64 protein-coding genes and 1 tRNA gene (2 of these 65 running past the window's edge) are annotated in these 52,005 nt (G+C 63.9%); 34 read left to right on the top strand and 31 right to left on the bottom strand.

Going from position 1 to position 52,005, the window contains the following annotated elements; all coding sequences use genetic code 11:
• On the bottom strand, positions 1 to 703 hold the 5' portion of the coding sequence (ada, locus tag NKI69_RS16500; RefSeq protein WP_023813866.1) for a bifunctional DNA-binding transcriptional regulator/O6-methylguanine-DNA methyltransferase Ada. It extends 410 nt beyond the left edge of the window; 703 of the gene's 1,113 nt are visible here — the first part of the coding sequence; the start codon lies at positions 701 to 703; its stop codon lies off the left edge, out of view.
• Positions 704 to 770: 67 nt separating this feature from the next.
• A complete protein-coding gene (locus NKI69_RS16495; RefSeq protein WP_352722027.1) occupies positions 771 to 1,463 on the bottom strand; it encodes a winged helix-turn-helix transcriptional regulator in 693 nt (230 codons plus the stop codon).
• A 173-nt stretch (positions 1,464 to 1,636) separates the two neighbouring features.
• Between NKI69_RS16495 and NKI69_RS16490 the strand changes: the two genes are divergently transcribed.
• Both NKI69_RS16490 and NKI69_RS16485 read left to right on the top strand, forming a co-directional pair.
• Positions 1,637 to 1,963 carry a DUF1330 domain-containing protein gene (locus tag NKI69_RS16490; RefSeq protein ID WP_023813864.1) on the top strand — a complete coding sequence of 109 codons (327 nt, stop codon included), beginning with the start codon at positions 1,637 to 1,639 and terminating at the stop codon, positions 1,961 to 1,963.
• A gap of 166 nt (positions 1,964 to 2,129) precedes the next feature.
• Positions 2,130 to 2,630, top strand: coding sequence for a hypothetical protein (locus tag NKI69_RS16485; RefSeq protein WP_023813863.1), 501 nt, complete (start codon positions 2,130 to 2,132; stop codon positions 2,628 to 2,630).
• 143 nt (positions 2,631 to 2,773) lie between these two features.
• Here the strand turns inward: NKI69_RS16485 and NKI69_RS16480 are convergent, their stop codons facing one another.
• Positions 2,774 to 3,841: a phosphatase PAP2 family protein gene (locus tag NKI69_RS16480; RefSeq protein ID WP_023813862.1), complete on the bottom strand. Its 1,068-nt coding sequence runs from the start codon at positions 3,839 to 3,841 to the stop codon at positions 2,774 to 2,776.
• A 399-nt stretch (positions 3,842 to 4,240) separates the two neighbouring features.
• Between NKI69_RS16480 and NKI69_RS16475 the strand changes: the two genes are divergently transcribed.
• Positions 4,241 to 6,358 carry an EAL domain-containing protein gene (locus NKI69_RS16475; protein ID WP_023813861.1) on the top strand — a complete coding sequence of 706 codons (2,118 nt, stop codon included), beginning with the start codon at positions 4,241 to 4,243 and terminating at the stop codon, positions 6,356 to 6,358.
• A 54-nt stretch (positions 6,359 to 6,412) separates the two neighbouring features.
• Here NKI69_RS16475 and NKI69_RS16470 read toward each other — a convergent pair whose 3' ends face one another.
• On the bottom strand, positions 6,413 to 6,607 hold the full coding sequence (locus NKI69_RS16470) for a hypothetical protein (protein ID WP_023813860.1): 195 nt from the start codon (positions 6,605 to 6,607) through the stop codon (positions 6,413 to 6,415).
• Positions 6,608 to 6,804: 197 nt separating this feature from the next.
• Here NKI69_RS16470 and NKI69_RS16465 point away from each other — a divergent pair, with 197 nt between their 5' ends.
• A complete protein-coding gene (locus tag NKI69_RS16465) occupies positions 6,805 to 7,518 on the top strand; it encodes a 3-keto-5-aminohexanoate cleavage protein (protein WP_352441261.1) in 714 nt (237 codons plus the stop codon).
• Here the strand turns inward: NKI69_RS16465 and NKI69_RS16460 are convergent.
• Genes NKI69_RS16460 through NKI69_RS16450 form a run of 3 tightly spaced genes read right to left on the bottom strand, consistent with a single transcriptional unit; the run spans position 7,515 to position 11,493 of the window.
• Complete coding sequence (locus tag NKI69_RS16460; RefSeq protein ID WP_245273302.1) at positions 7,515 to 8,699, bottom strand: serine hydrolase domain-containing protein; 1,185 nt, start codon at positions 8,697 to 8,699, stop codon at positions 7,515 to 7,517. The two genes, NKI69_RS16465 and NKI69_RS16460, sit on opposite strands and share 4 nt — an antisense overlap.
• Before the next feature lie 3 nt (positions 8,700 to 8,702).
• Entirely contained in the window at positions 8,703 to 10,304 is a 1,602-nt protein-coding gene (locus tag NKI69_RS16455; protein WP_023813857.1) for an ABC transporter substrate-binding protein, read from the bottom strand.
• A 55-nt stretch (positions 10,305 to 10,359) separates the two neighbouring features.
• Positions 10,360 to 11,493, bottom strand: coding sequence for an NAD(P)/FAD-dependent oxidoreductase (locus tag NKI69_RS16450; protein ID WP_023813856.1), 1,134 nt, complete (start codon positions 11,491 to 11,493; stop codon positions 10,360 to 10,362).
• Between the two features lie 138 nt (positions 11,494 to 11,631).
• On the opposite strand from NKI69_RS16450, the gene NKI69_RS16445 reads away from it, so the two are divergent.
• Complete coding sequence (locus NKI69_RS16445) at positions 11,632 to 12,249, top strand: helix-turn-helix domain-containing protein (protein WP_023813855.1); 618 nt, start codon at positions 11,632 to 11,634, stop codon at positions 12,247 to 12,249.
• Positions 12,250 to 12,605: 356 nt separating this feature from the next.
• Here NKI69_RS16445 and NKI69_RS16440 read toward each other — a convergent pair whose 3' ends face one another.
• Positions 12,606 to 13,601 (bottom strand): ornithine cyclodeaminase family protein, encoded by a 996-nt coding sequence (locus NKI69_RS16440; protein ID WP_023813854.1) that lies wholly within the window; start codon positions 13,599 to 13,601, stop codon positions 12,606 to 12,608.
• A gap of 127 nt (positions 13,602 to 13,728) precedes the next feature.
• On the opposite strand from NKI69_RS16440, the gene NKI69_RS16435 reads away from it, so the two are divergent.
• Complete coding sequence (locus NKI69_RS16435; protein WP_023813853.1) at positions 13,729 to 14,190, top strand: Lrp/AsnC ligand binding domain-containing protein; 462 nt, start codon at positions 13,729 to 13,731, stop codon at positions 14,188 to 14,190.
• Here the strand turns inward: NKI69_RS16435 and gcvA are convergent.
• Positions 14,187 to 15,086: a transcriptional regulator GcvA gene (gcvA, locus tag NKI69_RS16430; RefSeq protein ID WP_023813852.1), complete on the bottom strand. Its 900-nt coding sequence runs from the start codon at positions 15,084 to 15,086 to the stop codon at positions 14,187 to 14,189. The two genes, NKI69_RS16435 and gcvA, sit on opposite strands and share 4 nt — an antisense overlap.
• A 127-nt stretch (positions 15,087 to 15,213) precedes the next feature.
• Here gcvA and NKI69_RS16425 point away from each other — a divergent pair, with 127 nt between their 5' ends.
• The gene (locus NKI69_RS16425; protein ID WP_023813851.1) at positions 15,214 to 15,918 is read left to right on the top strand and encodes an SDR family oxidoreductase; all 705 of its coding nucleotides are present in this window, start codon (positions 15,214 to 15,216) and stop codon (positions 15,916 to 15,918) included.
• Positions 15,919 to 15,968: 50 nt separating this feature from the next.
• Positions 15,969 to 17,027: a Gfo/Idh/MocA family protein gene (locus NKI69_RS16420; RefSeq protein ID WP_023813850.1), complete on the top strand. Its 1,059-nt coding sequence runs from the start codon at positions 15,969 to 15,971 to the stop codon at positions 17,025 to 17,027.
• Between the two features lie 81 nt (positions 17,028 to 17,108).
• Here the strand turns inward: NKI69_RS16420 and NKI69_RS16415 are convergent, their stop codons facing one another.
• Complete coding sequence (locus tag NKI69_RS16415) at positions 17,109 to 17,750, bottom strand: DUF922 domain-containing Zn-dependent protease (protein ID WP_502895812.1); 642 nt, start codon at positions 17,748 to 17,750, stop codon at positions 17,109 to 17,111.
• Between the two features lie 75 nt (positions 17,751 to 17,825).
• On the opposite strand from NKI69_RS16415, the gene NKI69_RS16410 reads away from it, so the two are divergent.
• On the top strand, positions 17,826 to 18,320 hold the full coding sequence (locus NKI69_RS16410; protein WP_031213769.1) for a hypothetical protein: 495 nt from the start codon (positions 17,826 to 17,828) through the stop codon (positions 18,318 to 18,320).
• Between the two features lie 50 nt (positions 18,321 to 18,370).
• Here the strand turns inward: NKI69_RS16410 and pdxR are convergent, their stop codons facing one another.
• Complete coding sequence (gene pdxR / locus NKI69_RS16405; RefSeq protein ID WP_023813847.1) at positions 18,371 to 19,795, bottom strand: MocR-like pyridoxine biosynthesis transcription factor PdxR; 1,425 nt, start codon at positions 19,793 to 19,795, stop codon at positions 18,371 to 18,373.
• A gap of 35 nt (positions 19,796 to 19,830) precedes the next feature.
• On the opposite strand from pdxR, the gene NKI69_RS16400 reads away from it, so the two are divergent.
• The 3 genes from NKI69_RS16400 (at position 19,831) to NKI69_RS16390 (ending at position 22,440) form a co-directional block, all read left to right on the top strand.
• The gene (locus NKI69_RS16400) at positions 19,831 to 20,583 is read left to right on the top strand and encodes a pyridoxamine 5'-phosphate oxidase family protein (RefSeq protein ID WP_031213766.1); all 753 of its coding nucleotides are present in this window, start codon (positions 19,831 to 19,833) and stop codon (positions 20,581 to 20,583) included.
• A gap of 64 nt (positions 20,584 to 20,647) precedes the next feature.
• Positions 20,648 to 21,100, top strand: coding sequence for a GNAT family N-acetyltransferase (locus tag NKI69_RS16395; protein WP_023813845.1), 453 nt, complete (start codon positions 20,648 to 20,650; stop codon positions 21,098 to 21,100).
• A gap of 140 nt (positions 21,101 to 21,240) precedes the next feature.
• On the top strand, positions 21,241 to 22,440 hold the full coding sequence (locus NKI69_RS16390) for an aminotransferase-like domain-containing protein (protein WP_031213765.1): 1,200 nt from the start codon (positions 21,241 to 21,243) through the stop codon (positions 22,438 to 22,440).
• Here NKI69_RS16390 and NKI69_RS16385 read toward each other — a convergent pair.
• On the bottom strand, positions 22,417 to 22,719 hold the full coding sequence (locus NKI69_RS16385; protein ID WP_245273301.1) for a hypothetical protein: 303 nt from the start codon (positions 22,717 to 22,719) through the stop codon (positions 22,417 to 22,419). The genes NKI69_RS16390 and NKI69_RS16385 overlap by 24 nt on opposite strands.
• Positions 22,720 to 23,049: 330 nt before the next feature.
• Here NKI69_RS16385 and NKI69_RS16380 point away from each other — a divergent pair, with 330 nt between their 5' ends.
• From NKI69_RS16380 to NKI69_RS16350, 7 genes are all read left to right on the top strand, one after another.
• Positions 23,050 to 23,478 carry a VOC family protein gene (locus tag NKI69_RS16380; protein WP_023813842.1) on the top strand — a complete coding sequence of 143 codons (429 nt, stop codon included), beginning with the start codon at positions 23,050 to 23,052 and terminating at the stop codon, positions 23,476 to 23,478.
• Between the two features lie 190 nt (positions 23,479 to 23,668).
• Positions 23,669 to 24,184, top strand: a complete 516-nt coding sequence (locus tag NKI69_RS16375) for a hypothetical protein (RefSeq protein ID WP_023813841.1) — start codon at positions 23,669 to 23,671, stop codon at positions 24,182 to 24,184.
• Positions 24,185 to 24,279: 95 nt separating this feature from the next.
• Entirely contained in the window at positions 24,280 to 24,897 is a 618-nt protein-coding gene (locus NKI69_RS16370) for a cysteine peptidase family C39 domain-containing protein (RefSeq protein ID WP_031213761.1), read from the top strand.
• A 25-nt stretch (positions 24,898 to 24,922) separates the two neighbouring features.
• Positions 24,923 to 26,011, top strand: coding sequence for a D-alanine--D-alanine ligase family protein (locus tag NKI69_RS16365; RefSeq protein ID WP_023813839.1), 1,089 nt, complete (start codon positions 24,923 to 24,925; stop codon positions 26,009 to 26,011).
• Between the two features lie 153 nt (positions 26,012 to 26,164).
• Positions 26,165 to 28,150, top strand: coding sequence for an AI-2E family transporter (locus NKI69_RS16360; RefSeq protein WP_352554526.1), 1,986 nt, complete (start codon positions 26,165 to 26,167; stop codon positions 28,148 to 28,150).
• A 147-nt stretch (positions 28,151 to 28,297) separates the two neighbouring features.
• The gene (locus NKI69_RS16355; protein WP_352722018.1) at positions 28,298 to 28,969 is read left to right on the top strand and encodes a glutathione S-transferase family protein; all 672 of its coding nucleotides are present in this window, start codon (positions 28,298 to 28,300) and stop codon (positions 28,967 to 28,969) included.
• 108 nt (positions 28,970 to 29,077) lie between these two features.
• Entirely contained in the window at positions 29,078 to 29,566 is a 489-nt protein-coding gene (locus NKI69_RS16350) for a GNAT family N-acetyltransferase (RefSeq protein ID WP_352722016.1), read from the top strand.
• Between the two features lie 56 nt (positions 29,567 to 29,622).
• Here NKI69_RS16350 and NKI69_RS16345 read toward each other — a convergent pair whose 3' ends face one another.
• The 3 genes from NKI69_RS16345 to NKI69_RS16335 all read right to left on the bottom strand — a co-directional run bounded on the left by NKI69_RS16345 (position 29,623) and on the right by NKI69_RS16335 (position 32,253).
• On the bottom strand, positions 29,623 to 30,624 hold the full coding sequence (locus NKI69_RS16345) for an aldo/keto reductase (RefSeq protein WP_352722014.1): 1,002 nt from the start codon (positions 30,622 to 30,624) through the stop codon (positions 29,623 to 29,625).
• 70 nt (positions 30,625 to 30,694) lie between these two features.
• On the bottom strand, positions 30,695 to 30,940 hold the full coding sequence (locus tag NKI69_RS16340; RefSeq protein WP_023813833.1) for a DUF982 domain-containing protein: 246 nt from the start codon (positions 30,938 to 30,940) through the stop codon (positions 30,695 to 30,697).
• Positions 30,941 to 31,362: 422 nt separating this feature from the next.
• On the bottom strand, positions 31,363 to 32,253 hold the full coding sequence (locus NKI69_RS16335; protein ID WP_023813832.1) for a LysR family transcriptional regulator: 891 nt from the start codon (positions 32,251 to 32,253) through the stop codon (positions 31,363 to 31,365).
• 103 nt (positions 32,254 to 32,356) lie between these two features.
• Between NKI69_RS16335 and NKI69_RS16330 the strand changes: the two genes are divergently transcribed.
• The gene (locus NKI69_RS16330) at positions 32,357 to 33,226 is read left to right on the top strand and encodes an SDR family oxidoreductase (protein ID WP_352554522.1); all 870 of its coding nucleotides are present in this window, start codon (positions 32,357 to 32,359) and stop codon (positions 33,224 to 33,226) included.
• Positions 33,227 to 33,329: 103 nt separating this feature from the next.
• Here NKI69_RS16330 and NKI69_RS16325 read toward each other — a convergent pair whose 3' ends face one another.
• Complete coding sequence (locus NKI69_RS16325) at positions 33,330 to 33,647, bottom strand: hypothetical protein (protein WP_352722011.1); 318 nt, start codon at positions 33,645 to 33,647, stop codon at positions 33,330 to 33,332.
• 281 nt (positions 33,648 to 33,928) lie between these two features.
• Between NKI69_RS16325 and NKI69_RS16320 the strand changes: the two genes are divergently transcribed.
• Entirely contained in the window at positions 33,929 to 34,171 is a 243-nt protein-coding gene (locus NKI69_RS16320; protein ID WP_023813828.1) for a hypothetical protein, read from the top strand.
• Between the two features lie 92 nt (positions 34,172 to 34,263).
• Here NKI69_RS16320 and NKI69_RS16315 read toward each other — a convergent pair whose 3' ends face one another.
• The 5 genes from NKI69_RS16315 to NKI69_RS16295 all read right to left on the bottom strand — a co-directional run bounded on the left by NKI69_RS16315 (position 34,264) and on the right by NKI69_RS16295 (position 36,473).
• Complete coding sequence (locus tag NKI69_RS16315) at positions 34,264 to 34,470, bottom strand: hypothetical protein (RefSeq protein WP_013530768.1); 207 nt, start codon at positions 34,468 to 34,470, stop codon at positions 34,264 to 34,266.
• Between the two features lie 198 nt (positions 34,471 to 34,668).
• Positions 34,669 to 34,854, bottom strand: coding sequence for a hypothetical protein (locus NKI69_RS16310; protein ID WP_127297322.1), 186 nt, complete (start codon positions 34,852 to 34,854; stop codon positions 34,669 to 34,671).
• A 316-nt stretch (positions 34,855 to 35,170) separates the two neighbouring features.
• Positions 35,171 to 35,244: transfer RNA gene (locus NKI69_RS16305), tRNA-Gln, on the bottom strand.
• 83 nt (positions 35,245 to 35,327) lie between these two features.
• The gene (locus tag NKI69_RS16300) at positions 35,328 to 35,621 is read right to left on the bottom strand and encodes a hypothetical protein (RefSeq protein ID WP_127297320.1); all 294 of its coding nucleotides are present in this window, start codon (positions 35,619 to 35,621) and stop codon (positions 35,328 to 35,330) included.
• A gap of 375 nt (positions 35,622 to 35,996) precedes the next feature.
• On the bottom strand, positions 35,997 to 36,473 hold the full coding sequence (locus NKI69_RS16295; protein ID WP_023813825.1) for a pyridoxamine 5'-phosphate oxidase family protein: 477 nt from the start codon (positions 36,471 to 36,473) through the stop codon (positions 35,997 to 35,999).
• Between the two features lie 199 nt (positions 36,474 to 36,672).
• On the opposite strand from NKI69_RS16295, the gene NKI69_RS16290 reads away from it, so the two are divergent.
• Positions 36,673 to 37,740 carry a PAS domain S-box protein gene (locus NKI69_RS16290; RefSeq protein ID WP_023813824.1) on the top strand — a complete coding sequence of 356 codons (1,068 nt, stop codon included), beginning with the start codon at positions 36,673 to 36,675 and terminating at the stop codon, positions 37,738 to 37,740.
• A 140-nt stretch (positions 37,741 to 37,880) separates the two neighbouring features.
• A complete protein-coding gene (locus tag NKI69_RS16285) occupies positions 37,881 to 38,429 on the top strand; it encodes an MgtC/SapB family protein (RefSeq protein WP_023813823.1) in 549 nt (182 codons plus the stop codon).
• On the opposite strand, the gene NKI69_RS16280 is transcribed toward NKI69_RS16285, so the two are convergent.
• The gene (locus NKI69_RS16280) at positions 38,409 to 39,347 is read right to left on the bottom strand and encodes an alpha/beta fold hydrolase (protein WP_023813822.1); all 939 of its coding nucleotides are present in this window, start codon (positions 39,345 to 39,347) and stop codon (positions 38,409 to 38,411) included. The two genes, NKI69_RS16285 and NKI69_RS16280, sit on opposite strands and share 21 nt — an antisense overlap.
• A gap of 146 nt (positions 39,348 to 39,493) precedes the next feature.
• Between NKI69_RS16280 and NKI69_RS16275 the strand changes: the two genes are divergently transcribed.
• Positions 39,494 to 39,802, top strand: coding sequence for a hypothetical protein (locus tag NKI69_RS16275; RefSeq protein WP_023813821.1), 309 nt, complete (start codon positions 39,494 to 39,496; stop codon positions 39,800 to 39,802).
• A gap of 91 nt (positions 39,803 to 39,893) precedes the next feature.
• Entirely contained in the window at positions 39,894 to 40,028 is a 135-nt protein-coding gene (locus NKI69_RS16270) for a hypothetical protein (protein WP_023813820.1), read from the top strand.
• Between the two features lie 90 nt (positions 40,029 to 40,118).
• Here NKI69_RS16270 and NKI69_RS16265 read toward each other — a convergent pair whose 3' ends face one another.
• The 5 genes from NKI69_RS16265 to NKI69_RS16245 form a co-directional block, all read right to left on the bottom strand.
• A complete protein-coding gene (locus NKI69_RS16265; protein WP_023813819.1) occupies positions 40,119 to 40,364 on the bottom strand; it encodes a DUF982 domain-containing protein in 246 nt (81 codons plus the stop codon).
• A gap of 14 nt (positions 40,365 to 40,378) precedes the next feature.
• Positions 40,379 to 40,615 (bottom strand): DUF982 domain-containing protein, encoded by a 237-nt coding sequence (locus tag NKI69_RS16260; RefSeq protein WP_023813818.1) that lies wholly within the window; start codon positions 40,613 to 40,615, stop codon positions 40,379 to 40,381.
• 95 nt (positions 40,616 to 40,710) lie between these two features.
• Positions 40,711 to 41,154, bottom strand: coding sequence for a GFA family protein (locus NKI69_RS16255; protein WP_023813817.1), 444 nt, complete (start codon positions 41,152 to 41,154; stop codon positions 40,711 to 40,713).
• A gap of 263 nt (positions 41,155 to 41,417) precedes the next feature.
• Entirely contained in the window at positions 41,418 to 41,597 is a 180-nt protein-coding gene (locus NKI69_RS16250) for a DUF3606 domain-containing protein (RefSeq protein ID WP_023813816.1), read from the bottom strand.
• Between the two features lie 489 nt (positions 41,598 to 42,086).
• Positions 42,087 to 42,248 carry a hypothetical protein gene (locus NKI69_RS16245; protein WP_023813815.1) on the bottom strand — a complete coding sequence of 54 codons (162 nt, stop codon included), beginning with the start codon at positions 42,246 to 42,248 and terminating at the stop codon, positions 42,087 to 42,089.
• Between the two features lie 92 nt (positions 42,249 to 42,340).
• Between NKI69_RS16245 and NKI69_RS16240 the strand changes: the two genes are divergently transcribed.
• Positions 42,341 to 42,769 carry a DoxX family protein gene (locus tag NKI69_RS16240; protein WP_352722007.1) on the top strand — a complete coding sequence of 143 codons (429 nt, stop codon included), beginning with the start codon at positions 42,341 to 42,343 and terminating at the stop codon, positions 42,767 to 42,769.
• 14 nt (positions 42,770 to 42,783) lie between these two features.
• Here the strand turns inward: NKI69_RS16240 and NKI69_RS16235 are convergent, their stop codons facing one another.
• Positions 42,784 to 43,089, bottom strand: a complete 306-nt coding sequence (locus NKI69_RS16235) for a hypothetical protein (protein WP_023813813.1) — start codon at positions 43,087 to 43,089, stop codon at positions 42,784 to 42,786.
• A 73-nt stretch (positions 43,090 to 43,162) separates the two neighbouring features.
• Positions 43,163 to 43,432 carry a hypothetical protein gene (locus NKI69_RS16230; RefSeq protein ID WP_023813812.1) on the bottom strand — a complete coding sequence of 90 codons (270 nt, stop codon included), beginning with the start codon at positions 43,430 to 43,432 and terminating at the stop codon, positions 43,163 to 43,165.
• Between the two features lie 347 nt (positions 43,433 to 43,779).
• Here NKI69_RS16230 and NKI69_RS16225 point away from each other — a divergent pair, with 347 nt between their 5' ends.
• The 5 genes from NKI69_RS16225 to NKI69_RS16205 all read left to right on the top strand — a co-directional run bounded on the left by NKI69_RS16225 (position 43,780) and on the right by NKI69_RS16205 (position 46,733).
• Positions 43,780 to 43,977 (top strand): hypothetical protein, encoded by a 198-nt coding sequence (locus NKI69_RS16225; RefSeq protein ID WP_023813811.1) that lies wholly within the window; start codon positions 43,780 to 43,782, stop codon positions 43,975 to 43,977.
• A 172-nt stretch (positions 43,978 to 44,149) separates the two neighbouring features.
• On the top strand, positions 44,150 to 44,566 hold the full coding sequence (locus NKI69_RS16220; RefSeq protein ID WP_023813810.1) for a hypothetical protein: 417 nt from the start codon (positions 44,150 to 44,152) through the stop codon (positions 44,564 to 44,566).
• Positions 44,559 to 44,981, top strand: coding sequence for a hypothetical protein (locus NKI69_RS16215; RefSeq protein WP_352722004.1), 423 nt, complete (start codon positions 44,559 to 44,561; stop codon positions 44,979 to 44,981). The genes NKI69_RS16220 and NKI69_RS16215 overlap by 8 nt, the downstream gene beginning before the upstream one ends.
• Positions 44,902 to 45,603 carry a terminase large subunit domain-containing protein gene (locus tag NKI69_RS16210; protein ID WP_245273300.1) on the top strand — a complete coding sequence of 234 codons (702 nt, stop codon included), beginning with the start codon at positions 44,902 to 44,904 and terminating at the stop codon, positions 45,601 to 45,603. Before NKI69_RS16215 ends, NKI69_RS16210 begins: the two co-directional genes overlap by 80 nt.
• A 374-nt stretch (positions 45,604 to 45,977) precedes the next feature.
• Positions 45,978 to 46,733: a phage terminase large subunit family protein gene (locus tag NKI69_RS16205; protein ID WP_023813806.1), complete on the top strand. Its 756-nt coding sequence runs from the start codon at positions 45,978 to 45,980 to the stop codon at positions 46,731 to 46,733.
• An 840-nt stretch (positions 46,734 to 47,573) separates the two neighbouring features.
• Here the strand turns inward: NKI69_RS16205 and NKI69_RS16200 are convergent.
• Positions 47,574 to 47,945 (bottom strand): nuclear transport factor 2 family protein, encoded by a 372-nt coding sequence (locus NKI69_RS16200; protein ID WP_023813805.1) that lies wholly within the window; start codon positions 47,943 to 47,945, stop codon positions 47,574 to 47,576.
• 125 nt (positions 47,946 to 48,070) lie between these two features.
• On the opposite strand from NKI69_RS16200, the gene NKI69_RS16195 reads away from it, so the two are divergent.
• The gene (locus NKI69_RS16195) at positions 48,071 to 48,646 is read left to right on the top strand and encodes a hypothetical protein (RefSeq protein ID WP_023813804.1); all 576 of its coding nucleotides are present in this window, start codon (positions 48,071 to 48,073) and stop codon (positions 48,644 to 48,646) included.
• 460 nt (positions 48,647 to 49,106) lie between these two features.
• On the opposite strand, the gene NKI69_RS16190 is transcribed toward NKI69_RS16195, so the two are convergent.
• Positions 49,107 to 49,718, bottom strand: a complete 612-nt coding sequence (locus NKI69_RS16190) for a class I SAM-dependent methyltransferase (RefSeq protein WP_023813802.1) — start codon at positions 49,716 to 49,718, stop codon at positions 49,107 to 49,109.
• Positions 49,719 to 50,029: 311 nt separating this feature from the next.
• Between NKI69_RS16190 and NKI69_RS16185 the strand changes: the two genes are divergently transcribed.
• Positions 50,030 to 51,781, top strand: coding sequence for a portal protein (locus NKI69_RS16185; protein WP_023813801.1), 1,752 nt, complete (start codon positions 50,030 to 50,032; stop codon positions 51,779 to 51,781).
• Positions 51,778 to 52,005: the 5' portion of a Bbp19 family protein gene (locus NKI69_RS16180; RefSeq protein WP_352554719.1), read on the top strand. 93 nt of this gene lie beyond the right edge of the window; the window shows 228 of its 321 coding nt (coding positions 1–228); the start codon lies at positions 51,778 to 51,780; its stop codon lies beyond the right edge, outside the window. Before NKI69_RS16185 ends, NKI69_RS16180 begins: the two co-directional genes overlap by 4 nt.

Below are 52,005 nucleotides of genomic sequence, written 5' to 3'. Positions count from 1 at the left end.
CGCGCACCAGCGCGTCGGGATCGTCGCCGAGCAGGATCGAGGCGACGCCCTTTTGACTGGACGCGACCAGGATGGCGCCGAGCGAAGTCTCGCCGACGGCGAAGCGGATCTCTTCATCAGCGCCGCCGGCGCGATAGCGCGTTGGCGTCATGCCGAGCATGCCGGTGGATTTCTCGTAAAAACGTCCGCTTGAATTGAAACCGGCATCGTAGATCGCCGTCGTCACGCTGGCGCCGTCTTCCAGGCCCTGGCGGACCCGGGCGGCGCGGTGCGCGGCGGCATAGTCCTTCGGTGTCAGCCCGGTGGCCGCCTTGAAGGTACGATGGAAATAACCGGCGCTACGGCCGGCGGCATCAGCCAGCTCAGCGAGCGACGGTTCTTCCTCGCTCTGCTCGATCCTGCGGCAGGCATCGGCGACCATCGCGGCATTACCGGCCTCGAGCGATGGGCCATCCGGGTTGCAGCGCCGGCACGGGCGAAAGCCGGTTGTCCTGGCCTGATCGAGCGTGCCGTGCAGTTGCACATTTTTCGGATTGGCGCGCCGCGACGGGCAGGAAGGCCGGCAATAGACGCCGGTCGTCGCCACCGAATACCAGAATGCGCCGTCGGCCGACTTGTCGCGCGCAACGATACGCGCCCAGCGCGGATCGTCGGCGATTTGCGGCGGCGCGGATTTCAGATTTTTCGCCAGGGTGATGAACATGGCCGGCATTGAAGCCGCTGGAAGAAGGCCCCGCCACCCGTTTCCTGACAACCTCCCGCCGGTTCTCCTACGCCGCGCGCTTGGGCTCGATCGCAAACGGGCTGAGCCCGAGCCAGGTCTGCATCTTCCTGCCGATGGCCTGGTCGCCGGTCAGGGCAACCTTCGCACCGGCCTTCTCGACGGTCAGCAATCCCATCCAGATCGCCGTCATCGTGTGCAGGTCGGTCGAGACGTAGAGGTCGACGTCGAAACCCGGATCGTACCAGCACAGATCGACCTCGCCGTGCTTCTCGACGATCAGCCACCATGACCGTTTGGACGCCGGCAGGTCCTGATACAGAAATTGTATCACCGTGCGTCCCTCGGGCAGCGGCGAGGGGTTCAAATTGCGCCGCATGTCCCACATCAGCAATGACGGATCGAGGTTCTTGAGCGACAGCCGGGACTCGACCCATTTCTGCCCCCAGAAGCCCATCGCCTCGACGACCGGGCGCAAATCGCGGCCGGCCTCCGTCAGCCGATAATCGAAGATCCCCTTCTCGCGCCGGACCTCCCCGCGCTCGACGATCCCGGCGATCTCAAGCTCCTTCAGCCGTTGCGACAGAAGGGTTGGCGACATTTTGGGGACACCGCGGCGCAGGTCGTTGAAGCGGGTCGAACCCGCCACCAATTCGCGCATCAGCACCATCGTCCAGCGGGTGCACAGCACCTCCGCGGCCATCGATAGCGGGCAGAACTGTTTGTATCCGTGCTGGGTCATGATTGTGCCTCTCCTCCAACTTGGGTCGAACATTAGGCCTTCATGATTGAGGCGGCCAGTACGGAAACTGTACTACCCCAGTACAGATCGCGGACTGGTTGGCGAGCGCCTTGCCATGCGAGCCCTTGGCCGGTTGCACGGGATACCCTGTGCGCCGCAATCAGGAGACTATCATGACCGCTTACGTTATCGCAGACATCAAGATAAACGACCCGCAATGGGTGCCGGCCTATGCCGCATCGGTGCACGACCTCGTACACAAGCATGGCGGCAGATATCTGTCGCGCAGCGGCAATGTGAAGACGCTCGAAGGCAAGCCGCTCGACACCACGCTGATCGCGCTGATGGCGTTCCCGTCGGAAGCGGCGGCGCGCGCCTTCACCAATGATCCGGCCTATGCGCCCTTCGTTTCGGCCCGTCAGGGCGGCAGCGACAGCCGTTTCCAGATGATCGACAACACCGATCTGGCCGGAACGATCCCGTATCTGCCAAAGGGATGACCATTCCTGGCATCGTTTTCGGGATCTCCAAGCAACAACAGTCACAGCGCTTGCCTGCCGGGCCTCCGTATTTTCGGCGGCCGGCCAGCTGTGCTTTTTCAAGAAGAATAGAATGAAGATGATATCGAACTTTCTCAACAGGCCAAATTTTCGCTGCAGACTTGTCATGGCCGGGGCCATGCTGGCCGTCTGCACCAGCTTCGCACAGGCGCATCAGGAAGCGGCCGCGCTTGCGTCCGTCCCCAATCCGCTGGCTGACAAGGTGCGGGCTGCCAACAGCCGGTTTCTCGACGTCAAGGCCGCTACATCAGAGGGCTATGCGCCCATTCCCTGCGCCAGCGGCATCACCGGCGGCGCCATGGGCATCCACTATGTCAACGGCGGATATCTGAAGGACGACAAGATCGATATCGCCCGGCCTGAGGCCGTGATGTACGAGCCGATGGCCGACGGCACGCTGCAACTGGTGGCGGTCGAATACATCACCTCGAAGGGGCCGGCGTCGCTGGACGGACAGCTGTTCAATTTCAACAGCGCGCCCAACCGCTATGGCCTGGGCGAATTCTACGAACTGCATGTCTGGGCCTGGAAGGGCAACCCGACCGGCATTTTCGCCGACATGAACCCGAAAGTGTCATGCGAACACACGATGGCGCCGAGCCAGTAAGCAATGAAGCCAGGCGGCGTCAATGCCGCCTGGTCGCCCTCCGTGACAGTTGGCAGCTCCGGCCCAGCGGCCGCTTTCGGCGAGGAAAAGCCGGGGAGGTGCGTGCCGCTGGCGCTCCTCGCGGCGTCAGGCAGGTACGGTCTTTATGCCGCTTGATCCGGGATCGCCAATCCCACCTCGGCGGTATCCCGGCTCGCTTGCGGCAAGACGAAGCGTCCCGTCACGTACCAGAGCAGGGACACCACGAGAATCGAGAGATAGCCATCCACGGCATAGTGCCAGCCGGTGTAAACCGAACCGAACAGGATGAAGGCCGCGAAGGACCAGCCGGCGATTGCCCACCGGCGGCCGAATTGGGCCAGGAAGAATGCGTTGAGCGTGGCGATCGCAACATGCATGCTGGGCATGGCCGAGATGCCGCCGCCGAGTTCCGGGCGGCCACTCTGGTAGGCTGTAAACAGATAATCGGCGTACAGATGGACCGACGCGCCGTAGCCCCTCTGCGCCAGGGCGGCCTGCAGCGCGACAAACCGGTCGCCGCCGTAGATTTGGTCGTGGAATATCGGGCCGGCGGACGACAGCAGGGTCGCAAGAACGGTGCCGCACAGCATCGTGGTCAGCGCGAATGCCCATAGGTAGCGCAAACGCCCGACCGGATTGTTCCAGAAGGCGACGAAGAGCACGGCGCCGAACCATTGCAGAAGCCAGCCATATCCATAGCCGGCGAAAATGGCGACCGACACCGGTTCGGAAACGATGCTGTGCGCCCATGTCCAGGGATCCGCGCCATGCAGCCGAAGATCGAGGTCCGCCAGGGCGCGGTCGGCGTAGAACGGCACCATGTCCGGGATGGCGGCCTTCAAGGTGGTGAATGCGGTGACGCCGAGAAAGAACAAGAAGATGACGGGTGCGGCTGCAAGCCAGCGGTGCCTGAGTACGCCGAGGATGAACCTCGTCGGCGTATGCCGGGCAAATGCCAGCCCCGCCACACCAAGGCCCGCCGCCAGAAGCGCGGGCAGGAAAAAGGCGAACGGCTTGGCATAGGATTGCGCCAGATGCAGGTAGCGGTCCGGCTGCAGGCAAACAGCGGTCATGGCATAGATCAGACACAAGGCAACCAGCAGCCAGCCGCTCCTGGTTGTCGCGATGTCGAGGTCAAGGATGGCAGCTGGGCGGCGATTGTTGCCGCGCTGACCTGTGTGCTCACTCATCGAAGGACGTCCCGCCAGTTGTCCAAAAAAATAATTGGATTATTTCGCAGGCGATATATTACCATCAGGTTACACTTGTGGGCAAATAGATCTCTAAATATTAGAGCGATAGAATGCTTGTTGGCAAAGAGTCTGTTTACGAAAGCGTTGCGCCGTCCTCTTTGTCTCTGCAACGCGATCATCGGCGCCGCCGATGATCCCGGGATCATCGGATTGGCCGATGACCTGGAGCCATGACTAGGAAGATCCGGCCGATGCGAAACTCCGGTTCTTGCCGGCCAATCGAAGAGCAGAGGCGGCAGGCGGGGAGCCAACAAAGCAGCCCGCCATCGCCGCGGTAACTGTTTCTTCTCTGGTTTTGCCGCAGATTGCCCCGCGGTGGAGCAGGCGAAGCAGACGATGGCGCGTCAGGGCAAGAAAAGTCGCAATGGAACGTTCTGGGCCAAGGCCCTGGAGCGCGCCCATCTTGGCGTCTGGGACTGGGATCTTGTGACCGGCGACTGCTTCTATTCCGCGACCTGGGCGCGGATGCTGGGCTACGATGAGAGCGAACTTGCCGACACCAGCGACCTGTGGCTGCAACTGACCCATCCTGACGACCGCGAGCGGGCGCTGGCCAGCGGCGACCGCCACATTGCCGGCCTGACCGACACCATCGAGACCGAATTGCGGCTGAAGCACAAGCAGGGACACTGGGTGTGGGTGCTCGATCGCGGCGGCGTCGTCGAGCGCGACGCGATGGGAAAGCCGCTCAGGCTGATGGGTGTGCAGACCGACATCTCCAAGCAGAAAGCCGCAGAAGCCGAACTCGAGCAGGTCAATGTGCGCTTCCGCCTGGCGCTCGCCGCCAGCGGTACCGGCATCTGGCACCACGACCTCGCCACCGGCAAAAGCTATTGGGACGAACGCACCAGGGAGATTTTCGGACTTGTCTCCGACACCGCCGAAGTCGAGCGCGACCACTGGTTCGGCTATCTGCATCCGGACGACAAGGAGGCCGCGTCGCGCGCACATCTGGTGCCGCTCGAAACGGACAAGGTCACCGCGGTGCAATACCGCATCGTCCGACGCGACGGAGAGGTCCGGCACATAGAATCCCTGCTGCGTTTCATCGCCGACCCGCAAATCCCGGACCGCCGGCTGGCGGGGCAGATCCTGGGCACGGTGCGCGACATCACCGAAGACAAGCAGCGTGAGCAGGAACTTGCCTATGCGGCCCGCCACGATGCGCTCACCGGTCTCTGGAACCGTGCCGCGTTCGACCGGCTGCTGGCCGATCATATCGCGGCCGCGCAGCGGCTGCCGCTCTCCGTGTTCTATGTCGATCTCGACTACTTCAAGGCGCTCAATGATTTTGCCGGCCATGCGGCCGGCGACCTGGCACTGAAAAGCGTTGCCCAAGGCATTCTGGGCTGCCTTCCCTCGACGGCGCATGCCGCGCGCCTGGGCGGTGACGAGTTCGCGCTGCTGATGCCCAATTGCGATACGGCGCAGGCCGGGCGGCTGGCCGACGCGGTACTTGCAGCCGTTCGCGATGCCGAACTAGGATCGACGGCCAAGTCGCGCAAGCTGGCGGCCTCGATCGGCATCGCTTTCGTCGATGACGCCAACACGACGGTGGCCGACGCGCTGGCCTGCGCCGACGACGCCTGCTACGCGGCCAAGGCCGCCGGGCGAAACCGATTTGCCGTCTTCTCCACCGATACGGCATCGGGTTCGGGTGGCCTAAACGCGGCGCGCGTCGTCGCCGATACGGTCGATGCCATGGAAGACGGGAGGCTGAAGCTGTTTGGCCAGGAAATCCATCGGCTGGGCCGTCCCTGGCTGGAAAGCCGCCATGTCGAAGTGTTGGCCAGGCTCGCCGCCCGCAACGGCCGGCTGGTGCCACCCGGCGAGTTCATTCCGGTGGCCGAGCGGTTCGGCATCGCGTCGCGGCTCGACCGCTGGATCATCCGCACCGCGCTGTCGCGGCATGGTGCCGCCTTGCGTTCGGGGGCGTTGACGCTTGGCTTCAATCTGTCGGCGCAGACGCTGAGCGACCCGCAGCTTTGGGACTTCGTGGACAACGTCATAGAAGAAACCGGGGCGCCGCATTCGGGCATCGGCTTCGAGATCACCGAAACCGCCGCCGTCACCAATTTCGACGCCGCCGAACAGTTTGTGCGCAAGGCGCGCGAGCGGCGCTGCCGGGTCAGCCTCGATGATTTCGGCGCTGGTATGAGCTCGTTCGAATATCTCCGGCGGTTCCCCGTCGACGCGATCAAGATCGACGGTTCCTTCATCGAGCACATCACGCAAAGCCGTTTCGACCGCGAGATCGTGCTGGCCATCACCAGCATCGCCCGCAGCCTCGGCTGTGACGTGGTCGGCGAGAAGATCGAACGGCAGGACACGCTGGCCATGTTGAGCGACATGGGCGTCGCCTTCGGCCAGGGATTTTTGCTGCACCGGCCGGAGCCGCTGGAGCGGATTGTCGTGCGTGCGACCAAGGGAGCGGCGGCCCGCAAGGCATCGTGATCCGGGTGCGGCGAGTTTCAGGCCAGGCCGGACTGACCTGAAACTCGCCACAGTCTATCCGGTTCGCCGCGCCGTTGATTGCGGAAACTCCAGCACTCCAGCCTCGGGTCGCCTGTGCTGCGCCTCCGTCACCGCTTCGATCAACAGATCGAGCGCTTCACAGGCCGTGCGACTCGTCTCGTCGTTGCCTTGCAGATAATGATAGGCGCGTTCGAGGTGGATGCGGGCGGCTGAAAAATCGCTGGTCAATGGTCCCTCCATGATCCCGCCCTAGAAGACCTTGCCGGAGACGAGGGAACGCCGGGTAAATATCCACAAGCGGCTTTTATTCAAATGCCGCAGAAACAGGGCGCGGCAGATGCGCTGTCAGGAGTGACGCCACCCAACTCTTTGCGGTGCCTTGCCGCGCGACTAGACTGTCGGCTCCCTTGTCCGAGGTGAGACCGATGATCGTCCAGGCCTGCATCAACGGCGCGCGTCCGCGCGATTTCCATCCCGCGCTACCGCTGACTGCCGAGGCGATGGCCGGCGATGCCGCCGCCTGCGTCGCCGCGGGTGCCTCCGAACTGCACATCCACCCGCGCGGCCTTGACGGGCGCGAAAGCCTCGCGGCCGTCGATGCCACCGTGCTGGCGGTGCGTCAGGCCTGTCCGGGCACGCTTATAGGCGTGTCGACGGGCGCCTGGATCGAGAACGATGTCGAGCGGACCCGTGCGGCGATCTCCGGCTGGCGGGAACTGCCCGACTATGCATCGGTCAATCTGTCGGAGGTGGATGCGCCTCGCGTGATGGAGCTGTTGCGCCAGCGTGGCGTCGGCATCGAGGCCGGGCTTGCCACCGTCGCCGACGCTGAGCGCTTCGTGGCGCTTCCCGACCACGACCGGGTGCTGCGCATCTTGATCGAGATCGACATCCCGGATCTGTCCGTGGCACTCGACGAGGCACACGGCATCGCCACGGTGCTCGATCGCGCAGGGGTGCGGCGGTCGATCCTGCTGCATGGCGTCGACACAACTGTCTGGCCCCTCGTCGAGCTTGCGTATCGCAAGCGCTGGTCGACACGGGTCGGCCTGGAAGACGGCAAGACGCTCGCCGATGGAACTGTGGCGAAGGATAACGCGGCGATCATCGCTGCCGCCGTGGCGATCTTTCGCGGCTAGTTTTCCAGAATGATCTGGATCGCCTTATCCACCACCGGATGCAAGCCGCTAGCCTGGAAGGACAGTCGGTTGCCGGAGCCGACATTGCTGGTCATGGCGATGGTCAGCTCTGAGATCGGGTCATGCAGCATGACGGCGACGTAGCCGGGGATACTGCCCTGGTGGCCGTAAAAGGCGCGGTTGGCGTAGGCGCTCTGGAACATGCCGGCGCCGGTCTCGCGCATGCGGGTGCCCGGAAAACTCGCTGGCACGCGGTGTTCGAACATCTCGGCGAAGAACGGCGGCGACAGCACTCTGCCGGAAAAGAGACCGCGCATGAAGCTCACCATGTCGGACGGCGTCGACACCATGTCGCCGCAGCCATAAGCGGCGCCGAACGGGAAGGAATCGGAAGAATCCTGCAATTCGTCGGAGTAGCGCAGCACGCCGTCCATGCGCCACATCTCGCCGCCGGAGGCGATGTCGGTGGGCGCATTCGCCGGCGGCGGGGGGCGGTGGTAGTAGCCACGCACCATCGACTTTTCCGGAAAGGCTTCGGTGGCCGGCGACCAGGTATTCTCCAAGCCGAGCGGCTGCAGCACCGCGCTTCTGACATAGCCGCCCAGCGACTGGCCTGTCACCGCCTCGATCACCATGCCGGCCAGCACATAGCCGGTGTTGTTGTAGACGGCGGGTCCGCCCGGCGCCTTCTGCTTGTCGGAAGCGAAGGCTATGTCGACCAGTTGCCGCGGCGTCCATTGCCGGCTCGGATCCATCGGAATGTAATATTCGAACTCCGGCAGGCCGCTGCGGTGGTTGATCAACTGGCGCACCGAAATGTCTTTTGCTTCCGGCAGGTAAGGAAACCAGCCGGAGATCGGCGCTCCGAGATCGAGCTTGCCGTCCTGGGCGAGCTTGGCCAGGGCCGCGGCAACGAAGGTCTTGGTGCAGCTGCCGATCTTGAACAGGCGTTCAGGCGAGACGGCAATGCCATGCTCCCGGTCGGCTAGGCCGGCGGTCAGGGTGGTTGGTGCGGCGCCAGTGGAGTATGCGAGTGATGCGCCTACCGCGCCATCGGTGAGATAGGTCTTGAGGAGGGCGTTCAGGTCTTCACGCATGGATTCTGCTTTCGCCGCTAAATTGCTGGTTTCATAGATGATGTCGGTGCGTCCTCGGGCCGAGCCCGAGGGCAGGGTCGCCAAGCTTCACTCCGCCATATCGACATCGGCAAAGTTCTGCCGGCCGAAGGGGTCGAGCACGTAGTTGAGCACGCTCTTGCGGATCGGGATCGCCACCACCGAATGGGCGATCGGCGCCACCGGCACCTCAACCTTCAGGATCGCTTGCGCCCTGGCATAGATGTCGGCGCGCTGTTTCGGATCGGCGGCGACGCGGCCGTCCTGCAGCAGCTTCTCGAAATCCTTGTCGCACCAGCGCGAGCGGTTGGAGCCGCCCTTCACGCCGTCGCAAGACAGCAGATAGCTCAGCATGTTGTCGGGGTCGCCATTGTCGCTGCTGCCGCCGAGCAGGTAGGCGTCCTGTTCGCCCGCCGCGGTGCGCTTGAGATATTCGCCCCATTCGAAGCTGACGATCTCGGCCTTGACGCCGACTTTCGCCCAGTCGGCCTGGATCATCTCGGCCATGCGCTTGGCGTTGGGATTGTAGGGCCGCGATACCGGCATCGCCCACAGGCTGATTTTCAGGTCGCTCTCGTGGCCGGCTTCCTTCAGCAGCGCCTTCGCGCCATCCGGGTCATAGTCGATGCCGGCATCGGTGACGGCGCCGATCTGCGCCGGCGGCACGACGCTGCCGGCGACCGTGCCGGCGCCGGCATAGACGGCGTCGACGATCGCCTTGCGGTCGACGGCCTTGGCCAGCGCCATGCGCACGCGCACATCGCCGAGCGGCTGATGTTCGACATTGAAGCCGAGAATGCCGATGTTCTGACCCTTGAGGTCGAGCACGGTGATGTCGGGATCGGTGCGCAAATCGGCGACGGCGCTTGGCGGGGGCGGGGCGGCGACCTGGCACTCGTTGGCCTTGAGACGCTCGACGCGCGTGGTCGGTTCGGGCGTGACGGCGAAGACCAGAGTGTCGATCTTCGGCGGGCCGCGCCAATAATCCTTGTTGGCGGCGTAGCGGATCTGGCTGTCGGGGACATAGGCCTGCAGCACGAACGGGCCGGTGCCGACGGGCTCGCTATCGATCAATTCCGGCGTGCCGGCGGCGACCATCTTTTCGGTCTGCTCCAACGACAGGATAGAGAGATAGTCGAGCGCAATGCCGGGCAGGAAGGTGACATTGGCAGCCGTCAGCGTGAAGCGCACGGTGTGGTCGTCGACCTTGTCGATCTTGTCGATCAGCGTGCCCATGCCCAGTGCGTTGAAATACTCGTAAGCGCCGCCGCCGAGCTTGTGGTAGGGATTGCTGGCGTCGCGCTGGCGGTTGAAGGTGTACAGCACGTCGTCGGCATTGAACTCGCGCGACGGTGTAAAGTGGTCGTTCGACTGGAATTTCACGCCGTGGCGTAGGTGGAATGTGTAGATCTTGCCTTCGGCTGAGACCTCCCAGCTTTCGGCCAGCGCCGGCCCGACCTCGGTCGTGCCAGGCTTGAACTCGACCAGCCGGTTGAAGATCGTCTTGGCGGCGGCATCCATGGTGGAGTCCGCCGTGCCGATCGCCGGGTTGAAGGTCTCGGGATTGGCTTCCGAGCAATAGACCAGGGTTTTGGCGTAGGCCTGTCCGCCGAGAAGGACGGATGAGGCCAGCAGGGACGAGGTAAGCACTGCGCGCAGAACGGATTTCATCGCAAACGCTCCTGATGACACTTTACGGGTTGAGGGAAGGGCAGGCCGGTGATGTTCATGGCGTCGCCGCCGGGGTGATGAAACGGTTGGGCGCAAGCGCGGCGGACGTGATTCCGCGTGCCGTGAGATCGTCCGGCAGCGGCTGGCCGCGTAGCAGCACTGAGCCCAGCCGCGCCAGCGTCAGCGACACCTGGAAACCGTAGCCGCCCTGGCCGCCAAGCCAGAAGAAGCCGGGCAGGCGAGGGTCGAAGCCGATGACCGGCGTGCGGTCAGGCGAAAAGGTGCGCAGGCCCGCCCAGGGCGTCGACGGACGGCCGATGCGCAGCGACGTCGCCTGTTCGATGCGGTCGACGGCGATCGCGACGTCGATGTCTTCCGGATAGGCGTCGCAGGGTTCGGAATCGGTCTCGTCGGCCAGCGAGCCGATCAGCCTGCCGGCATCGGGCTTGAAGTAGAATTGTTCATGCAAATCGACCACCAGCGGCCAGGCGCTGATGTCCGTGCCGGCGGGCGGATCGAACAGGAAGGCGGTGCGGCGCTTGGGCCGGAAGCCGAGACCGGAGAGACCGGCCAGCCCGGCGACGACATCGACCCAGGCGCCAGCGGCGTCGACGACGATGTCGGCCTGGTAGGCGCCGGCACTGGTGGTGACGCTGAAGCCGTTTGCGACGCGGGAAATCTCCAGCACTTCCTCGCCGGTGCGGATCACGCCGCCGCCGGCCTTGAGCGCGGAGGCTGAAGCCGCAAGCATCTTTCCCGTGTCGACATCGAGCGCGCCGGGTTCATGCACGCCGCCGCAGGTGGTTGCCGTGGCGATGACCGGCACCAGCGCGGTGACTTCTGTTGCTGACAGGCGCCGCACGCTTGGCACCAGCGCCTGCATCTCGGCCGCCATGCGGTCGACGGCTGCACTGTCTTCGACACCGCCGACGTGCAGCGCGCCGCGCCGGTGGGCGGCGAAGCCGCCATTGATGATCGCCTGTCGGCTGGCCAGCGACAGCGCCCGCACCAGCGCATTGCCATAGGTTTCGGAAAACAGCGCCGCGGAGCGGCCGCTGGCGTGGTAGCCGAGATGCGGCTCGCGCTCGAGCACGGTGATCTCGGCCCAGGATTGCACGGCCGCCGCCAGCGAAAGGCCGGCAATGCCGCCGCCGATGACGACGATTTTTTGGAGAGACTTGGACTGCATGCCCTAGGGGTAGAAATAATTTCGTATCCAGTCAATATTTAGCGTATAAGAAAATTGTTGGTGTTGTTGATGGCGGCAGAGAGTTGGACTACCTAGGGTGGACTGGCGGCTCGATGGGGCCGCGCAACGGAGCTGACGATGTCGGAGCAACCGAACCTCGGTGATTGTCTGCGCGGCTTGAGGAAAACGCATGGCTGGACCTTGCAGGAGGTCAGCACGCTGACCGGCGTCGCGGTGTCGACGCTGTCCAAGGTCGAGAACGACCAGATGTCGCTGAGCTACGACAAGCTGCTGCAGATCTGCGAGGGGCTGGGCATCCATGTCACCGAGCTGCTGAGCGGCGACCGCAAGCAGCCGGCCGCGCGCACCCGTCGTTCGGTGACTTCGCAGTCCAACACGCTGCGCCAGCTGACCCGCAACTACGACTACCGCTATCTGGCCACCGATCTGGTGCGCAAGCGCATGGTGCCGATCCACGCCTATGCACGCGCCCGCACGCCGCAGGAATTCGGCCCGCTGACCAGGCATGCCGGCGAGGAATTTTTGATCGTGCTCAAGGGCGAGATCGAACTGCACACCGACCAGTACGCGCCGGTGCGGCTGAAACAGGGCGACAGCGTCTACATCGATTCCACCATGGGTCATGCCTACCTCTCGGTCGGCGAGGGCGACGCCGAGATGCTGTGCGTCTGCTCCGGCGACGAGCCTGATATGGAAGGCACGCTGCTGAGCGTGCTGGAGACGGTGGAGGGGTAGGGACTAACATTCTCGATGGCTGCGCCGCCCCTCATCTGGCTGCCGCCATCTTCTCCCCGCAAGGGCAGGGCTATCGCATATGGAATTCCTGAGATGTCTGCCCGGCACGGACCCCCACCCCTAACCCCTCCCCACAAGGGGGAGGGAGACTTCCGTTGGCGCTGACCCAAGAGAATCGCCTGTCTTTTCGGCGCCAACAAGAATTAAAGGCACGCGGCAGCATTCCCTCCCCCTTGTGGGGAGGGTTAGGGTGGGGGTTCTTCCTCGCAAGAATCCATATGCGATAGCCCTGCTGTAAACGGGGAGAAGGACGATCCTATTGACGGGCGGCGCTGGCTTCGACAATTGAGCCCCCACTACATCGCAACCACACGCCCCATTCCCCGCCGAACCGCCTCGCGATAGGCGAGATCGGCCGCCACCATGTCCTCCATAGCAACGCCCATGGCCTTGTAGACGGTGACCTGATCGGCGCTAACCCGTCCCGGCCGCCGCCCGAGCAGCATGTCGCCGAGCTCGGTTCCGGTTTGCGGATCGAGGTCAGCGAGTTCGCAGGAGCCGACCGGCGTCGGGGCAAAGGCCTCCCTGGTCTCGACGAACAGGCTGGCCCTGCCGATAAGCTCGACCGGCAGTTCGCCGCCGGGCGGGGCGACGCCGACCGATGAGATGTGAGTGCCGGGCCGCACCCAGTCGGCCGAGATCACCGGCGCATAGGAATGCGTTGCCAGGCAGACGACGTCGGACGAACGCACCGCGGCCTCGATATCGGCGACGGCGACGACGCCGGGATGCTGCGCGGCAAGCGCCTGCGCATCGGCGAATTCCTTCGAGACGACGCGGATCTCGGTGAAGTCGCGCACCAGCGGCAGAAGATTGAGATGCTGGCCGGCCTGCACACCGGCGCCGACCACCGTCGCGACCTTGGCGTCGCGGCGGGCGAGTTCACGCACCGAGAGCACGGCGGAGCCGGAGGTGCGCACGGCGGTGATGTAGGTGCCGTCCATGACGCAGACCGGCATGCCGGTCTGCGGATCGAACAGATGGATGGTGGCGAGGTGGCTGGGGATGCCTCTGGCGACGTTGCCCTCGAAGACGTTGACGATCTTCACCGTCAGATGCATGCCTGCCATCCATGCCGACATCGCCAGCGAATAGCCGACCTGCGGAATGTCGAGCTGCGGCCGTGCCGGATTGACCACCTTGCCGCCGGACAAGGCCTTGAAGCCGCCGGCGAGCACGTCGAGAAGCTGGCGCAGGTCGATGCAGGTTTTCACCTCGGCCTCGCTCAGGATGAGTACGGGCGTGTCACCCTTGGCCTGGGCGCTGCGGGAGGTCGATATCGCTGATGTCATGGAATCCGCTTTCGTTATGGGTTGCACGACAACGGTATTGCGATCTATCAGCGTGATGAAATATGCTGTTTTCGTTATTTTGGCGTGACTATCACGCGTGCCCGGCTCACAAAGCGTGAATCCTGAAATGGACGATCTCGACCGTATCGACCGCTCGCTGCTGCGTTTGTTGCAGGAGGACGGCCGCCGCACGACGCTCGATCTGGCGCGGCGGGTCGGCCTGTCGCCGACCGGGGCGACGCAGCGCGTCAAGCGGCTGTTCGCCGAAGGCTTCATCCGCGCCGTGCGCGCGGTGCTCGATCCTGCTCGGATCGGGCAGGCGCAGCTCGTCTTCATCGAGGTGCGGCTCGACCACACGGCGCCGCATGTCTTCGACCGCTTCGCCGAGGCGGTTCTGCGGGCGCCCGAGATCATCGAATGCCACATGGTGGTCGGCGGCTTCGACTATCTGGTCAAGGCGCGCATCGCCGACATGGCGATGTTCCAGGATTTTTTGCAGCGGGTCATCCTGCCGCTGCCCGGGGTGCGGGAAACGCACACCTACGCCTCGATCGCCAATGTGAAGCCCGACGCCCTGCTGCCGATCTAGACCGGCGGCCGTTCCCCCGCATCCAGCAGCCATTGCCGCACCGCTTGCGTCGGCTCCGGGTGCCGCTGCTTTCTCGGCATCACGACATAAAAATCCTGCGTGCCGCGCATTTCGCCGCTGACGGGCTGAACCAGGCGGCCCGTGGCGAGATCAGCGGCGACGAGGAAGCGGCTGGCCAGCGCAATGCCCTGGCCGGCGACGGCGGCGTCGATGGCGAGGCCCGTCTGGTTGAAGCGCATCCGTTTCAATTCGGTCGTCATCTTCAAGCCGACCGCTTTCTCCATGAATTCCGGCCACAGATTGTGGGCATCGTGCAGCAGCACATGGTGCTGGATTTCGGAGGCTGCGATTTCAGCAGCATCTTCCTGCAGCAAGGCCGGGCTGCAGACGGCGATGATCTGCTGGGGAAACAGCAGGTCGACGACCAGACCGGCGCCGAAGGGTGGGCGGCCCTGGCGCACCGCGATGTCGACGCCATCGGCCTGGAAGCTCGACAGGCTCTCGCTGGCCAGAACGCGCAGGTCGACAAGCGGGTTGTGCGCGACGAAGTCGTGCAGCCTCGGGATCAGCCATTTGGTGGCGAAGCTTGGCGTCACGCTGACCGTCAGCCGCGCCGGTTCGGGACGCAACAGCAGCGTCGCCTCGGAGATCAGGTCGAAGGCGCGGCGGATGTTGGGCACATAGGCGCGGCCCTCATCGGTCAGCGCCAGGCCGCGCGGCAGCCGCTCGAACAGCTTTGTGCCGAGATCGGCTTCCAACCCGCGAATGTGCTGGGCGACCGCCCCTTGAGTGACGTTCAGCTCCTCGGCCGCGATGCGGAAGTTGAGATGACGCGCCGAGGCTTCGAAGGCGCGCAGCGCATTCAATGGCGGCAGGCTGAGGAAGGCTTCGGGCATGCAGGAGTTTTTCTACAGGTTGATTTCAAGCATTCTGGTTCGAACCGGTGTGGAAAACCAGCTATATCGACGTTCAACTCCCGAAAACACCGTTTGCGGTGCCCGCCAACCCTGAGAGGAAAATCCGATGAGTGTAGAAAAAGTAGCTGTGGTGGTGGCCGGCGGCAGCGGCATGGGTGCGGCGGCGGCCAAGCGGCTGGCGGCGGACGGCTTCAAGGTCGCCATCCTTTCGTCTTCCGGAAAAGGCGAGGCGCTGGCTGGGGAATTGGGCGGGCTCGGCGTCACCGGCTCCAACCAATCCAATGAAGATTTACAGCGCCTCGTCGACCTGACGCTGGAGCGCTTTGGCCGCATCGACGTGCTGGTCAACAGCGGCGGCCACGGGCCGCGCGCGCCGATCCTCGAAATCACCGACGAGCAATGGCACACCGGCATGGATGTCTATCTGCTGAACGTCATCCGTCCGGTGCGCATCGTGGCGCCGCAGATGGTCAAGCAGAAGGGCGGCGCCATCATCAACATCTCGACCGCCTGGGTGGTCGAGCCGAGCCCGATGTTCCCGACGTCCGCCGTGTTCCGCGCCGGGCTTGCCGCCTACACCAAGATCTTCGCCAACACCTATGCCGCTGACAATGTACGCATGAACAATGTGCTGCCCGGCTGGATCGACAGCCTGCCGGCCACCGAGGAGCGCCGCGACAGCGTGCCGATGCAGCGCTACGGCACCTCGGAAGAGATCGCCGCGACCATCGCCTTCCTGGCTTCGGAAGGCGCCGGCTATATCACCGGCCAGAACATCCGGGTCGACGGCGGCATTATCCGCGCTATTTGAGGGCGTCGATCGGGAGGGGGACTCCGGCATCTCACCCCAAGGAGCAAAGAATGCGGCTTTTGATACTCGGCACCGGCTGGATGGCGCAGGAACATGCGCGGCGCTTCATCGCCATCGACGGCGTCGACATTGTCGGCGCGGTCGATGTCGATCCGGCCCGGGTCGGCGAGTTCGCCGACAGCTTTGACATTCCCAACCGCTTTACCGCGCTGGATGAGGCGCTGGCATGGGGCGAGTTCGACGCGGTGGCCAATGTCACGCCCGACCGCATCCATCACCCGACCACCATGACGCTGATCGCCGCCGGCAAGCCGGTGTTGTGCGAGAAGCCGCTGGCCGAAAACTTCGGCAAGGCGACCGAGATGGCCGACGCCGCCGAGGCCGCCGGCATCGTCAACATGGTGAACCTGACCTATCGCAACGTCGCCGCGCTGCAGAAGGCTCGCCAGATGGTGCAGGCGGGCGAGATCGGCATGGTCAGGCATGTCGAGGCGTCCTATCTGCAAAGTTGGCTGGTGTCGAAATTCTGGGGCGACTGGCGCACCGATCCGAAATGGCTGTGGCGCCTGTCGCGCGGCCACGGCTCGAATGGCGTGCTTGGCGATGTCGGCATCCACATCCTCGATTTCGCCAGCTATGGCGCCGCGGTCGACATCGACCATGTCTTCTGCCGGCTGCGCGCCTTCGACAAGGCGCCCGGCAACCGCATCGGCGACTACGGGCTCGACGCCAATGACAGCTTCGCCATGACGCTGGACTTTTCCAACGGCGCCTTCGGCGTGGTGCATGCCAGCCGCTGGGCAACAGGCCATCTCAACGAGCTGCGTCTGCGCATCTATGGCGAGAAGGGGGGCATCGAAGTGGTGCACAATCTCGATGGTTCGACGCTCAAGGCCTGCATCGGCGAAAACGTCGAGAACGCTATATGGGAAGAGCTCGACGCCGGCACGGTGCCGACCAACTACCAGCGTTTCACTGACGCAGTGCGATCCGGCGTGCAAGCCGAACCGTCCTTCCGCCATGCCGCCGAATTGCAGCAGGTGCTGGATCTGGCAGTGGTATCGGACGAGAAGCGCGCGGAGCTGCGGGCGAGTGCGGAAACGCGGTGAGCTGGGGCGAAGCGGCGGAGAGCGCGGGCGCCAGCGGTCGAGATAGCACTGCCGCCAACTTCGGATTGGAGGCTGCGCCAGTCAGGGGCCGGTCACGAGCGAAAAAACCAGTTTCTGCAAATTGCCGCCATCGCCGAATTCGACGCGGTCGAAATCTCGGCTTGCCTGCACACGCGCCTTCGAAATCGCGTCGAGCCGCTTGACCACCTCGGCCCTTGTCTTGCTGCATTTGGGATCGTCGGCGACGGTCAGGCCGTCCGTAGCGGCTTGGATATCGTGGACCATCTGGACCATGCTGGCGCCATGCACCTTCTCATGGGCGGCGACGCCGGCGATGAAGGTTTCCCAGTTCTTCTGGACGGCGGGCGGCAGGGAGCCGGAGGGTTTTGGCAAGGTGTAGGTGACGATCAGCTTCGGCCGCCCGGCCGTCAGCACGCAGTCCTTGCCCCTGGGCCGGTAGTCCCTTAACCCCCAGGTCAGCTTGAAATTGGTGTAGGCGATGGCACGGGCAATGCCGAGCTTTGGCCCTTTCTCGCCGATCGAGCGGTAGAGTTCGGCGCCGGACCGGCCCGAGATCGCGTAGGGCTCGATCTTCTCGACCGGCTTCCACTCGGCATGAGCGGTGAGCGGCGAGGCCAGCAGGGCGGCAAAGGACAGACACAGGCGAACGCAGGCTTTCAATCCAACTCTCCGCGAAACAGGACTGGTTGCCGCAACGGGCATGCCATCGGATCGCTTTTCCTATATGCTGCCGACGGGCGCTGCAAATGCCCTGGAGGCAGTCAATTGGGGGGAGTCATGAGAGCTGGACATCTCGTCGTCGTCGGTGCGGTTGCGGTCCTGCAGGCCGCGCAGCCGGCGTTTGCCGCGTCGTGCGGTGGCTGGAGCGCCAAGATGGAGGAAGACGAGGGCGGCAGCGTGCTGACCGCCTCGGTCTGCGGCGGGCCGAAAGGCGATGCGCATCTGATGCTGACCTGTTTCGACACGCCGGTGCTGAGCTACGATCTCGGTGCCACCGGCCAGCAACTGGAGCCTGGCATCAGCGGTTCGTTCGCGTTCAAGGCCGACGGCAAGACGGTAACGAAGACGCTGCAGCTGGAGGCCATGTACAACTACTTCGTGGTCAATCTGGCGAAAGCCGATCCGCTGCTCGACCTGCTGCGAGGGAAGGGCGATGTGTCGGTCAGTTCAGCCAAATATGGCGAGATCAGCTTTCCGCTGAAGGGCTCCAGTGCGGCCATCGGCAAGGTGCTGGCGCAGTGCGGCAAGGCCGGGCCAGCGGAGGGGGATTGAGGGGCTCTACAGTTCGATGCCGGCGCACCAATGAGGCGGTTCTCGTTGGCTCACCGGGCTTGCTGCCGAACCACCCCACCCAGTCGCACCGTCGCGGCCATCAACTCCTCGTCCGAAAACCCCGAAAAACCCAGCACCAGACCTTGCCGGGGCGCCCCGCCGATGAACATTGAGGACAAGGCCCTGGCGCCGACACCCGCCGCCTTCGCCGCCTCGACGATCGCGGTGTCCGGCCCGGCGTCCTTCAGCGTCGCCATCAAATGCAGCCCCTGTTCGGGCACGGTTACTTCGAGGGCATCGCCGCAATGCGCCTCGAGGCCGGCGACCAGGACGTCGCGCGCGGCCTGGACGCGGCGGCGCACGCGCCGGAGATGCGCGGCGAAATGGCCTTCGTTCAACAGGTCGGTCAGCGCGCCTTCGGCCAGCGTCGAGGGGAAGCGGTCGGAGCGCGCCCTGACCGCCATCACGGCATCGAGCAGCGCTTCGGGCACCACGACATAGCCGATGCGCAGGCCGGGGAAGAGGATTTTCGAGAAGGTGCCGAGATAGGCGACACGGTCTGAACCGTCCATGCCCTGCAGCGAGGTCAGCGGTGGGCCGGCATAGCGGAACTCGCTGTCGTAGTCGTCCTCGATGATCCAGGCATCGTTGCGCCGCGCCCAGTCGAGCAAAGCGAGACGGCGGCGCATCGTCATCGTCACGCCGAGCGGATATTGATGCGAGGGCGTGACATAGGCCGCGCGCGCCTTGGAGCACAGGCTTTCGCCGATCTCGGGATCGAGCCCTTCCGCGTCGACCGGTACCCCAAAAACCCTGGCGCCGCTGCCGGCCAGCACGGCCTGCGCCATCGGGTAACAGGGGTTTTCGATCCAGACGGCATCGCCGGGGCTGAGCGCGGCGCGCACCAGAAGATCCAGCCCCTGCTGCGTGCCCGAAGTCAGCACGATCTGGCCGGCGTCGCAGCGCACGCCGCGTGCGGTCCTGAGATAGGTGGCAATTGCCGTGCGCAGCGGCAGGCCGCCACGGGGATCGCCATAGCGGAAATGCTCCGGCCCGGGGCGAGCGAGGTGGCGCGACAGAAGGATGCGAAACAAATCAAGCGTGCGCGGATCGGACACCGCCACGCCAAGGCCGCAGGGCAGCGAGGTGGCTGCGTCGATCTCCGGCGGACGCGCCTTGACCAGTGTTGTCGGCAGATGCGGCACGTCAGGCGCGACGAAGGTTCCGGCACCGATCCTGGCGACGGCGAAGCCTTCCGAGACCAGGATTTCAAAACAGGCAACCGCCGCCGAACGCGACAGGCCGAAGCGCTGTGCGAGATCCCGGGTGGTCGGCAATTTGGCCCCGGCGGCCAGCGCGCCGGTCTCGATCAGCCGCCTGAGCGCCGCATAAAGCTCGCGGCTGCGCGGGCCGTCGCCCGGCAGGACCGGGATCAGCGCCGACCAATCCGGCAAATTGGTCTGTTTTTTCTTCATCGGATTGGTTCTTTTATCAACCAATGTCATGGCGCATGGTTGGCAGACAACAACCAAGGATGCAAGCCGTGAACGACACGCCAGCCAGCTTTCCGACCACCAGCCGCAACCGCGTCAAGCGCCTGCACGAGCGCGGCAGCTACGACCATGCGGCAGTCTTCGCGGTGCTGGATGCCGGGCTTCTGTGCCATGTCGCCTATACGTTCGACGGCCAGCCCTATTGCACGCCGACCATCCACTGGCGCGAGGACGACATGCTCTACTGGCACGGCTCGTCGGCCAGCCGCATGCTGCGCTATCTGCGCGGCGGCACGCCGGCGTGTCTGACGGTGTCGCATCTCGACGGGCTGGTGCTGGCGCGCTCGGGCTTCAACCATTCCGCCAATTACCGCTCGGCGATGTGTTTCGGCACGGCGCGGATCATCGACGAACCTGATGAGAAACTGAAGGCGCTGGCCGGAGTCGTCGACCGCTTCTATCCCGGCCGGAGCGAGACCTTGCGGCCGATCTCGGTGCAGGAGGCCAAGGCGACGATGGTGATCGGAATGCGCATCGAGGAGGCGTCGGCCAAAGTGCGCGCCAAGGGCGTCGGCGACGACGAGGAGGATTACGGGCATCCGGTGTGGGCCGGCGTCATCCCGGTGCGGATGGTGGTCGGCGCCACCGAGCCGTGTCCGAGGCTGCTGCCCGGTGTGGAGCGGCCGCAGAATCTGGCTAGATATGCCGAGGGTGCGAGACTTGATGACGCGCTGACGCAGGCGCAGCTGGCGTATGAGGGCGAAGTTTAGCCAGCGCCTAGTGGGAGCGTATTCAAATCTTGCCGCTGCCGCCGCCTCGCGATATCTCGACACCATGATCACCTTCCGCCGTGCGCAGGCCTCCGACCTGCCTGATATCGTCGCGATGCTGGCCGACGATCCGCTTGGCGCCGGCCGCGAGGACGCTTCCTTGCCGCTGGCGCAAGGCTATGTCGATGCTTTCAACGCCATCGACGCCGATCCCAGTCAACTGCTGGCGGTGGCTGTCGAGGGCGGCGAGGTGATTGGCACCTTGCAGATTTCTTTCCTTGCCGGGCTCTCGCGCAAGGGCGCGTGGCGCGGGCAGATCGAGGCGGTTCGGGTTGCCGGCCACCGGCGCTCGGGGGGCGTCGGCAGGCTGATGATCGAATGGGCGATCGATGCGTGCCGGGTGCGCGGCTGCGGCCTCGTCCAGTTGACCACCGACAGGTCGCGCGCTGACGCGCACCGCTTCTATGAGAGCCTCGGCTTCACCGGCAGCCATCTCGGCTATAAGAGAACCTTGTAGTTTCCCGCCCCGTCCCGCCCGGACAGCGGCTGGCGCATAGCGGACGGCTTTCAGCCCTATTCAAAGCGCCGGCAAAGACTGATATAGGTCAGCCAAGTTGACCTATATTGCAGCGTCTGGGGAGGCGTGTCGTGACCCTTATGAATCTGTTGGCTTCGCGCTCGTCGCGCATGAAAGCGTCGGAAATCCGCGAACTCTTGAAGCTGCTCGACCAGCCCGACATCATCTCGTTTGCTGGCGGCATTCCCGACCCGGCGCTGTTCCCGGCCGAGGCGATCCGCGACGCCTATGCTTCGGTGCTGGGCGGCGCCGAGGCGGGTGCGGCGCTGCAGTACCAGGTCTCGGAAGGCTATCTGCCGTTGCGGCGCTGGCTCGCCGGGCAGATGGGCAAGCTTGGCGTCGCCTGTGACGAGGCCAATATCTTCATCACCTCCGGCTCGCAGCAGGCGCTGGATTATCTCGGCAAACTGTTCCTGTCGCCGGGCGATACCGCGCTGGTGACGTGGCCGACCTATCTGGGCGCGCTGCAGGCTTTCAACGCCTATGAGCCTCGCTACGACCGCCTGACCCCGGCCGGCGGCAACATGACGCCCGATGCTTATCGCGCGGCGGCGGCTGCAAATGGCGGCAAGGCCAAATTCGCCTATCTGGTGCCGGATTTCGCCAACCCGACCGGCAACACGCTGAACCGTGAGCAGCGCGAGGCGGTGCTCGACCTCGCCGGCGAACTCGACATCGCCGTCATCGAGGATGCCGCCTATCGCGCGCTGCGCTATGACGGCGAAGGCGAGCCGCCGATCCTGGCGCTCGACTGCATCAGGTCCGGCGGTATCGACAAGGCGCGCACGCTCTATTGCGGCTCGTTCTCGAAGATCCTGTCGCCGGGCATGCGGGTCGGTTGGGTGTGCGCGCCGCGCCAAATCGTCGAGAAGCTGGTGCTGATGAAGCAGGCCTCCGACCTGCACAGCCCGTCGATCAACCAGGTGGTGATGCATCGCGTCGCCGAAGCCGTGTTCGACGGCCAGGTAGAAAAACTCATCGGCGCCTATCGCGAGCGCCGCGACGGGCTGCTCTCTGCACTGGAAGCCCACATGCCGGAAGGCGTGACCTGGAGCCATCCGGAAGGCGGCATGTTCGTCTGGGTGACGCTGCCGGAAGGGGCCGACGCCACCGAGCTTCTGGCGCGGGCGGTCAAGGAGGCGCGGGTGGCCTTCGTGCCGGGCAGCGCGTTTTATGCCGACGGCACCGGGCGCAACACGCTGCGGCTGTCCTTCACGCTCGCCGACCGGCGCGCGGTGAGCGAAGGCATTCCCAGGCTAGCCGCCATCCTGAAGGGATAGGCCGGCGCCGGAAGCCGGCTTTGCCTCCGCCATTACAGTCACCAGCCGCTCAAGCTTTGAAAGCCTGGTGCGAGCGAGCTTGCGGACCGGCTTTTCGAAACCTTCTTCGCCGTTTTCGACGACGAAGACCAACGTCATGAAATCGAGCATGAACTCATCTATGGCTGCCGCGACCTCGCGCGACCTGCCCTTGAACCGGCGCAGCAGAGCGGTTGCTTCCTCGATATCGTCGACACCGGCGCTGTCGACAAGCGCTTCGAGCCTCTGAAAACAATCCAATCGCAATTCCTCCCACCGCGCCACCAAACCCGGTTGCGAGCGGAAAGTTCCAAACTGAGAGTGGTCTCGCGAAAGAAATCGCCTCCACCGCTCGAATTCCGCGGTTTCGACCGGCCATCGGCAATTTTTTTGTTCGGGTGGAACCTCCGCGGCCAACAAAGGTTCTTACTAGGTCTGATCCCCCCTCAGACCTCTGAAGGCTAGACATGCTTTCCAAAGGCCCGCTGGATCCCCTCCCAGCGGGCCTTTTGTTTGCTGGACGGAAGGAGTATCCGCATTGACGACGCCCTGTCCGAACCTAAATTCGAACCCACACGAGGAGGCGTTTTCATGGAAACCCAGGAATTGCATCGCGGCCGGCTCATCGACCACATCCAACTGGTGGTCGGGGACCTTGCGGCCAGCCGGCGTTTCTACGAGGCGGTCCTGCAGGCGCTCGATGTCCCGATTGGCGGCAGCGGCGCCGACTTTTTCTGGGCCGACGAGCTGTTTGTCTCCACTGCCGACAGCCCGGCCGCACAGGGAAAACTCACCGGCCGCCATCACCTGGCTTTCCAGGCAAGGGATCACGCCATGGTCGATGTCTTCTACAAGGCCGGGCTTGCGGCTGGCGGCACGGACAATGGCGCACCGGGCGAACGGCCCTATCACCCCGGCTATTACGCCGCCTTCCTGCTCGATCCCGATGGCAACAACATCGAGGCCGTCCATCACGGCCCCCATAGTCGCAGCGCCGCTTCGGTGAAGATCACCTTCTAAGCTGCCGATATTCAGCCGGCCGGGATCGCGGGCGCATGGGGCGATGCTGGAGAGAGAGGCTGCTTTGCGTTGCCAGATTGGTGGCCACGATGCTAACCGTGCAAATGGCGAGCGGGAATCGGTATCGAAGCAACGCGCGCTGCAAAATCCTCAATAAAACTCCCCTTACCCCCGTGGAGATATATTTTTTATGCAAAACCCAACAAGGGCGATCTGTGCCGCCACGCTTTTATTTGCGATCGGGGCCGGTGGCCTCACAAGTATATCACCTTTTGCTTATGTTTCATCGGCGCAGGCGCAGGAGGAATATCTTCCGACCCAGAAGGATTTTGTCGGTAAATGGAAACTGAACGGTGGGGCCATCCGGCCGCCGCGCGATATGAAGGATGCGCCGACACCGGAACAGGAAGCGGCCGCCAATGAATTCCAGCAGACGGTGACCGCGTTTTACGGGGCGTTCGACTATCTGGAGATCACGGCGGACGGCCGCTACAATTTTCATCAGCCGGGTGATCCGACGTCGGGGCCTTGCGTCTGGTGCGGAACCTGGTCCTTCAGCAAGAGTTCGGCGTGGCTCAAGCTGGAGACGGCGCCCAGGCTGGATATCTACGCCAAGGACGGCGACATGCAGATGACCTACACTGTCGAACCCGACGAAAAATCGAAATATGCATGGCTGGTATTCGGTTGGGCGAAGGCCGAGTAGGCGGCGGCGCACGGCTCGCCAAACGGGCCTAAGCGGCTTTTCATCCATCTCGTATCCTCGTATACAAGAGGGAGCCAGCCGCCCGAGGAGACCGCATGAACCCGCTGCCTGAAACCGTGCCGTTTTTCAGCCAGTGGGAGACGCCCGACCTGACGCTGGACGTCCTCGCCGACGGCGCGGATGTTGCGCTCAGGCGCGATCCGCTGTGGCGGAGGTCGGGCGCGGAAACCCTCGATGAGTATGCGGTCTGGGCGGCCAACATCTGCGGCATGGCGTGCCTGAAGATGATCCTGGCCAGCCGCGGCGAGATCGTGCCGACGATCGAGCTTGCCAGGCGCTGCACCTTATATGGCGGCTATGTCGTCAACGGGGGATCGATCAAGGGGCTGATCTACGCGCCCTTCGTCAGCTTCGTGAAGGAAGCCTTCGGCCTGCGCGCCGAGGTGATGACCAATATCGCGACAGCGGAGATTCCGGCGATCATGCGGCGGACGCGCTTCTTCATCGCGTCGGTCAGCAGTTCGATCCGCTGGCCCGAGCGCGAGCCGCCCTCGAAGGGCGGTCATCTGGTGCTGGTCACGGCGGCGTCCAACCAGGGTTTCCGCTTCCACAACCCGTCCGGCCATGACCCCGCCACACAGGCAGACGCAGTGTTGGCGCCGGCCGATTTCGATCGCTTCTTCGCCAATCGCGGCATTGCCGTCGCCATTTGATTTTTTTGACAGTCGAGGGATTTCGATGACCGGTAAGACAAGAGTGGCCATCCTCTATGGCGGGCGTTCGGCCGAGCATGACGTGTCGCGCCTGTCGGCCGCCAATGTGCTGAAGGCGATCGACCGGACGCGCTACGACATCGTGCCGATCGCCATTTCGCGAGACGGCGGGTGGCTGCTGCAACAACTCGATGGCGCCGCCGCGATCGGCGATGGCGGGGCAGGGGCGCCGGTATCCGAGTATGTTGCAGAGGTCGCCCTGCTGCCCGGTGGCAAGGGCCGGCTGGTTGCCGTGTCGCCGGATGGTACGCGGCCTGACCTGCCCCCCATCGACGTCGTGTTCCCGGTGCTGCACGGGCCGTTCGGCGAGGACGGCTCGGTGCAGGGCTATGCCGAGGTCGCCGATGTCGCCTATGTCGGCTGCGGCATCCTCGCCTCGGCCGCCGCCATGGACAAGGATGTCGCCAAGCGGCTGATGCGCGAGGCGGGATTGGCGGTTGCCCGCTCCGTCACCGTGCATCGAAACGGCAAGCATTCCTTCCAGGAGATTGCCGGGATGCTCGGCCTGCCGTTCTTCGCCAAGCCGGCGCGCCAGGGCTCGTCCTTCGGGGTCAGCAAGGTGAATGACAGGGACGGCTTCGAGCAGGCCATCGACACGGCTTTCCGCTACGACGGCAAAGTGTTGATCGAGGAATTCGTCGAGGGCCGCGAGATCGAGTTCTCGGTGCTGGAGCGCGCCGACGGGTCGCTGACGGTGTCGCTGCCCGGCGAGATCATTCCGGCCGGCAAGCACGGCTTCTACACCTATGAGGCCAAATATCTCGATGCCGACGGCGCGCTGGTCAAGGTGCCCGCCGATATCCCGGCCGATGTGGCCGAGAAGGCCAGGGATATGGCGCGGCGGGCATTCCAGGCGCTTGGCTGCGAAGCCATGGCGCGCGTCGATTTCTTCCTGCGCGCCGATGGCAGCCTGCTCGTCAACGAGGTCAACACCATTCCCGGATTCACCGACATCTCGATGTACGCCAAGGCGCTGGCGGCATCAGGCATCGGCTACAGCCAAACCATCGACGTGCTGATCGAGCACGCGCTGGCCAGGCATGCGGCGCGCTGATCCGAACGAGCGAGCCTGACTTCCATTCCGCGCGTTGAGAGCGGCCGACGCGGGCCGGATCATTGCCTGTTGAGTGAGGTGTATTTCACCGTTGGCTAAAGTTGCACGTCGGCTCTATATGCCCGATCATGGCATTTGGCAGGGAGGCATCACGTGGCCAATCGTCGAAACGGCACGGCGTCTCCGGCTGATGGGCCGGGCGACGCCCTTTCAGCGGCCGCGCTTCATCCGCGAACCTCATTGCCCAATGTGGCGGCCATCGTCACGACAGTGGCGGCACTGTATTTCGGGCGCGAGGTTTTCCTGCCGATCGCGATCGCGCTGCTGCTGACCTTCGCCCTGGCGCCGCTTGTCTCAGCTCTTAAAAAGGTCGGTATCCCCCGGATTGCCGCCGTCATTGCCAGCGTGCTCGGCGCTTTCGCGGCCCTTGGCCTGTTCTCCTTCGTCGTCGCCACGCAGGTCAGCGAACTGGCGCAGAACATCCCGGTCTACCAGACCAACATCCTGACCAAGATCCGCTCGCTCAAGGAAACCGGGGTGGGGGGCGGGATCCTTGCCAGACTGAGCAAGGTGGTCGAGCGGGTCGGCCAGGAGATCGACAGGCAGGACCCCTCGCTGCCGGCTGCCACCCCGGAAAAGCCGCCGCGCGAGCCGGTGCCGGTCGAGATCGTCGCGCGCGAAAGGCCGCTCCAGGTTCTGCAGAACATCGTCGGGCCGCTGATCAGCCCGCTTGGCTCGGCCGGGCTGATCATTGTCGTCGTCATCTTCATGCTGCTCGAGCGGGAGGATCTGCGCGACCGCTTCATCCGGCTTGTCGGCTATGGCGACCTCCACCGGACCACCGAGGCGCTTCAGGATGCCGCCAAGCGGGTGGGCCGCTATCTCTTGATGCAATTGGTCGTCAACATCGTCTACGCCGTACCGATCGCGATCGGGCTCTGGGTCCTCGGTATTCCCAATGCGCTGCTGTGGGGGCTGCTGGCGCTGGCGCTGCGTTTCGTGCCCTATATCGGCCCGATCATAGGCATGCTTTTGCCGCTGTTCCTGGCGCTGGCCGTTGCGCCGGGCTGGTCGCTCGTGCTGTGGACGGCCGCCCTGTTCGTGGTGATGGAGCTGATCACCGGCAATGTCATCGAACCCTGGCTCTACGGTTCGCGGACAGGACTGTCGCCGCTGGCGATCATCGTCGCGGCGATTTTCTGGACGTGGCTTTGGGGGCCGCTCGGGCTGATCCTGTCGACACCGCTCACCGTCTGCCTGGTGGTGCTGGGCCGGCACGTGCCGCAGTTTGAATTCCTCGACGTGCTGTTCGGCAACGAGCCCGTGCTCGAACCCCATGCGCGCCTGTACCAGCGGCTGCTGGCCGGCGATCCGGAAGAAGCCACCGATCATGCCGAGGAGATGCTGGAGGAGAAATATCTGGTCGAATTCTATGACAAGGTTGCCATTCCGGCGCTTCTGCTGGGCGAACAGGACCGTGTGCGCGGCGTCATGGGCGATTTGCAAAGGCGGCAGGTGGCGGCCAGTGCCCTGATGCTGGTAGCCAATCTCGACGACAGCGCGCAGGAGGAGGCAGGCGAGGAGGAGGAGCCGCCCGTGGCTGCAGAGGCGAGCGACGATGGCGATCCCAACGGGGAAGACGAGACCGACCTGCCCGATGGCACGGATATGTCCGTGCTTTGCGCCGGTGGGCGTGGCGAGCTCGACGACGCCGCCGCCGCGATGCTGGCGCAGGTGCTGGAGGTTCAGGGCGCGACGGTATCGAAAGCCGGCTTTGCGGATATGGAGCCCGCCAGCATTCGCCGCCTTGAGCTCGAAACCGTCGACACCGTCGTGGTCGGATTCCTGAACCGGGATTCCGTCAAGCACGCCCGTTTCCTGGTTCGCCGGCTGAAGCGCGCGAAGGCCGCACTTCGGGTGGGAATCGTGTTCTGGTCGGAGGCCGCTGCTGAGGACAAGGAGACGGCCGACAAACTGGCCCGTGACATGAACGCGGATTTCGTGGCGCATGGCATGGTCGACGCCGTGCTGGGCGCGCTGTCAAACGAGCCGCCGGTCGCGCTCAAGCTTGTCGCCAAACGGCGCATGCGGCGACAGCGGGCCGCGTCCAAGAAGGTCACGGCGGCAGCGGCGGGTTAGGCCCTGCCTTCGCCTTCTTCGGCAGTGTCGGGGTCGACAAGCCAGGCACGAATTGCGGAAAATAGTTCAGACCGATGTCGATTTCCGGGAGGCCCATTCGTCTTCACGATAGGGAGCCGAAGAATTCACCCAATCAGGAACGATGCGATGACAATCACCATCACGGCATTTAAGCGATCGCCCGATCGCGGCAAGGGACTGGCGCGCGATACGCGCGTTCGCTGGGCGCTCGAAGAAGCAGGGCAGCCTTATGAGGTTCGGTTTGTTTCGTTCGCGGAGATGAAGGCGCCTGGCCATCTGGCACTCCAGCCCTTTGGCCAGATCCCCACCTATGAGGAGGGTTCTCTCTCACTGTTCGAGACCGGCTCGATCATCCTTCATCTTGCCGAGCAGCACGCGGGCCTGCTGCCCGGCGATCGCGATGCCCGCGCGCGTGCGATCACCTGGATGTTTGCCGCACTTAACACAGTCGAGCCGCCGATCCTCGAATTAACGACGGCAAAGATATTCGAAGCTGACAAGCCCTGGAGCGAGGAGCGTTTGCCATTGGTGAAGGATCGTGTTCGCGCCTGTCTCGACAGGCTCTCGGCTCGCCTGAGCGCCGCCGAGTGGCTCGACGATGCATTCAGCGCGGGCGATCTGTTGATGGTATCGGTGCTGCTGCGACTAAGAATGTCGGGCATTTTGGACGAATATCAAAACCTTGCTGCGTATGTAGCGCGCGGTGAAGCTCGGCCCGCTTACATCAGGGCTTTCGCTGCGCAATTCGCGGTCAACGCCCCGAGCACGCTGGACAGGCATGGGGCGCGAACGCTCTGAGATGTTCGCAAAGCCAGGGATGATGCAGCGGATTGTAATTCTTGGAAATGCCGGAAGCGGCAAATGACCCTGGCGCGGCAGATCCCAGACTTTTGCAGGCGGTGAGGAATGCTTGAAATTCGCCCAGCCCAAGAAGCCGACCGGCCGGCGATCGTGCAACTGTGGCATCAGGGCTGGCATGATGCCCATGCGCATCTGGTTCCGGCCGAAATCCTGGCGTACCGAACGCCCGCGCATTTTTCGCTGTGGCTGGAGCAATCCACCGATGCCTTCCATGTGGCGGCAGCCGATGAACTGCTTGGCTTCGTCTCCATCAACGGGGCGGAGCTGGTCAAACTCTATGTAAGCCCGCAAGCACGGGGAAGCGGAACCGCCCGCGATCTGCTGTCGCATGCCGAGCATCTCCTGTCCGAGCAGGGCGTGGCGGAGGCCGAGCTTTTCTGCACGGCGGGAAATCTCCGCGCGCAGAGATTTTATGCCCGCGAAGGGTGGCGCTTGAGCCGCAGCTTCGAAGACGCACTTTGGCTGCCGGACAATGCCGCCGGCAGGTTCACCGTGGAAACCCACTGCTATCGGAAGCGCCTGGGTTTTTGGTAGCTGGTCTATCGAAACGACCTTGGCGAGACCGTCGCGGACGCTGGAGCAGGGCGTCCCTACCGGTCGACCATCGCCATGCCCCGCTCGGTGTAGCGCGGGCCGGAGACTTTTCCCGGCGCAAGCGCTGCGTCGAGCGCGGCCATCTCGGCGGCATCGAGTTTGATGGCGGCGGCGGCGACGTTCTCTTCCAGGTATTTTCTGCGCTTGGTGCCGGGGATCGGCGCGATGTCGATGCCAAAACCGTCGCCCTTCGCCAGCAGCCAGGCCAGCGCGACCTGGCCGGGCTTGACGCCGCGCGCAGCGGCGATGTCGCTCACCTTGGCGGCCGCCTCGACATTGGCGTCGTAGTTTTCGCCCTGGTAGCGCGGGTCGTTGCGGCGATAATCGCCGTCGGGATAGTCTTCCGCGCGCTTGACCTGGCCGGTGAGAAAACCTCGGCCGAGCGGCGAGAACGGCACCAGGCCGATGCCGAGTTCGCCAAGCAGCGGGATGATCTCCGGCTCCAGATTGCGCTCCCACAGCGAATACTCGCTCTGCACGGCCGACACCGGATGCACGGCATGCGCCCGGCGGATGTTGGCCGCACCCGCCTCCGACAGGCCGAAGAAGCGCACCTTGCCTTGCGCGATCATCTCGCCGACGGCGCCCGCGACATCCTCCATCGGCACCGCCGGGTCGACGCGGTGCTGGTAGAGGAGGTCGATATGGTCGGTTCCGAGGCGGCCGAGCGAGGCTTCCACGACCTCTCGAATGTGCTCGGGCCGGCTGTCGGTTCCGACCTGCTTGCCGTTTTCGATGCGAAAGCCGAATTTGGTGGCGATCGTCACCTGGTCGCGCTTGCCCGTCAGCGCCCGGCCAAGCAGGGCTTCGTTGTCGTAAGGGCCATAGACCTCGGCGGTGTCGAGGAAGGTGCAGCCGAGTTCGATGGCACGGTGCAGCGTGGCGATGGATTCGGCCTCGTCGGCCGGGCCGTAGGACTGGCTCATGCCCATGCAGCCGAGGCCGATGGCCGAGACCTGCAGCCCTTGGCTGCCGAGCTTGCGTGTGTTCAGGGTCATGGTGGGGTCTCCAAGGAGGGGATGCCGCGACTATAGCAGCCGCATCGACATTGGCCGATCAATCGACACTCTATTCGATCAGGATGTGGGCTTCACGCGCGGCCTCGACGAGCGCCGCCCTGGCGACGTCGGGGGCGACATCGCCGCTCGTTGCCCGCCGGCAGGCGCGCAGCGCGGACTGATGCTTCGGGCTGCCTGCGTCACGCCAATGTGTGGTGAGCAAATCAATGGCCTGCTGTGTGTTGGACAGATGGTGGATGGAACCGGTGACGCCGACCGAAACCGCCACAGGCTTCGAGAACCATGCCGTTTGCATTGGAACCACCTCGATAGGGCTGAAGCGATAAACGCCTATGGCCGCTCAAAGGTTTCGTCGATGCCAATCAATCCGGTGTGAGAGTTGCCGATACCTCCCAATGGCATTGGGCGACCCATCTTGTCCGCGCGGCTCACATGTTCGAGGAGACGTCGCGGGTGGACGGTGTTTTGGGTTTGTGGGCGGCACGTTGCCGCGGCGCCTGATGGGCGGGGCGGGGTTTGACTGTGTTCACGACAGTGGGCGCCTGCGCCTTGCGGCGCTTGAGCCAGCTGGCTGACAGTTCGGCAAGGAGACTGCGCAAGCCTTTCACGACGTCCTCCTCTTGTAAGGGTGACAGGTAATTTTCGTCGCCCCAACTTGTTCCGCCGGAAATCTTTCCGCGGAAAATAAAGGTTCTTGCCGGCGAAAGCGGCCGGGCATCACCTGCCGATATAGGCGGCCAGTTCGTCCGGCGTCCCATTCGGGAAGGCCTGTTTCAGAAAATCCAGGAACGCCGACACGCGCGCGCTGAGCAGCCGCCGGGAGGGGTAGAGCGTCCAAAGAGCGATCTCCGGGCCATCGATGTCCCCCCAATTCACCAGGGTGCCGTCAGCCAAATCGTGGCTCACCAGGGAAATTGGGAGACGTCCAACACCGACGCCGGCCCGCACCGCATCCCGCACCATGATCAGCGTCGACAGAGCAAGGACAGGCTCGACCGCAATCGTCGAGCGGCCACCATGGTCCTTTACGTGCCATGTCTGGCGTTCGCCTGTGCCGCGTGCAACGCCAGGAGCGGCCTGCCCACCGGTCGTACGAGGAAGGTCCGGGCTCGCCACAACGACCAGGCGGTCGCGGAGAAACGCCCGTCCGACCAGGCTTTCGTCGGGTTTCGGGTTGACCCGGATCACCAGGTCGTAACCTTCCTCGATCATGTCGACAGCCCTGTCCTCCGTCGTGACCTCAAGCCTCACCTCGGGATGCTTGAGGGTAAATCCCGCGGCGATCCTTCCCATCGCGGTCTGAGAAAAATGCAGAGGTGCGCTGATCCGCAGCCTGCCCTTGGGTCTTTGGCCGCCCGAGGCGATCTCGGCGGCCGTCTCGTCCAGCTCGGCGAGCAAGGTCCCCGTCCGCTCGAAGAGTGCTCGCCCTTCCTCGGTGAGCTTCAGGTTGCGCGCACCCCGTTCAAACAGGCGCAGGTCAAGGCTGCTCTCCAAGTCTCCAACCCGCCGGGACAGCGTTGCCTTGGGCCGGCCGGTGGCCCTTGCCGCTTTGCCGAAACCCCCATGGCGGGCAACGAGGTTGAAATCGGTCAGGGCCAGAAGATCCATGAGTGTTCCACCAGTGAGACGGTACGTCTAAAATTTCGGCCTGTTTGACTGTTTGTGAGCCACACATATTGGGCCTGTCAAGCAACCCAACAGGAGAAATTCCATGACCATCCTCGTTACCGGCGCCACAGGCAATGTTGGCCGCCAAGTCGTCGAGCACCTCGTCAAGCGCGGCGCCGATGTCCGTGCTCTCGTCCGCGATCCGTCGAAAGCCAGCTTCCCGGCGGGCGTATCGGTCGCGCACGGCGACTTTCTCGATGTCGATTCGCTGCGCAAAGCCATGTCCGGCGTTTCCACCCTGTTCCTCTTGAACGCCGTGGTGCCGGACGAATTCACCCAGGCTTTGGTCGCGCTGAACGTCGCCCGATCGGCGGGCATCGAGCGGATCGTCTATCTCTCGGTGATCCATGCGGACGTCTATGTGAACGTGCCGCATTTCGCCGGCAAATTCGGCGTCGAGCGAATGATCGAGCAGATGGGCTTCCAGGCTACGATCCTGCGCCCGGCCTACTTCATCCAGAACGACCTGATGATCGAAGACGTCATCACCGGCTACGGCACCTACACAATGCCGATCGGCACCAAGGGGCTCGCCATGATCGACGTGCGTGATATCGCCGAAATCGCCGCTCTCGAGCTGCTGCGTCGGGAACGATCCGCAGAGCCGCTTGCGCTGGAGCGGATCAATCTCGTCGGTCCGCAGACACTGACCGGGACGGATATCGCGGCCATCTGGTCCGACGTGCTCGCACGCCCGATCAGCTACGGCGGCGACGATACCGAAGGTTTCGAGCAGAATCTCAAGCAGTTCCTGCCTGCCTGGATGGCGTACGACATGCGCTTGATGGGCGAGCGGTTCCTGACCGACGGCATGCTGCCCGACGCCGGCGACGTCGAGCGCCTGACCGCGCTTCTGGGCCGCCCGCTGCGTCCCTATCGGGACTTCGCCTCACAAATCGCCGGCTCCGCCTGACGGAACAGCTCTCATCATCATCAGGGTACAGAAACAGCAGGGCGGCCTTTTGAGGAGGCCCCCTGACTGGCACGGGACAAATGCGCGTTCAGCCGGAACTGCCCTACTGCAGGGTTGCCGGACCAGGCCTGTCGAGTTGGGCGATCACGTGCTCGCCACCGTCGCCACCGAGCCCATCCACGAACAGACCAGCTACGCCGTCGAAATTGGTGAGCCCGTCGAATTCAATTGCGGCGCCAATCAACTGGGCTGCCTGGAAGACAAGGTATTCGACGTCCTCGAGGGCGACGTTTTCGGCCAGATTCCTGACCCTTACATGCTCCGCCACCGCCGTGATGCTGACGATGCCGGTCTTCCTGAAGGCGATCTGGACCGCTGAACGGACGTCATCGCGCAGTCGCGCCGAGTAATCATACCGCATCGAAACCTCCCGAAGGGAACGGTTTTCTGTTCAGATCGCACAATGCGGCAAAGACTTCGCCTTGGCAAGTCACGAATTAAATAATACCCAAATAAATCAACCAGTTAGCATAGTTATGCAAGTGTGCGCCTTACGCCGAATACCCGTCAGGCTCATCATGAGCACGAGAAGCGGTTCACACATCGCGAGGTCTTGACGCGCTAGGAGCGGTTTCCTAACTATGAGGTAAATGAGTTGAATACTCATTCGACGTATTCATGGTCGTGAGCGAGGGAAGCGCGATGACTGAACTGGAACGCCCGGAACGGTTGCAGATCATGCTGACGTCAGACGAACTGGCGGCGCTGGAAAACTGGCGCTTCGACAAGCGCATGCCGAGCCGTTCGGCCGCCGTCAGGGAATTGCTGCGACGCGGTCTTGCCGCGGATGGCTTCCTGACGGCGGAGCAAGGGGCGAAGTCGCAAGACTTCGGCATCCTGCCAACCGCCGACGGCAATGGCATTTCCGACGGCGGCAAGGAGTAGAGCGGTTCACCGCGCGTGAGCCGCTCTGGTCCCCGCAACGGTCGGCGGTCGCCGCGCGGCGCCGGCCAGCGTAGCGGACGATAACTCTCGATTCAGAGGATGTTGGTCGTCACTTCGACGACGATCGCGGCACCTTCCAGGCTGCCATTGGTGACGTGCACGACGCGCGATACCCGCAGATCCTGCGTGGTTCCGTCGATCGACAGCGCAACGCTTTCTCCGATCCGGGGAACCGCCTGGAAAACGGCGTCCGTGGCCTCCGGCCGGTTGTCGATCGATATGCGGCAGTTGACGGTCATGAGATGTCTCCTGTGTCGGCCCGGTGGTCAACGCGGGGTCCGCGAAATGGTTTCAGGAGGCCAGATGCAACTTAACGGCGCCCGGATCCGTAACGCAGTAATTGCTCCATTGTTCATCGTAACGGAGCAACAGGGCTCGCCGGGGAGGGCGTTGGGGCTGCCCCGGCGAGCTTGATCGCTTTGCCCGGGGGCGCTGCCTCACCGAGGTATGGAGACGAGTTTCGGGGCCCGCAATTCACCGGCCATCCTTGCCGCCTGGAAAATTGTCATCAAAACCAGGATGGGCTCACCCTCGGTCGGGTTGATGGTCAGGACGATGCGGCCAAGCTCGTCGCTCATGCCGCAGGACCAGTCCTTGACGGCTATCACCTTTCTCGCGGCCATATGCCGTTCTCCTGCACGGGAGGTTCTCTGCGGGCTACGCCGTCTGGAGTTGGTCGACAGCACCCGACATTGCAACCAGCCGAAATGCGGCAAATGCGGCCAATATCATGAAAACCGCCGTGATGTTCAGGGACATCGCCGATGCAAGGACGCCCCCGTCAAAGCAACTCAGTTCCATGTCGCTCCACCCCTTCGATCCACTGTCGGCCAGGATGATGATCCTGCTTCGAGCGAAATACAAGCGCGCGCTAATACGCTGAAGCCGGCTGGCCAGTCCTGCACGCAGCTTCGAACCAGCCGAACGCTGGTTGCTTGCTGGTTCCCGCTCATGGGCTCGAACCACGATTCACGCCTTCAAAGGGCGCTGTCCTACCATTAGACGAAGCGGGAAAATGCAAGTTGCCCCCACCCCTAGCCGGTTCCCGCGCCGGGATCAACGCAATGCGGCGGCAAAGCCGACTGGAGGCGCGGTATCAGTCCGGAAAGTTGGTGACAGGTTCCTCGCAGCGGTAGACGGGGCAGCTGCCGTCACGGGTCGGGACATAGGCCGACATCGGCACCTCCGGCCAGTCGCATTCGTTGCCGAACTGCCTGACATAGCGGTCATAGGTGTTGGGGCCGGTGGTCAGCACCACGGCATGGTGACTTTGGAGCAGTCGCCGGAGTTGGTCGCAACTCATCGTGCGGGTATCCGGCCTGGCTTCGGCGAGGCCGGTCGCGGCCAGCAGGATCGCTGCCGTCATCAAGGCAATTCGGCGCATCGGCATGGCTGTTCCCTCGAATGGATGTATTGGCCGAAACTCGCATCCCGGCGGGTGGTTCCGCAACCGCCGGGTGGCCGTCTGTAGCGGCGCAACCAAATGGTCCGTCGTGCATTGCTGGGGATGGATGGCAGGAAGCCCTACGAAACCCCGCAATGGCGGCCCGGAAACGGGGATCGCGAGGCCATGTGCTGTTCTTTTTGCGGCGGCCGCGACCACAGCTACGAGGACTGTCCGCAAAGGGATGCCGACGCCGATCCAGCACCGAATGCCCCTGACCCTCCCAAGCCGGACTGATCGGCACCGGTGTGCCGCACCGGCGATATTCGCTGCGCCCCACCGGCATTCGCACATCTGCCTGAGGTCCTCGACGCCGTCCGGCTACATCCTGACCTTGCCGGTGTTACCGATTTCCGGGCGGCTGTCGCTGACCGTTGCCGCCAGCATCTTCACATAGCTGACCACGGTGCCGGGACTGTCCCAATACTGGGCATCTTTCGGCGTCACTTTAAGCACGCGGATCGAAGGGTCATCGGCACTGTCCCACCAGGCCTTGGCCGGGGTCGACCACAACTCCCTGATCTTGGCGCGGTCGTTCGAAACCGCCGCCAGACCGCTGACGGAAACATATTTCTGGCCGCCTGAATCGGCGAAGGCGAGACCGACATTGGGCTCGGCTTCGATCTCGTCGTCCTTATGGCTGTCGACATCGGTGAGGAAGTAGATTGCGTTTTCGTCGCGCACCACATGCGCCGCCATGGGTCGCGAGCGGATGTCATCGCCTTCGCGGGTGGCCAGCATACAGAAACCGATCCTGTCCATCAGCTTCCAGACCCGGTCGAGATCGCCGTCGCTCATCGTGTGCCTCCTTATTGAGCCATCCATGGGGGTGTCGGGTGCAACTCGCGCAAGCGCGCAAGGTTCCAGTGCAAGGTCCAGTCATGAACTGCCCGGACTGTTCCTGGGAGGAATGTTGGGAGGCGATTGCAACCAAAACCCACCGCGGCGCATTGGTGGCCATGCGCGCAATCCGCGCATGAGGGAGAAGGGGTCGACAGTGACAGATTTGGCGGGCTTTGATGCCTTGATCGCCATTACCGCCGATGCGCGGCTGGCGGCGATTGTCGATTCGTCCTTCGACGCCATCGTCAGCAAGGATTTGAACAGCATCATCACCAGTTGGAACGCGGCGGCGCAACGCATGTTCGGCTACACCGTCGAAGAGGCCGTCGGCCGGTCCGTGCTCATGCTCATCCCCGATCATCTCAAGGATGAAGAGACCGACATCATCAGCCGGGTCCGCAAAGGCGAACTGCTGGCAAGCTATGAGACGATCCGCCGACGCAAGGACGGCGGCCTCATCGCCGTGTCGCTGACCATTTCGCCGATCAGGAACGCGTCCGGCGAGATCATCGGCGCCTCGAAGATCGCCCGCGACATCACCGCCAGCAAGGAGAGCGAGCGCCGGATCAGGCTTTTGCTCCGCGAGGTGAACCATCGCGTCAAGAACCAGTTCGCGGTGATCCTCTCGATGATCCGGGAGACCAGCAAACGCTCGACCGATCCGCGCGAGTTCGAGGAGTTGATCCGCTCCCGCATCATGGCGCTGTCGCGGTCGCACGATCTGCTGGTGAACTCGGAATGGGCCGGCGCCAGCCTCTTCGACCTCGCCCAGGAGCAGCTCAAGCCGTTCGGCCACGAGGCGCGGGTATCGCTGTCCGGACCGCTTTTGACCTTGCAGCCGAATGCCGTGCAAAATCTCGGCATGGCATTTCATGAGCTCGGCACCAACTCTTCAAAATATGGCGCGCTGGCGAGCGAGGCCGGGCGGCTCGAGATCACCTGGCGGATCGTTGAAGGCGTTTCGGACAAGCGGGAAATCCATCTGGTTTGGGACGAGACGATGCCGGTGCGTGAAGGAGAGCGGCCCGGGGGGCGGCAAGACGAAAGCACGCGCAAGGGTTTCGGCACCGTCGTCCTGCAACGGGTCGCGCCGCAATCGCTGAACGGCTTGGCGGTGCTGGATCGCAGCCCGGGCCATCTCAAATGGTCCCTGACGGCGCCCCTGGACTCGATCATCGTTCCGGAGCTCGGCGCCGACCTGCCCGAAACCGAGACTTCCTGAGCCTTGAGGTCTGGTTCCATCAACCTCCCTTTGGCAGATGCGTTTTCAAAAGCGGCCGCATCCTTGCCGCACCTGGCGGTGGATTCAGGAACCGTGACCCGGCGGCCGCGTTGTGGCGTCACGCTTTCGGAGGGGACATCATGGAACAGCTCGTCGAGGAATTCGGCCATTCCACCTACACCTCGTTTCCGGTCATCGCGGCGCGGCTGTTGCTGGCGACGCTCTATGGCGCGGTCATCGGTTTCGAACGCGAATGGCGCAATCGCCCGGCCGGACTTCGCACGCATATTCTCGTCTGCGTCGCCGCCGCCACCTTCGGCATCCTGACGGTCGAGATCGTGCACGCGCCGATGTTCGCGGGGGAATCGGTCAAGGTCGATCCGATCCGGGTGGTCGAGGCGGTGACCGCCGGCGTCGCTTTCCTCGCCGCCGGCTCGATCATGTTTTCGCGCGGCGAGGTGCATGGGCTGACGACCGGCGCCGGCATGTGGCTGGCGGGCGCGATCGGCGTCGCCTGCGGACTGGGTCTTTGGCAAGTGGCCGGGTTCGGCACGCTGATCGTGCTGGTCGTTGCCGGCTTTCTGCGCCGGTTCGAACGCGGACCCGGCCTTGCCGCCGGTGATGAAGGCAGTCAAGCAAAGGCGGAGAAGGAGGGGGCTTCGGCCCGATCAAAGGAAGAGCGAAGGTAATTCCGATCGCCGGGAAATGCCGTGACTGGTTTCACCGAAGAAGCCGGCCAGCAGATCGGCCGTGCGCGCCGGATTCTCTTCGGGAAAGAAGTGCCCGCCCGGCATCGCCTGGCCACGCACATCGTCGGCCCAGCCGCGCCACAGCGCCAGCGGCCCGCCTTCGCCGGCATACCAATCCGCTAAGGCGCCCTGACCGCTCCATAGCGCCAGCAGCGGGCAGCGGATGCGCCGGCCGGCTGCCTTGTCGGCATGGTCGTGCTCGCGGTCGAGCGTGGCTGCCGCCCGATATTCCTCGCAGATGGCGTGGGCGTGGGCAGGCGCGCGCAAGGCCTCGATATAGGCCTGACGCACTTCGGCTGGAAACGCCGATGGCGGCGAGCCCCAGCCGTTGAGCGCATTGTCGACGATCGCCTCGGCGGCGCCGGACAGGATCTTTTCCGGCAACGGCTCAGGCTGCGCCAGCAGCGACCATGGCCAATAGCCCAGCGCCAGCCTGGCGTCGGCCCGGTCCCAGGCATCGGCGGTCGGCACGATGTCGAGAACGGCGAGCCTGTCGATGCTGTCCCGATGATCGAGCGCCATGCGGTAGGCGACACGCCCGCCGCGATCATGACCGGCGACCATGAAGCTGCTGAAACCCAGCTTCTCCATCAGCCTCCTCATATCGGCGGCCATGGCACGCTTGGCATAGGGTGCGTGGTCCGGAGTGGACGTCGGACAGGAACTGCGGCCATAGCCGCGCAGGTCGGCGCAGACGACGCTGAACCGGCTGGCCAGAGCGGGGGCGATGTCGCGCCACATCAGATGCGTTTGCGGAAAGCCGTGCAGCAACAGCAGCGGTGGGCCGCCGCCGGCACGCAGGCAGTATATGCCGGCATCGCCAATGTCGATTTCCGTGCTTTGAAAACCTTCGAACATGACCGCCTCCGGCACGCGCAACGGCCGGCAAACGGGTTTGGTTGCAATGCCGCCGGCGAGGCGGCCAACCTTTTTCTTCGACAGGCGTTGTCCCTGTGAAGGGAAGGTCGCCGCGGGCGGCCGTGAAAGAAAAGAAGGAGGCAGTGATGAGAACTCTCGCTATCATGCCACTAGGCCTCATGCTGGCGCTGGCAGTGCCGGCCGCGGCCCAGCAGCAGAACGACAGCCAGGCGCTGCAGGCCGACAAATGCAGGGCTCAGACCGAGCAAGGGGCAAAACAGCAGCCTGAACAGCAGGCCGATGACGGCAATTTGACCGCGAAGCTCAACGACTGCGGCGGCGTGCTGAAACCACCCCCGACGGGCGACCAGGGCATGGCGGCGCCCGCTCCCGACGAAGGCAAGACGCCGGTGATCAAGCCTGGTGAAGTGCCGCCCCAGCCGCCGAAACAATAAACGCCGGCTCGTTGGTATTATCGCGCAAGCTAATGGAACCTCGTTATCTTGGGAGCGTTTTTCTCACGACTTGAAATTTGGAGAGATTATCGTGAGAGATATTGCAGCCACTGCCACGTTGCTTGCCTCGATAGCGATCGTGATTGCCTTGATTCTGCTGGCGCCAAAGAGTTTTGGCTTCGAAACCTCTCACCCGATCGTACAGGGCGAGCTTCCGGCGGAATAATCGGATCGATTATTCGGATACGGAGTGATCAGGACCGATTTGCACGAAGCAGGCGAGGCACGATGCCCCGCCTGCCTTCTATTGAAACCGCTATCGCACCAAAACGCCGGAGTGGCTGCAGAGCGCTGCGAACGCTTCCTGTGCCTCGGCAGCACCTATCTTGGTTTCCAGGGCGGCTTCGACCTTCTCGCGCGCCGCCTGGTAGAACGGCCCGCGCTTGGCCTGCGGCCAGTCGATCAGGATTTCGCTGGCATCCTTGAGCGTGGCGACGTCGCGGATCGTATCCGACCCATGCGGCTTGATCCGCATCGGGGTGGGCAAAATGAGATCAGGCATGGCCCCTGTTCCAACTACTGGAGGAGTTTTGCTTCGCGCGCGGCGTCGATCATCGCCCGCATCGCTTTTTCCGCCGGCGTCCAGCCATCCAGCGCATCGCGGCAACTGCGCAACGCCGCCCGGTAGCGCCGTCCCTGGCCAGCCGGCCAGTCGCCGAGGCATTCCAGGCCTTCCCAGGCGCTGCGGATGATGCGCTCGCGCTCAGGCGCGAATTTCAGCCTGATCGGGCGGGGAAACATCTTGTCGTTCAACGGTTGTCTCCATGATTGCCGCAAGTCGCCGGGGCGACATGCGTGAGAGGCATCCGGTAACGTCGGCGGCAGGGCAGGGTTCCCTTCCCCGGAGATCAAATCTCAGCGTCGATGTCCGACAGCGATCTCGGCGTCGGCGCTTCGGCGTTGTGCTGCGCTGGGCGGTCGTGCTCGAACTGTTCGGTGCCGGACAGAGCGTGCAGCCAGGTCTCGCGCCTGGAGGTCCACAGTTCATATTCGGGCACGAGATCGGTCGGCGCGATGTCGAGGCTGCCGATCGCCACCTCGGCCTCGTTGTCGTCGACCCAGGCGACGCGGCCGCCGCAGGTCGGGCAAAAGCTGCGCGTGCCATAGGAGCTGACGAGGCCGGTCGTCTCGAAGGCCTCGCGCGGCCAGATGGCAAAGGCCGAATAGACCGAACCGCCGGCCTTGCGGCAATCCTTGCAGTGGCACAGGCCAACGCGCAACGGCGGGCCGTGAACCTCGAACTGCACGCCGCCGCACAGGCAGCTGCCGGTCCTGCGTATGGTGTCGGACATGACGACCTCCCTCAATGCGTGGCGCTGCGGGCCGGGTGGGACAGATGCTCGTCTGCCGTTTCGTTGGCCAGGATGAGAAACCGGGAAAAAGACATCCTGTTCACCGTACCACCAGGCCCGGTTGACACGGCCCGCAGCATCTTCAACGCCGTCCAGGCGAAATGGTTTCGGGCCTAAAGCGCGCCGCGCCCGAACGAGTTCAGACGACCCGCTTCATGCATGTCGTTCTCCCAAAACCGAGATCCACTTGTGGGCGACATGCGCTAGCCGCGGGCCGCCATATGGGCGTCGAGCTTCTTGCGCGAGGGTCCGTAGCGCTTGATGATGGTCTGTGCCTCGCTTGGCGGAATGCCGTATTTGCGGGCAAAGGCGGCAACCTCGTAGGGCTCTTCACTCGAGACCTGCTTGCGGTCCTGCTTCGTCTTCGACTTGTCGTCAGCCATCTCAGGCCTCGCTTTCTGTTGTCGGGACGCGCAGCCTTCGGCGCCCGCGATCAACACGACATAACACAGATTGGCGCCGCCGGTTCCACCAGACGACATGGCCAGGCTGCAACCGGCCTGTATCAGGCCGATGGCCGCATGAGGTCGGCGCCGGAAGCGTGGTCGCCGTCACATTCGGAGCATGCAGCGCTGAGGCCGGGGCAGCCGCGCCGGTGCGTGCCGGCGGGGCAGCAATGGCCGTTGGAACTCGTCCAGCGCGGGCATTCGAAGACCTGGCCAGCGCCACCGCAGCCGCTGCACTCCAGCGGCGCCGACCGCACGCCATGAGATATTGCCCCAAACCTGACGCTTGTACGCAAATTTCAGCCCACCCAAAATCGCTGCGCCGGCACGCCGGTGCATTAGCCCCGACTAACGATAGCACTTCCGTGATTACCAACAAGTTTCAATCGCGCGATGCGCCGGAAAGCCGTTCGGGCCGGCGTGTCGTCAGGCCGGCTTCAGCCGCATCGCGGCGAGATACATGAGCGCCGAGGCGGCCTGCCCGCGGTCCCAGCCGGCGGCCTGGACCTTGCGGAGCAGGGCGGCAAACCGAAAATCGCTCTTTGCTGGCGCGGTGCGAGGCTTCGAAGCCTCCTTCGACCGCGGCAAGCGCCCTGTCGAGAAAAATTGGCCTGGCGTGTCGGACCTGGCGCCCGTCGCGCGTCCTAGGAGCGAGCAATCTGCAAAGCTGGAGAACGAGCATGTCGTCGCAAATCACTCAATCGCCGTGGCAGACCACGGCCCTTCTCATCGCCCGGCTGATCTTCGCCGGCGTCTTCCTGATGGCCGTGACCTTCAAGTTCATGGGCATGGACGCCACCGCCGGCTATATCGCCGCCGCCGGCTTTCCGTTTCCGCTGTTCCTGGCCTGGTGCGCGGCGATCCTGGAAGTCGCGCTGGTGCTGTGCTTCCTGACCGGCGCCTTCTTCTCGCAGGCGGCCCTTGTCGCCGCCGCCTATGTGCTGTTCCTCGCCCTGGCCTTCCACGGACCCAGCCACTGGGCCGGCAACCAGGCCGAGTTCGGCTTCTTCGTCGACCATTTTTCGTTCCTGGCCGGACTGCTGTTTGCGGCCGTGCATGGACCGGGCAAGGTGCTTTCGCTCAATTCGGGATGGCCGGGCAGGGCTTAAGGCGAGACACCCCCTCACAGCTGGTCGTTGTAGGGTTCCTTTATCTTGCCGACCATGCGGGCCAGCTTCGAAAAAGACGGCATCTCCGCCTCCGGCTGGCACTGGTTGGCGAGTTCCAGCAGCCGGATCGGAAAGTTGACGGCGTCGCGGCTGGACGCGGACATGCCTTCGGACCGCTCCTGGTTGGTTTCGCCTGCCTCGGTCTTGCGCAAGGCCAGGTCGATTTCCTCCGCCGTCAGCACCCCCTTTTGAACCAGGAGGCGGTTGATCGAGGCGACGGCCATCAACAGGCCTTCGAGTTGCAGGTTGGCGACATTCATGGCGATTGCTCCCGTGACTGGGGTTGAAACGCGCGAGCGGCATTTCCGCTCCAGAAAGGCTGCGGGCGAACGCCTATTCCTGCGTCAGCCGTTCGCCATATTCGCGCCACAGCGCCTTGACCTCCAGGCTGCCGAGGCTGCCGATCGAAACATCCCCACAGCTGATGGCGACGGCGCCGATGTCGTATTGGGGGTAGGCGTTGGCGACGAAACGGATGGCTTCGCCCAGCGAACGCACGCGGATGACCGGATCCGCCTGACCCTGGCCGGTGCTGCGCACGCCGGAAACCATGGCTGGTGCATGCCGCATCCTGAACACGGATGCCATGGCTGGTCTGTCCATCGTCCTCTCCCACAAGGCCGTGCGACGGGAATCATTCCATGAGCTTCGACGAATGATTTCACACCTGCCGGCTTGTGACCAGCCGCCGGAAAAAGGAGGGTTTTACGCGCTTTGCCAGCGTCGGTCAGGCCGGAATTGCGATCGATCTAGGAATTTTTTCTCAGAAAACGGTTGACGGGGTGAGTGCAGCTATGCTACATTTTTGTCCATGGTGCTGAGTTGCGCCGACGACCCGCCGCCGAGGCGGGTTTTTTGTTTCTGGGCTAGACATGTCGGCAGGACAGAGGGGGGCCCCAAGGAATGCCATCCTTCGCCCGATGACTCATTTCGCAATCCGAGAGACACTCATGACCCGCTACGCCACCATCATCACCGATGCTGACGGCCAGGAAATCGTCAGCGCCATCGGCGAATTCGAAGGTGCTGCGCCGCAGCCAGGCCTGGGGCGTGTCGAGCAGGTCGCGCCCAGCGTAAAGATCGGCATGGTGCGGGATGCGGCCGGCGGGTTTGACCGAATTAGGAATTTTTTCTCAGAAAACGGTTGACGGGGTGAGTGCAGCTATGCTACATTTTTGTCCATGGTGCTGAGTTGCGCCAACGACCCGCCCCTGAGGCGGGTTTTTTTGTTGCTGGGCTAGACATGTCGGCAGGACAGAGGGGGCGCCAAGGAATGCCATCCTTCGCCCGATGACTCATTTCGCAATCCGAGAGACACCCATGACCCGCTACGCCACCATCATCACCGATGCTGACGGCCAGGAAATCGTCAGCGCGATCGGCGAATTCGAAGGCATTGCGCCGCAGCCACGCCTGGGGCGTCTCGAGGAGGTCGCGCCCGGCATAAAGATCGGCATGGTGCGGGACGACGCTGGCGAGTTCGGGTTCTCGCAGGCCGGCATCGCCGGGCACCTTGTCGGTCTGGTCATGGCGCGTCTCAGGGCGCGGGCCGGTCTGGCAAGGCCTGCCCCGGCGGCGAAGCCTGCCGACGCGGCAAAGCCAAAGCGCGTCCAGGGAGCCAAGAAGCGCACCAGGAAGAAATCCGCTCGTTCAAAGAAACCGGCCAGCCGGGCCGGATCGATGCCGAAGGCCGGCATTCCCGCTGCCAACGCCGTGGGTGGTGACGTCCGTGACTGACAAGACCGCCGCCGGGCCAACGCGCCGCAAGCCGGCAAAGCGCAACCCCGCCGCCAAACCGGCCGCGCAAAAGCCGCGCCGCAAGCGCGCCAAGAAGACACTGGGCGACGATTTCCTGGCTGCCGTGCGGGCTGATTTCCGCGCCTATGGCGCCGGCGTGATCGCCCAGGTGCGAGCCGACAAGCCGGACCAGTATCTGAAGATCGTGCTGTCGGTGCTGCCCAAGGATTTCGATGCCAAGATCAACCAAATGGACAGCCTGAGCGATGACGAAATCCGCAGCCGCATCCGCGCCCTCGAGACGATCGTCAAACCGTTCCTCGAAGAACCCGGTGATGTCCGTGAAGATGGAATATCTGGCGCTGCTGGCCGAACTGGACAGACGGCGCCGGACCAATCAATTGGCGGCCTATAGACCGTATGAACGCCAGGCCGAGTTTCACGCTGCAGGCGCGCAGAACCGCGAGCGCCTGTTCATGGCCGGCAACCAGCTCGGCAAGACCAGGGCAGGGGGCGCCGAATGGGCCATGCACCTGACCGGCCGTTATCCCCAGTGGTGGCAAGGCAAGGTTTTCGACACGGCCGTTCGGCTGTGGGCGGCCGGCGTCACCGGCGAAGGCACGCGTGACAATCCGCAGCGTGTGCTGGTCGGTCCGCCGCAGCAGCAGGCGGCCTGGGGCACGGGCATGATCCCGGCCGACGCCATTGTGCAGACCTTCATGGGCCGCGGCGCACCGGGCGCGCTGGACAGCGTCGTGGTGCGCTGGGGTGGCGGCGGCGACGTGCAGGCCGATGAATCGGTGCTGTCGTTCAAGAGTTTCGAGAAGGGCCGCGAGAAATGGCAGGGCGAGACTTTGCACGGCGTCTGGTTCGACGAGGAACCGCCGCTCGACATCTATTCCGAAGGCCTGACCCGCACCAATGCGACGGGCGGCATCACCATCGTGACGTTCACGCCGCTGCTTGGGATGTCGGATGTGGTGCTGTTGTTTCTGTCGGCGTCGCAAGTGGAGGGGATGGCCAAAGGCAGCGGATGAAGACGTTCAAGGGTATTTGCTGCCCGCAAGCTGTCTGGCGCGGGCCTTGGGATCGGTTGCTTTCCGGGTTAGCGGTTGGCACCATATCCTTTCATCACCCGTAATCTGGTTGTACCAGACATTGCATACTTTATTTGGTGTGTCCGGGATACAAACTTCGCGTTGGAACCCTGAAGAATTGGCGTACATCTTGCAGGTTTTCTTACTCGTATCATACGGAACGTTCGATTGGCATGCCGACGCGGTCGCGGCAATGGCCACAACGATTGCTATGCGGATCATGTATCTCCCCCAATTGGCCAGCAGCTTTGCATTGATAAACAGTATTATCAATGGCGGTTACTCGTCCCGGCAAATAATTTAGGCAGACTGATATGTCTCGACACGTCACCTTCATGACCATCGACGATGCCGCGCACTACACGCCGCAGGAGCGCGCGGCGATCGTCGCGGCCTATCCGGCGCATGAGCGCGAGGCGCGGGCTCGGGGCATTCCGGTGCTGGGTTCGGGCCGCATCTTTCCGGTGGCCGAGGCGCTGATCGCCTGCGCGCCGTTCCGGCTGCCGCGCTACTGGCCAAGGCTCGGCGCGCTCGATTTCGGCTGGGACCATCCTTCGGCCGCGGTCGAGTTGGCCTGGGATACGGAGGCCGATGTCGTCTATGTCACCAAGTCTGCGCGGGCCTCGCAGCAGACGCCGGCGATGCAGACGCTGACGCTCAAACCATGGGGCGAATGGCTGCCCTTCGCCTGGCCGCGCGACGGCCGCCGCGAAACGCTGGAAGGGGCGGGCGTGGCGCTCGCCCGGCAGTATTCGGCACACGGGCTGAACATGCTGACCCGCCACGCGCAATTCCCCGACGGTTCGGTCTCGGTCGAGGCCGGGCTGATGGAGATGCTCGACCGCATGCAGAGCGGCCGCTTCAAGGTGTTTGCCACGCTCGCCGACTGGTTTGAGGAATTTAGGTTGTTTCATCGCAGGGATGGCCAGGTTGTGAAGCTGCGGGATGATTTGATGGCGGCGACACGCTATGGCGTGATGATGCTGCGCGAGGCGGTGGTGGACCCGGCGGAGTTCAGGTCGGCGAGAAGGCCGGCGGGGCAGAGCGACCCGCTGGGGGCGTTTCGGTAGGGGCAAGGCTCCCCACACTTCGTCATTCTCGGGCTTGACCCGAGAATCCATGCCGTGATGGTCGCCGGGGAACGCGGCACGTCAGAATCCTGCGCCGTAGCAGCGCTCCAAGGTCACGGCATGGATCCTATGGTCTGCGCCGCGTCGCTCCGCTCCTTGCTCCGCCATAGGATGACGAAGAGACAGGGCGCGCCGGCCCTGCGCCTGTAGTCCGCAACACCGAATTACGGTGAATTACGGTGACAGTGCACTTTTATCGGTTGCACCATGTGACCGCAGCGAACCTCCGGACTGAAGCACCGGCACCGTAATTCTAGCTTATCGGCTAAACTTGGCAGCCAAAGCCACCAGAAAAAAGAGAGTCGAGACGGCGAGTGCCGCTCCCACGACAGCAAAAAGGCAAAGTATAAGTAAAGCACTGCGAAGGTGGTAACGCCAACCAGGCGTCGGAAAGTCAGAACGTCTGAGCTTCGGAGAACGAGCCCTGTTTTTGATCGAATGGAGCCTGTTCTCCACGCGGACAAAAGTTCACGAACGCAGTAGAGTGTGGCCGAGGCGAGGACAATGAAGACGATACCGCTAGCCACTGTGTCGCTTAGTATCTTTGTGTCTGAAATCACTGGCGTTATCTGAACTGCTTGGTGCTGGAGTTTCATGGAAGATAAGCGCTGTATGCGGGGATGTCAGCAACGAGTCGAGAGCGGGATTGCAAATAGACCCTATCCTGTCTGAACGGCACAAAATCATTCGGCTGCGTGGACGAGAACCTGTCTGTAAGCGAATACGATGACAGTGCACTCTTACCCGTCACACCACCGCAATTCGTATTGACGCCGCAAGCTACTCCACGATCTTCCAATAAGAATCCTTGCGGATCACCTTGCCGTCGCGAAACGTGTAGAAGTCGCAGCCTCGAACTTCCTTTTTCACACCCTCGCGGGTGGTGCCGGTGAGGGTCCATTTCGACATGCCGGTGTCGGCAGCTTCGTCCACAAAGTGCTGACCATTGCCGTAGTGGACATCGGGCAGGCCTTCGAAGCGTGTCGCCAGCGCGTCCCGTACGTTGCGCTTGCCCTCGCAACGCGTTCCCCAGGGCTCGGCGCCCCGCGGCATCTCCAGGACGCAGTCGTCGGCAAAGAACGCCATGATGCGATCGAGATCGTGCGCGTTGAAGGCTTCGCATAGCTCCGTCAGTGTCGCTCGAATGTCCATGCGCCCGTCTCCTGGATAACCGTCGATGTCCGAAGTAGGTCACTGGCGACGGGGCCGGTCAAGGGCGCAAGCCGCCGAGACGCCGTCCGAAAGCGGGAACTGCACCTCTATCGCGCTGGTTGCTCATGACCCTCCGCATCATTCCCGCCACGCTCCGCGATCTCTCCTACATCGCCGCCAATCTCCGCCCCGAAGACCGCGCCGAGATCGACTGCCAGCTTGACCATTGGTCGCCGGCGCTGCTGGCGCTGACGGCGCTGCAGGGGTTTGCCTATGTCGCCGAACTCGACGGCAATCCGGAGGCCGGGTTTGGCGCTGCCGAACAGCGCGGCGGGCTGTGGATCGCCTGGAGCTGGGGCACGCGCCGCATGAAGCGCTGCGTGCCTGGGATCACAGACTTCTTTCACGCCGTGCTGGGGCCTCAAGTCGCGACGCGCGGCGCCTGGCGGGTCGAGGCCCGGGCGCTGGCCGTCAATGAACTAGCGCTGCGCTGGCTCGGCCGGCTGGGCGCCACGCAACGCTGCCTGTTGCCGGGCTACGGCCGCAACGGCGAAGACTTTTTCCTCTACGACTGGACAAGAGAAGGCTGGAACCATGTGTCTGTTGCAAAAACCACCGGAACTGAAGCCGCTGCCGCCGGTACCGACGGCGCAGGACAAGGACGTGCAGGCGCGCGAGGCGGCACTGCGGGCCGAGCTTGAACAGCGGAACGGTACCGCCGGCACCATCAAGACCGACCTCGCGCCGGCGAGCCTCACCGGCCAGCGCCGCGTGCTGCTGGGGCTTTAGACCATGACCGCGATGAAGCGCAGTTTCAGGAAGCGTGTGTGGGACTGGTGGGTATGGCGAAGGCATGCGCGGGTGATGAGAAGGCGGTGATTAGCCAATCTCCCCCCTCGTGGGGGAGATGCCCGGCAGGGCAGAGGGGGGCGCGAAGGAACGCGGCATTGCTGGCCTTCCAAAAACAGGCACAGACCTATCGGAAGTTCAGTTGATATCGTGGATACGCTGGCGGGACAGCGCCCCCCTCTGGCCTGCCGGCCATCTCCCCCACGCGGGGGGAGATCGGCAGCTTCAGCCCCGGCCCTTCGCTGTCGCTTCGGGCCTTCGTCGCTCGCAAAGCCAAGCAATTGGCTTTGCGTCCGCTACGCGGACCGCCCCTCACGCCTTCTTCGCGAAAGCCCAGACCATCAGCGGGTATTCCTCGTCGTTGCTGAGATCCCGCCATAGGCCATAGGCGCGCACGGGGCCGCCGATATGGGCCCTGGCGCAGGCCTTGTTGCCCCAGCCATGGACCTTGACGTTGGCTTCCGCGAAGCCGCCCTCGACCATCAGCTGCTTGAGGCCGGCGGGGGTCCATCTGTTGTAATCGTGCGGCCTGGCGTGGACGCGAAACAGGAAGGGTGTCGCCACCATCGCCCAGCCGCCGGGCCGGGTCATGGCGTGGATGTTTTGCACCGCCGCCTGCGGCCGCTGCACATGTTCAAGCACCTGGTCGGCGATGACGATGGAATATTGCTCGTCGGTGCGGTCCCTGCAGATGTCGAAGGCGGGGAAATCGACCGAGCGGTAGTTGGGGCACATCGTCCGCCAGTAGCGGTTCCAGCCGGGCGAGATCTCGATCACGTCGGAAGCTTTGCGGTTTCCCGCTTCGAGAAAGAGGCTGAACGCCTCGATCTGGCGGATGCGCAGCCAGTTGCGGGAATCGTAACCGATGAGCCGTTTCACGGCGCGTTTGCTTTGGCTTTTCAGGGCGGCAAGGCTTGTCGTCACATCGACCTCCAACAAAACCCGCCGCAGATGTGCGTAGCACCGCCAAGTGGGCAAAAGATGACAGGGGTTTTTAAAGAGAGGTAGGCGCGAGGCACCCCCCTCTGTCCTGCCGGACATCTCCCCCGCAAGGGGGGAGATTGGATGTCGCCACCGCTTTCGCTAATCGCCGACGTTGCAGGAAAAGCGCCGTCGTTAAAACTACCGATCTCCCCCCGTGCGGGGGAGATGGCCGGCAGGCCAGAGGTGGGTGCTGTCCCTCCACATTTCCAATTAATCGGCAGCTCCGGCGCGCCAAACAAGTGAGGCCTCTCATGACCGATTCCCGCGCCCGCGATATCCTGTCCCGCCAGTCCGAGCTCGAGAGCGAGCGCAGCCAGTATGAGGCTGTGTGGGAGCAGGTGGCGGAATTCTGCGACCCCGATGCGCCCGATATCTGGAGCGGCCGCCGAACCGGCGGCCCGGATTCCCAGGCCGAGCGGCAGGAGCGGCGTGGCGCCCGCGTCTATGCCAACACCATCAACTCGGCCGCCAACCGGCTCGCCGCCGGCCTGGAAAGCCTGATCATCCCGCAGTCGGAAAAATGGCATGGCCTGTCGACGGCGGCCATGAACGACGAGGAGACCGACGAGGAGAAGGAATGGGCGGAGGCCTTGCGCGATTTCCTGTTTGCGCTGCGCTACTCCGCCAATTCGAATTTCGTGCCGGCGACGCAGGCCTGCCTGCGCAATGTCGTGCGCTATGGCCCAGCCTATCTCTATGCCGAGGAAGGGTTCGGCGCGACGCTGATCCGCTATGCCTCGATCCCGGTGGTCGAGGGTTATCTCAGCCGCAACCGCTGGGGCCAGGTCGACATTTTCCACCGCCGCTACGAACGCACGGCGCGGCAGGCCGCGCAGCTGCTCGGCTATGACAAACTGCCGGTGCGCATCAAGGTTCTGGTCGACGATCCGGCCAAGTGCGAGACGAAGATCTCGCTGATCCAGTGCATCCAGCCGCGCGACGAGCGCAAGATGTATCGGCTCGGCGGCCAATACCAATATCTCGACACGGCCTTCGCCTCCTTCCACGTCATCGAGGACGAGGAGGAAATCGTCCGGGAAAGCGGTTTTCGCACGTTTCCGGTGTCGACCTTCAACTGGCGGCGTTACGAGGGCGACCCCTACGGCATCTCGCCGACCATAGAGGCGCTGACCACCGTGCGCGAGGAGAATGCCGTGCGCCGCTCGGGGCTTCGCGCGCTGCAGCAGATCACCGATCCGGCGACCGCCTCGAAGGCCCGGCTCGACTATGTGCCGGTGCTCAACCCAGGCGAGAATTATCCGGGCCTGATCGACGACAATGGCAGGCCGCTGATCGCGCCGATCTCGACCGGGCAGAACCCGACCTACGCCTTCAACTACGCGCAGAGCCGCGCCGACGAGATCCGCGACATGATGTTCGTCAACCTGTTCCAGACGCTGGTGCAGAACCCGCAGATGACGGCGACCGAAGCGTTGATCAGGCAAGAGGAAAAGGGCGCGCTGCTCGGCCCGTCCGGCTCGATCATCCAGGCCGGTTTCGCCAGCAATCTCGACCGCGAGCTCGGCATTCTCGAGGACAAGGGGCTCTATGACGAAGATAGCCGCTTTGTGCCGCCGGAGAGCCTCGCCGGCAAGGCGGTGCGGCCGACCTTCACCGGCCCGCTCGACGTGCTGCGCCGCTCGGCCGAAGCGCGCGACACCATCCAGGTGGTGACGACGGCCATGCAGATGGCGCAGTTCGACCCTGGCGTGATGGACAACATCGACAGTGACGAGGCGATCAAGATCGTGCAGAGCGCCGGCCGCAGCCCGCAGCGCATCTTTCGCCGCAAGGAAGAGGTGGACGAGTTGCGCGGCGCGAGAGCCAAGACCCAACAGGCGCAGGCCGGCATGGCGGCGATCGCCACGGCTGGGAAGGCCGCCAAGGACGCGGTGCCGGCTGCGGTGCAGGCCCGCGACAGCGGCCTGCTCGACGGCTTGCAAGGCATGCTGCAGGGTGGCCAAGGCGGGGAGCCCGTCGGCCCGGCAGGTAACGGCGCATGAGCCGGAAACGCTTCGCCCATTCCGGCCAGGCCGGCAGTCCTGCCAGGGCGCGCGACGCGCTGGCCAAGGCGTATCTCAGGGTGTTTTCAGGCGAGGATGGCGAGATGGTGCTCGCCGATCTCGCGGCGACGACCGGCTATTACCGGCGTCCGTCCTATGGCGAGTGGATGGCGCGCACCAGGACGCCCAATGGGTTCGAATTGCACAGCGCGCTCAGCAATGCG

Source organism: Mesorhizobium sp. M0491 (assembly GCF_040321265.1).
Lineage (GTDB): Bacteria > Pseudomonadota > Alphaproteobacteria > Rhizobiales > Rhizobiaceae > Mesorhizobium.
Note: the sequence above shows the minus strand (reverse complement) of the source record. Positions and strands in the feature narration are given on the sequence as shown.

What these genes read in the sequence shown, in the direction of transcription:
- NKI69_RS16495 (WP_352722027.1), bottom strand. Translation starts at nt 1,463, where the DNA reads ATGACCCAGCACGGATACAAACAGTTCTGCCCGCTATCGATGGCCGCG.
- NKI69_RS16490 (WP_023813864.1), top strand. Translation starts at nt 1,637, where the DNA reads ATGACCGCTTACGTTATCGCAGACATCAAGATAAACGACCCGCAATGG.
- NKI69_RS16485 (WP_023813863.1), top strand. Translation starts at nt 2,130, where the DNA reads ATGGCCGGGGCCATGCTGGCCGTCTGCACCAGCTTCGCACAGGCGCAT.
- NKI69_RS16480 (WP_023813862.1), bottom strand. Translation starts at nt 3,841, where the DNA reads ATGAGTGAGCACACAGGTCAGCGCGGCAACAATCGCCGCCCAGCTGCC.
- NKI69_RS16475 (WP_023813861.1), top strand. Translation starts at nt 4,241, where the DNA reads ATGGCGCGTCAGGGCAAGAAAAGTCGCAATGGAACGTTCTGGGCCAAG.
- NKI69_RS16465 (WP_352441261.1), top strand. Translation starts at nt 6,805, where the DNA reads ATGATCGTCCAGGCCTGCATCAACGGCGCGCGTCCGCGCGATTTCCAT.
- NKI69_RS16455 (WP_023813857.1), bottom strand. Translation starts at nt 10,304, where the DNA reads ATGAAATCCGTTCTGCGCGCAGTGCTTACCTCGTCCCTGCTGGCCTCA.
- NKI69_RS16450 (WP_023813856.1), bottom strand. Translation starts at nt 11,493, where the DNA reads ATGCAGTCCAAGTCTCTCCAAAAAATCGTCGTCATCGGCGGCGGCATT.
- NKI69_RS16445 (WP_023813855.1), top strand. Translation starts at nt 11,632, where the DNA reads ATGTCGGAGCAACCGAACCTCGGTGATTGTCTGCGCGGCTTGAGGAAA.
- NKI69_RS16440 (WP_023813854.1), bottom strand. Translation starts at nt 13,601, where the DNA reads ATGACATCAGCGATATCGACCTCCCGCAGCGCCCAGGCCAAGGGTGAC.
- NKI69_RS16435 (WP_023813853.1), top strand. Translation starts at nt 13,729, where the DNA reads ATGGACGATCTCGACCGTATCGACCGCTCGCTGCTGCGTTTGTTGCAG.
- gcvA (WP_023813852.1), bottom strand. Translation starts at nt 15,086, where the DNA reads ATGCCCGAAGCCTTCCTCAGCCTGCCGCCATTGAATGCGCTGCGCGCC.
- NKI69_RS16425 (WP_023813851.1), top strand. Translation starts at nt 15,214, where the DNA reads ATGAGTGTAGAAAAAGTAGCTGTGGTGGTGGCCGGCGGCAGCGGCATG.
- NKI69_RS16420 (WP_023813850.1), top strand. Translation starts at nt 15,969, where the DNA reads ATGCGGCTTTTGATACTCGGCACCGGCTGGATGGCGCAGGAACATGCG.
- NKI69_RS16415 (WP_502895812.1), bottom strand. Translation starts at nt 17,750, where the DNA reads ATGCCCGTTGCGGCAACCAGTCCTGTTTCGCGGAGAGTTGGATTGAAA.
- NKI69_RS16410 (WP_031213769.1), top strand. Translation starts at nt 17,826, where the DNA reads ATGAGAGCTGGACATCTCGTCGTCGTCGGTGCGGTTGCGGTCCTGCAG.
- pdxR (WP_023813847.1), bottom strand. Translation starts at nt 19,795, where the DNA reads ATGAAGAAAAAACAGACCAATTTGCCGGATTGGTCGGCGCTGATCCCG.
- NKI69_RS16400 (WP_031213766.1), top strand. Translation starts at nt 19,831, where the DNA reads ATGGTTGGCAGACAACAACCAAGGATGCAAGCCGTGAACGACACGCCA.
- NKI69_RS16395 (WP_023813845.1), top strand. Translation starts at nt 20,648, where the DNA reads ATGATCACCTTCCGCCGTGCGCAGGCCTCCGACCTGCCTGATATCGTC.
- NKI69_RS16390 (WP_031213765.1), top strand. Translation starts at nt 21,241, where the DNA reads ATGAATCTGTTGGCTTCGCGCTCGTCGCGCATGAAAGCGTCGGAAATC.
- NKI69_RS16380 (WP_023813842.1), top strand. Translation starts at nt 23,050, where the DNA reads ATGGAAACCCAGGAATTGCATCGCGGCCGGCTCATCGACCACATCCAA.
- NKI69_RS16375 (WP_023813841.1), top strand. Translation starts at nt 23,669, where the DNA reads ATGCAAAACCCAACAAGGGCGATCTGTGCCGCCACGCTTTTATTTGCG.
- NKI69_RS16370 (WP_031213761.1), top strand. Translation starts at nt 24,280, where the DNA reads ATGAACCCGCTGCCTGAAACCGTGCCGTTTTTCAGCCAGTGGGAGACG.
- NKI69_RS16365 (WP_023813839.1), top strand. Translation starts at nt 24,923, where the DNA reads ATGACCGGTAAGACAAGAGTGGCCATCCTCTATGGCGGGCGTTCGGCC.
- NKI69_RS16355 (WP_352722018.1), top strand. Translation starts at nt 28,298, where the DNA reads ATGACAATCACCATCACGGCATTTAAGCGATCGCCCGATCGCGGCAAG.
- NKI69_RS16350 (WP_352722016.1), top strand. Translation starts at nt 29,078, where the DNA reads ATGCTTGAAATTCGCCCAGCCCAAGAAGCCGACCGGCCGGCGATCGTG.
- NKI69_RS16345 (WP_352722014.1), bottom strand. Translation starts at nt 30,624, where the DNA reads ATGACCCTGAACACACGCAAGCTCGGCAGCCAAGGGCTGCAGGTCTCG.
- NKI69_RS16340 (WP_023813833.1), bottom strand. Translation starts at nt 30,940, where the DNA reads ATGCAAACGGCATGGTTCTCGAAGCCTGTGGCGGTTTCGGTCGGCGTC.
- NKI69_RS16335 (WP_023813832.1), bottom strand. Translation starts at nt 32,253, where the DNA reads ATGGATCTTCTGGCCCTGACCGATTTCAACCTCGTTGCCCGCCATGGG.
- NKI69_RS16330 (WP_352554522.1), top strand. Translation starts at nt 32,357, where the DNA reads ATGACCATCCTCGTTACCGGCGCCACAGGCAATGTTGGCCGCCAAGTC.
- NKI69_RS16325 (WP_352722011.1), bottom strand. Translation starts at nt 33,647, where the DNA reads ATGCGGTATGATTACTCGGCGCGACTGCGCGATGACGTCCGTTCAGCG.
- NKI69_RS16320 (WP_023813828.1), top strand. Translation starts at nt 33,929, where the DNA reads ATGACTGAACTGGAACGCCCGGAACGGTTGCAGATCATGCTGACGTCA.
- NKI69_RS16315 (WP_013530768.1), bottom strand. Translation starts at nt 34,470, where the DNA reads ATGACCGTCAACTGCCGCATATCGATCGACAACCGGCCGGAGGCCACG.
- NKI69_RS16310 (WP_127297322.1), bottom strand. Translation starts at nt 34,854, where the DNA reads ATGGCCGCGAGAAAGGTGATAGCCGTCAAGGACTGGTCCTGCGGCATG.
- NKI69_RS16300 (WP_127297320.1), bottom strand. Translation starts at nt 35,621, where the DNA reads ATGCCGATGCGCCGAATTGCCTTGATGACGGCAGCGATCCTGCTGGCC.
- NKI69_RS16295 (WP_023813825.1), bottom strand. Translation starts at nt 36,473, where the DNA reads ATGAGCGACGGCGATCTCGACCGGGTCTGGAAGCTGATGGACAGGATC.
- NKI69_RS16285 (WP_023813823.1), top strand. Translation starts at nt 37,881, where the DNA reads ATGGAACAGCTCGTCGAGGAATTCGGCCATTCCACCTACACCTCGTTT.
- NKI69_RS16280 (WP_023813822.1), bottom strand. Translation starts at nt 39,347, where the DNA reads ATGTTCGAAGGTTTTCAAAGCACGGAAATCGACATTGGCGATGCCGGC.
- NKI69_RS16275 (WP_023813821.1), top strand. Translation starts at nt 39,494, where the DNA reads ATGAGAACTCTCGCTATCATGCCACTAGGCCTCATGCTGGCGCTGGCA.
- NKI69_RS16265 (WP_023813819.1), bottom strand. Translation starts at nt 40,364, where the DNA reads ATGCCTGATCTCATTTTGCCCACCCCGATGCGGATCAAGCCGCATGGG.
- NKI69_RS16255 (WP_023813817.1), bottom strand. Translation starts at nt 41,154, where the DNA reads ATGTCCGACACCATACGCAGGACCGGCAGCTGCCTGTGCGGCGGCGTG.
- NKI69_RS16250 (WP_023813816.1), bottom strand. Translation starts at nt 41,597, where the DNA reads ATGGCTGACGACAAGTCGAAGACGAAGCAGGACCGCAAGCAGGTCTCG.
- NKI69_RS16240 (WP_352722007.1), top strand. Translation starts at nt 42,341, where the DNA reads ATGTCGTCGCAAATCACTCAATCGCCGTGGCAGACCACGGCCCTTCTC.
- NKI69_RS16235 (WP_023813813.1), bottom strand. Translation starts at nt 43,089, where the DNA reads ATGAATGTCGCCAACCTGCAACTCGAAGGCCTGTTGATGGCCGTCGCC.
- NKI69_RS16230 (WP_023813812.1), bottom strand. Translation starts at nt 43,432, where the DNA reads ATGGACAGACCAGCCATGGCATCCGTGTTCAGGATGCGGCATGCACCA.
- NKI69_RS16225 (WP_023813811.1), top strand. Translation starts at nt 43,780, where the DNA reads ATGACCCGCTACGCCACCATCATCACCGATGCTGACGGCCAGGAAATC.
- NKI69_RS16220 (WP_023813810.1), top strand. Translation starts at nt 44,150, where the DNA reads ATGACCCGCTACGCCACCATCATCACCGATGCTGACGGCCAGGAAATC.
- NKI69_RS16210 (WP_245273300.1), top strand. Translation starts at nt 44,902, where the DNA reads ATGTCCGTGAAGATGGAATATCTGGCGCTGCTGGCCGAACTGGACAGA.
- NKI69_RS16205 (WP_023813806.1), top strand. Translation starts at nt 45,978, where the DNA reads ATGTCTCGACACGTCACCTTCATGACCATCGACGATGCCGCGCACTAC.
- NKI69_RS16200 (WP_023813805.1), bottom strand. Translation starts at nt 47,945, where the DNA reads ATGGACATTCGAGCGACACTGACGGAGCTATGCGAAGCCTTCAACGCG.
- NKI69_RS16195 (WP_023813804.1), top strand. Translation starts at nt 48,071, where the DNA reads ATGACCCTCCGCATCATTCCCGCCACGCTCCGCGATCTCTCCTACATC.
- NKI69_RS16185 (WP_023813801.1), top strand. Translation starts at nt 50,030, where the DNA reads ATGACCGATTCCCGCGCCCGCGATATCCTGTCCCGCCAGTCCGAGCTC.